At 45.5% G+C, this 57,671-nt stretch carries 56 protein-coding genes and 1 other RNA gene (2 of these 57 only partly in view); 6 read left to right on the top strand and 51 right to left on the bottom strand.

Annotated elements, in window-relative coordinates; translation table 11 throughout:
- The 13 genes from NSQ38_RS14620 to NSQ38_RS14560 all read right to left on the bottom strand — a co-directional run.
- A protein-coding gene (locus NSQ38_RS14620; RefSeq protein ID WP_339790220.1) for a penicillin-binding transpeptidase domain-containing protein crosses the window boundary here: on the bottom strand, positions 1–809 show its 5' portion. The gene continues 1,525 nt to the left of window position 1, outside the view; only the first 809 of its 2,334 coding nucleotides appear in the window; its start codon is at positions 807–809; its stop codon lies beyond the left edge, outside the window.
- Between the two features lie 12 nt (positions 810–821).
- Positions 822–1,250 (bottom strand): hypothetical protein, encoded by a 429-nt coding sequence (locus NSQ38_RS14615; protein ID WP_339790217.1) that lies wholly within the window; start codon positions 1,248–1,250, stop codon positions 822–824.
- A gap of 27 nt (positions 1,251–1,277) precedes the next feature.
- A complete protein-coding gene (gene rsmH, locus NSQ38_RS14610; protein ID WP_338587969.1) occupies positions 1,278–2,228 on the bottom strand; it encodes a 16S rRNA (cytosine(1402)-N(4))-methyltransferase RsmH in 951 nt (316 codons plus the stop codon).
- Positions 2,229–2,246: 18 nt separating this feature from the next.
- Positions 2,247–2,684: a division/cell wall cluster transcriptional repressor MraZ gene (gene mraZ, locus NSQ38_RS14605; RefSeq protein ID WP_017687291.1), complete on the bottom strand. Its 438-nt coding sequence runs from the start codon at positions 2,682–2,684 to the stop codon at positions 2,247–2,249.
- 273 nt (positions 2,685–2,957) lie between these two features.
- Positions 2,958–4,223 (bottom strand): adenosylhomocysteinase, encoded by a 1,266-nt coding sequence (locus NSQ38_RS14600; RefSeq protein WP_047843755.1) that lies wholly within the window; start codon positions 4,221–4,223, stop codon positions 2,958–2,960.
- A 44-nt stretch (positions 4,224–4,267) separates the two neighbouring features.
- Entirely contained in the window at positions 4,268–5,899 is a 1,632-nt protein-coding gene (gene bshC / locus NSQ38_RS14595; protein WP_339790214.1) for a bacillithiol biosynthesis cysteine-adding enzyme BshC, read from the bottom strand.
- Between the two features lie 157 nt (positions 5,900–6,056).
- Complete coding sequence (locus tag NSQ38_RS14590; RefSeq protein WP_091028470.1) at positions 6,057–7,826, bottom strand: ABC transporter ATP-binding protein; 1,770 nt, start codon at positions 7,824–7,826, stop codon at positions 6,057–6,059.
- 17 nt (positions 7,827–7,843) lie between these two features.
- A complete protein-coding gene (locus NSQ38_RS14585) occupies positions 7,844–8,770 on the bottom strand; it encodes an ABC transporter permease (RefSeq protein WP_237174379.1) in 927 nt (308 codons plus the stop codon).
- Between the two features lie 2 nt (positions 8,771–8,772).
- Entirely contained in the window at positions 8,773–9,705 is a 933-nt protein-coding gene (locus NSQ38_RS14580; protein ID WP_339790211.1) for an ABC transporter permease, read from the bottom strand.
- A 189-nt stretch (positions 9,706–9,894) separates the two neighbouring features.
- Complete coding sequence (locus NSQ38_RS14575; RefSeq protein ID WP_339790209.1) at positions 9,895–11,592, bottom strand: peptide ABC transporter substrate-binding protein; 1,698 nt, start codon at positions 11,590–11,592, stop codon at positions 9,895–9,897.
- 153 nt (positions 11,593–11,745) lie between these two features.
- A complete protein-coding gene (locus tag NSQ38_RS14570; protein ID WP_047843759.1) occupies positions 11,746–12,120 on the bottom strand; it encodes a DUF3397 domain-containing protein in 375 nt (124 codons plus the stop codon).
- Positions 12,120–13,079 (bottom strand): 2-dehydropantoate 2-reductase, encoded by a 960-nt coding sequence (locus NSQ38_RS14565; protein WP_339790206.1) that lies wholly within the window; start codon positions 13,077–13,079, stop codon positions 12,120–12,122. Before NSQ38_RS14565 ends, NSQ38_RS14570 begins: the two co-directional genes overlap by 1 nt.
- Before the next feature lie 150 nt (positions 13,080–13,229).
- On the bottom strand, positions 13,230–13,880 hold the full coding sequence (locus tag NSQ38_RS14560) for an RsfA family transcriptional regulator (protein WP_076211575.1): 651 nt from the start codon (positions 13,878–13,880) through the stop codon (positions 13,230–13,232).
- Between the two features lie 314 nt (positions 13,881–14,194).
- Between NSQ38_RS14560 and NSQ38_RS14555 the strand changes: the two genes are divergently transcribed.
- Together NSQ38_RS14555 and NSQ38_RS14550 are read left to right on the top strand one after the other, a co-directional pair.
- On the top strand, positions 14,195–14,431 hold the full coding sequence (locus tag NSQ38_RS14555; RefSeq protein ID WP_017687281.1) for a DUF2626 domain-containing protein: 237 nt from the start codon (positions 14,195–14,197) through the stop codon (positions 14,429–14,431).
- A 184-nt stretch (positions 14,432–14,615) separates the two neighbouring features.
- The gene (locus NSQ38_RS14550; protein ID WP_338587974.1) at positions 14,616–15,695 is read left to right on the top strand and encodes a hypothetical protein; all 1,080 of its coding nucleotides are present in this window, start codon (positions 14,616–14,618) and stop codon (positions 15,693–15,695) included.
- 98 nt (positions 15,696–15,793) lie between these two features.
- On the opposite strand, the gene NSQ38_RS14545 is transcribed toward NSQ38_RS14550, so the two are convergent.
- Together NSQ38_RS14545 and NSQ38_RS14540 are read right to left on the bottom strand one after the other, a co-directional pair.
- Positions 15,794–17,065 carry an extracellular solute-binding protein gene (locus NSQ38_RS14545; RefSeq protein ID WP_339790203.1) on the bottom strand — a complete coding sequence of 424 codons (1,272 nt, stop codon included), beginning with the start codon at positions 17,063–17,065 and terminating at the stop codon, positions 15,794–15,796.
- 222 nt (positions 17,066–17,287) lie between these two features.
- Complete coding sequence (locus tag NSQ38_RS14540) at positions 17,288–18,622, bottom strand: PhoH family protein (protein ID WP_024628438.1); 1,335 nt, start codon at positions 18,620–18,622, stop codon at positions 17,288–17,290.
- Positions 18,623–18,774: 152 nt separating this feature from the next.
- Here NSQ38_RS14540 and NSQ38_RS14535 point away from each other — a divergent pair, with 152 nt between their 5' ends.
- Positions 18,775–19,470 (top strand): YhcN/YlaJ family sporulation lipoprotein, encoded by a 696-nt coding sequence (locus NSQ38_RS14535; RefSeq protein WP_133385545.1) that lies wholly within the window; start codon positions 18,775–18,777, stop codon positions 19,468–19,470.
- Positions 19,471–19,477: 7 nt separating this feature from the next.
- On the opposite strand, the gene NSQ38_RS14530 is transcribed toward NSQ38_RS14535, so the two are convergent.
- From NSQ38_RS14530 to NSQ38_RS14500, 7 genes are all read right to left on the bottom strand, one after another.
- On the bottom strand, positions 19,478–19,930 hold the full coding sequence (locus NSQ38_RS14530; RefSeq protein ID WP_338587976.1) for a pyridoxamine 5'-phosphate oxidase family protein: 453 nt from the start codon (positions 19,928–19,930) through the stop codon (positions 19,478–19,480).
- A gap of 98 nt (positions 19,931–20,028) precedes the next feature.
- Positions 20,029–21,090, bottom strand: a complete 1,062-nt coding sequence (locus NSQ38_RS14525) for an LCP family protein (RefSeq protein WP_036614987.1) — start codon at positions 21,088–21,090, stop codon at positions 20,029–20,031.
- A gap of 90 nt (positions 21,091–21,180) precedes the next feature.
- Positions 21,181–21,477: a YlaH-like family protein gene (locus NSQ38_RS14520; protein ID WP_047843765.1), complete on the bottom strand. Its 297-nt coding sequence runs from the start codon at positions 21,475–21,477 to the stop codon at positions 21,181–21,183.
- 305 nt (positions 21,478–21,782) lie between these two features.
- Positions 21,783–23,627, bottom strand: coding sequence for a translational GTPase TypA (gene typA, locus NSQ38_RS14515; RefSeq protein WP_091028450.1), 1,845 nt, complete (start codon positions 23,625–23,627; stop codon positions 21,783–21,785).
- A gap of 176 nt (positions 23,628–23,803) precedes the next feature.
- A complete protein-coding gene (locus tag NSQ38_RS14510) occupies positions 23,804–24,298 on the bottom strand; it encodes a hypothetical protein (RefSeq protein WP_133385546.1) in 495 nt (164 codons plus the stop codon).
- A 660-nt stretch (positions 24,299–24,958) separates the two neighbouring features.
- Positions 24,959–25,273 (bottom strand): hypothetical protein, encoded by a 315-nt coding sequence (locus tag NSQ38_RS14505; protein ID WP_339790200.1) that lies wholly within the window; start codon positions 25,271–25,273, stop codon positions 24,959–24,961.
- A gap of 117 nt (positions 25,274–25,390) precedes the next feature.
- Positions 25,391–26,044 (bottom strand): TerC family protein, encoded by a 654-nt coding sequence (locus tag NSQ38_RS14500; RefSeq protein ID WP_339790197.1) that lies wholly within the window; start codon positions 26,042–26,044, stop codon positions 25,391–25,393.
- An 87-nt stretch (positions 26,045–26,131) separates the two neighbouring features.
- Here NSQ38_RS14500 and NSQ38_RS14495 point away from each other — a divergent pair, with 87 nt between their 5' ends.
- Positions 26,132–26,842 carry a TerC family protein gene (locus NSQ38_RS14495; RefSeq protein WP_047843768.1) on the top strand — a complete coding sequence of 237 codons (711 nt, stop codon included), beginning with the start codon at positions 26,132–26,134 and terminating at the stop codon, positions 26,840–26,842.
- Positions 26,843–26,962: 120 nt separating this feature from the next.
- On the opposite strand, the gene thiI is transcribed toward NSQ38_RS14495, so the two are convergent.
- From thiI to NSQ38_RS14465, 6 genes are all read right to left on the bottom strand, one after another.
- A complete protein-coding gene (thiI, locus tag NSQ38_RS14490; RefSeq protein ID WP_339790538.1) occupies positions 26,963–28,204 on the bottom strand; it encodes a tRNA uracil 4-sulfurtransferase ThiI in 1,242 nt (413 codons plus the stop codon).
- A gap of 5 nt (positions 28,205–28,209) precedes the next feature.
- Positions 28,210–29,358, bottom strand: coding sequence for a cysteine desulfurase family protein (locus NSQ38_RS14485; protein ID WP_339790194.1), 1,149 nt, complete (start codon positions 29,356–29,358; stop codon positions 28,210–28,212).
- Between the two features lie 172 nt (positions 29,359–29,530).
- Positions 29,531–30,283 (bottom strand): lytic transglycosylase domain-containing protein, encoded by a 753-nt coding sequence (locus tag NSQ38_RS14480; protein ID WP_339790191.1) that lies wholly within the window; start codon positions 30,281–30,283, stop codon positions 29,531–29,533.
- A 190-nt stretch (positions 30,284–30,473) separates the two neighbouring features.
- Positions 30,474–30,815, bottom strand: a complete 342-nt coding sequence (locus NSQ38_RS14475) for a hypothetical protein (RefSeq protein ID WP_240768140.1) — start codon at positions 30,813–30,815, stop codon at positions 30,474–30,476.
- A 107-nt stretch (positions 30,816–30,922) separates the two neighbouring features.
- Complete coding sequence (locus NSQ38_RS14470; protein WP_074095869.1) at positions 30,923–31,141, bottom strand: DUF1540 domain-containing protein; 219 nt, start codon at positions 31,139–31,141, stop codon at positions 30,923–30,925.
- A gap of 165 nt (positions 31,142–31,306) precedes the next feature.
- Positions 31,307–31,813 carry a YpuI family protein gene (locus NSQ38_RS14465; RefSeq protein ID WP_338587982.1) on the bottom strand — a complete coding sequence of 169 codons (507 nt, stop codon included), beginning with the start codon at positions 31,811–31,813 and terminating at the stop codon, positions 31,307–31,309.
- Positions 31,814–32,096: 283 nt separating this feature from the next.
- On the opposite strand from NSQ38_RS14465, the gene NSQ38_RS14460 reads away from it, so the two are divergent.
- The gene (locus tag NSQ38_RS14460; RefSeq protein WP_339790189.1) at positions 32,097–33,971 is read left to right on the top strand and encodes a S8 family peptidase; all 1,875 of its coding nucleotides are present in this window, start codon (positions 32,097–32,099) and stop codon (positions 33,969–33,971) included.
- Between the two features lie 101 nt (positions 33,972–34,072).
- Here NSQ38_RS14460 and NSQ38_RS14455 read toward each other — a convergent pair whose 3' ends face one another.
- A complete protein-coding gene (locus tag NSQ38_RS14455; protein ID WP_076211601.1) occupies positions 34,073–34,330 on the bottom strand; it encodes a hypothetical protein in 258 nt (85 codons plus the stop codon).
- An 86-nt stretch (positions 34,331–34,416) separates the two neighbouring features.
- A complete protein-coding gene (locus tag NSQ38_RS14450) occupies positions 34,417–35,937 on the bottom strand; it encodes a PLP-dependent aminotransferase family protein (RefSeq protein WP_339310122.1) in 1,521 nt (506 codons plus the stop codon).
- 107 nt (positions 35,938–36,044) lie between these two features.
- On the opposite strand from NSQ38_RS14450, the gene NSQ38_RS14445 reads away from it, so the two are divergent.
- On the top strand, positions 36,045–37,274 hold the full coding sequence (locus NSQ38_RS14445) for a PLP-dependent aminotransferase family protein (RefSeq protein ID WP_339790186.1): 1,230 nt from the start codon (positions 36,045–36,047) through the stop codon (positions 37,272–37,274).
- Positions 37,275–37,531: 257 nt separating this feature from the next.
- Here the strand turns inward: NSQ38_RS14445 and rnpB are convergent.
- From rnpB to NSQ38_RS14340, 21 genes are all read right to left on the bottom strand, one after another.
- Positions 37,532–37,941, bottom strand: an RNA gene (gene rnpB / locus NSQ38_RS14440) — RNase P RNA component class A.
- Between the two features lie 82 nt (positions 37,942–38,023).
- Positions 38,024–39,139 carry a Nif3-like dinuclear metal center hexameric protein gene (locus tag NSQ38_RS14435; RefSeq protein WP_339790183.1) on the bottom strand — a complete coding sequence of 372 codons (1,116 nt, stop codon included), beginning with the start codon at positions 39,137–39,139 and terminating at the stop codon, positions 38,024–38,026.
- Positions 39,115–39,873, bottom strand: a complete 759-nt coding sequence (locus NSQ38_RS14430; protein WP_339790180.1) for a tRNA (adenine(22)-N(1))-methyltransferase TrmK — start codon at positions 39,871–39,873, stop codon at positions 39,115–39,117. Before NSQ38_RS14430 ends, NSQ38_RS14435 begins: the two co-directional genes overlap by 25 nt.
- 184 nt (positions 39,874–40,057) lie before the next feature.
- Entirely contained in the window at positions 40,058–41,197 is a 1,140-nt protein-coding gene (rpoD, locus tag NSQ38_RS14425; RefSeq protein WP_062835490.1) for an RNA polymerase sigma factor RpoD, read from the bottom strand.
- Between the two features lie 43 nt (positions 41,198–41,240).
- Positions 41,241–43,061 (bottom strand): DNA primase, encoded by a 1,821-nt coding sequence (gene dnaG, locus NSQ38_RS14420; protein ID WP_339790177.1) that lies wholly within the window; start codon positions 43,059–43,061, stop codon positions 41,241–41,243.
- A gap of 47 nt (positions 43,062–43,108) precedes the next feature.
- Positions 43,109–43,597 carry a DUF188 domain-containing protein gene (locus NSQ38_RS14415; RefSeq protein ID WP_076332315.1) on the bottom strand — a complete coding sequence of 163 codons (489 nt, stop codon included), beginning with the start codon at positions 43,595–43,597 and terminating at the stop codon, positions 43,109–43,111.
- Between the two features lie 208 nt (positions 43,598–43,805).
- A complete protein-coding gene (gene glyS / locus NSQ38_RS14410; RefSeq protein ID WP_339790174.1) occupies positions 43,806–45,881 on the bottom strand; it encodes a glycine--tRNA ligase subunit beta in 2,076 nt (691 codons plus the stop codon).
- Positions 45,874–46,761: a glycine--tRNA ligase subunit alpha gene (gene glyQ / locus NSQ38_RS14405; RefSeq protein ID WP_017687252.1), complete on the bottom strand. Its 888-nt coding sequence runs from the start codon at positions 46,759–46,761 to the stop codon at positions 45,874–45,876. The genes glyS and glyQ overlap by 8 nt, the downstream gene beginning before the upstream one ends.
- 410 nt (positions 46,762–47,171) lie before the next feature.
- Entirely contained in the window at positions 47,172–47,924 is a 753-nt protein-coding gene (gene recO, locus NSQ38_RS14400; protein WP_091028417.1) for a DNA repair protein RecO, read from the bottom strand.
- A 33-nt stretch (positions 47,925–47,957) separates the two neighbouring features.
- Entirely contained in the window at positions 47,958–48,098 is a 141-nt protein-coding gene (locus NSQ38_RS14395; RefSeq protein ID WP_074095877.1) for a YqzL family protein, read from the bottom strand.
- Between the two features lie 104 nt (positions 48,099–48,202).
- A complete protein-coding gene (gene era, locus NSQ38_RS14390; protein WP_062835494.1) occupies positions 48,203–49,102 on the bottom strand; it encodes a GTPase Era in 900 nt (299 codons plus the stop codon).
- Between the two features lie 37 nt (positions 49,103–49,139).
- A complete protein-coding gene (locus NSQ38_RS14385; RefSeq protein WP_076211616.1) occupies positions 49,140–49,553 on the bottom strand; it encodes a cytidine deaminase in 414 nt (137 codons plus the stop codon).
- 302 nt (positions 49,554–49,855) lie between these two features.
- Positions 49,856–50,227 carry a diacylglycerol kinase family protein gene (locus tag NSQ38_RS14380; protein ID WP_017687246.1) on the bottom strand — a complete coding sequence of 124 codons (372 nt, stop codon included), beginning with the start codon at positions 50,225–50,227 and terminating at the stop codon, positions 49,856–49,858.
- Complete coding sequence (gene ybeY, locus NSQ38_RS14375; protein ID WP_036674804.1) at positions 50,227–50,724, bottom strand: rRNA maturation RNase YbeY; 498 nt, start codon at positions 50,722–50,724, stop codon at positions 50,227–50,229. Before ybeY ends, NSQ38_RS14380 begins: the two co-directional genes overlap by 1 nt.
- A gap of 113 nt (positions 50,725–50,837) precedes the next feature.
- Positions 50,838–53,087, bottom strand: a complete 2,250-nt coding sequence (locus NSQ38_RS14370) for an HDIG domain-containing metalloprotein (protein ID WP_339790171.1) — start codon at positions 53,085–53,087, stop codon at positions 50,838–50,840.
- A 16-nt stretch (positions 53,088–53,103) separates the two neighbouring features.
- The gene (locus NSQ38_RS14365) at positions 53,104–54,075 is read right to left on the bottom strand and encodes a PhoH family protein (RefSeq protein ID WP_017687243.1); all 972 of its coding nucleotides are present in this window, start codon (positions 54,073–54,075) and stop codon (positions 53,104–53,106) included.
- 6 nt (positions 54,076–54,081) lie between these two features.
- Positions 54,082–55,275 carry a sporulation protein YqfD gene (gene yqfD / locus NSQ38_RS14360; protein ID WP_339790168.1) on the bottom strand — a complete coding sequence of 398 codons (1,194 nt, stop codon included), beginning with the start codon at positions 55,273–55,275 and terminating at the stop codon, positions 54,082–54,084.
- Positions 55,272–55,565, bottom strand: a complete 294-nt coding sequence (yqfC, locus tag NSQ38_RS14355) for a sporulation protein YqfC (RefSeq protein ID WP_017687241.1) — start codon at positions 55,563–55,565, stop codon at positions 55,272–55,274. The genes yqfD and yqfC overlap by 4 nt, the downstream gene beginning before the upstream one ends.
- Before the next feature lie 180 nt (positions 55,566–55,745).
- Positions 55,746–56,348 (bottom strand): hypothetical protein, encoded by a 603-nt coding sequence (locus NSQ38_RS14350; RefSeq protein ID WP_339790165.1) that lies wholly within the window; start codon positions 56,346–56,348, stop codon positions 55,746–55,748.
- Between the two features lie 13 nt (positions 56,349–56,361).
- Entirely contained in the window at positions 56,362–57,372 is a 1,011-nt protein-coding gene (gene floA, locus NSQ38_RS14345; protein ID WP_076332307.1) for a flotillin-like protein FloA, read from the bottom strand.
- 158 nt (positions 57,373–57,530) lie between these two features.
- Positions 57,531–57,671: the 3' portion of an NfeD family protein gene (locus NSQ38_RS14340; RefSeq protein ID WP_339790537.1), read on the bottom strand. The gene runs 1,182 nt beyond the window's last position; only the last 141 of its 1,323 coding nucleotides appear in the window; the start codon falls outside the window, past its right edge; its stop codon occupies positions 57,531–57,533.

Here is a 57,671-nt window from a genome sequence, read left to right as displayed (position 1 = left end):
GTGTTTGGGTCCGCGGCAATGACCGTCATGCTCAGTGGATTATACTTGGCAACGGCTTCTTTCATTGCATCCTCAATGTAGAACTGGATCGTATCATCGATGGTCAGCGTAAGGTTCTTACCGTTCTGAGGTGGCAGATAGTTATCCTGTGAATCCGGAAGTTTAATGCCTTTGGCATCCTTCTGATAATTCAAATATCCGTCTGTACCTGTCAGTGCTTCATCATACGAGACTTCAAGTCCATTGACAGCTTTCCCATCACGGCTCATATATCCCAAGAGGTGAGAAGCAAGTGTTTCTTCAGGGTAAAAACGCTTCGACTCCTGAGCCATCACAATTGCATTACGCGCCTTATATTCCTCTTGCAGTTCTTCACGTAACTCGTTGACTTGTGCGGCAAGTTCAGGACTTATTTTATATCCTTCACTGCGTACTTCACGTTGCTGAAAAAACTTGCCCTTTGCATTTTTGGCTGTGACCAAAGCACGCATCTCACTCTCATTTTTCCCAAGAAGGGCAGAGAGCTTCTCCGTAACAACATCCTGAATTCCGAGTTCATTAATTAATAATGGATTAACGGAGACCGTATACGCAGGGGAATCGGTAGCCAAAATATTACCGTTTCTATCCGTAATCGTTCCACGTGCAGCCTTAATCGTCTGTTCCCGCTCTACCAATCCGGCCGCCCGTTCCTGCCATACACCGCCATTCACAACTTGAATGAAAAAGATTCGGGTTACGAGTACAAGAAAAAAGAGGGTAATACATCCCCCTATAAGCAACGTGCGCATCTTTATTCTTTTTATCATCGGAACACCTCTTTACTTACTGCTTGCTGTATTGGAGGACGACTCAGTACCAGTTGATTTCGTACTTGTTGAACGAGGTACATAAATGACATCCTTACCGGAAGCTTCAACGTAACCAAGTTGTTTGGCATTTTCGATGACCTGGTTGTTCAATGTTTCTTTCTCCACCTGCAGGTCTGCAATTGTCTTTTCATACCCCTTGATATCCGAAATAGTGGACTGCGCCTGCTTGTTCAGATCATAGATATGAGCATAACGAGACATCAAGGCTCCTCCAACAAGGATAACTGCAAGCAGGGTAATCAGATACAAAATCTTCTCGCGTGCCGGAAGACCCGTACGACGGGTCACCACTTTGGTGGTTTCTTTGTATCGTTGCTGGGTCACACGTTCCTGGGACGCTTTTTCTTTTACAGCGAGATTACCACGTGTATATGCCATACTCCGATTCTCTCCTCCACTCTTGATCTACAATTTCTCGGCTACGCGCAGCTTGGCTGAACGAGCACGTGAATTTTCGGTCAATTCCGTTTCCGTTGGAATCAACGGTTTTCTGTTAACTAAACGCAAGCTCCCCTTGCCGCCGCATACACACAACGGAAAATCGGGTGGACATGTACATTTTTCCAGATAACTGCTGAAAATCTGTTTACATATCCGATCCTCAAGGGAGTGGAAGGTAATAACAGATACACGTCCTCCTGGTGCCAGACAACGAACAGCCTGATGCAAGCCTTCTTCGAACGCACCCAACTCATCATTGACGGCAATGCGTAATGCCTGGAAGCTGCGTTTGGCAGGATGTCCACCAGTACGGCGAGCTGCCGCCGGGATGCCTTCCTTGATCAGTTCCACGAGTTCACCTGTCGTCTCAATGGTAGACTGCGCTCGTTTTCCGACGATAACACGGGCAATTCTTCTCGAAAACTTCTCTTCACCATAGCGATACAAAATTCGAGCAATCTCTTCTTCTGGCCACTCATTCACAATCTCTTTGGCCGTCAGCATTGCATCCTGGTCCATTCGCATATCGAGCGGAGCATCGTGATTGTAGCTGAAACCACGTTCTCCTTCATCAAATTGCGGGGACGACACACCCAAGTCGTACAAAATACCGTCGACCTGTGGTGCACCATCCTTCATTGGTACATCCAGATCCTTGAGTACCTGTTCCAGATCTCGAAAATTGGTTTTCACCAATGTTACACGTTCTCCATAAGCAGCGAGCTTCTCGCGAGCATTATCCAAAGCCCAATCATCCTGATCAAGTGCGATCAGACGTCCCCCTGGACCGAGCTTGGAAGCAATCACGGAGCTATGTCCGCCACCGCCTAAAGTGCAGTCCACGTATATACCGTCCTGCTTGATGTTTAATCCCTCTGTTGCCTCTTCTTTGAGTACGGTTATGTGGTGAAACAACCTGCACCCCTCCTGACTTTATAAATCAAAATTAAAATCGACCAGCTTTTCGGCAATGTCGTTGAATGCTTCTTCGGATTGATTGAAATAACTCTCCCATATGCCTTTGCTCCAAATCTCCACCCGGTTCGACACGCCAAGAACAACACAATCCTTGTCCAGCTTGGCATACTCTCTTAAATTGCCCGGCAGATTTACCCTGCCCTGTTTGTCCAGTTCACATTCGGTTGCACCCGAGAAAAAAAACCGGGTAAACGCACGTGCATCAGATTTCATCAATGGCAGTGCTTTGAGCTTCTGTTCCATGACCCCCCACTCCTCCATGGGGTACACGAAAAGACACTGGTCCAAACCCCGTGTGACAACGAAAGACGGTCCCAGAGATTCGCGGAATTTAGCCGGAATGATAACCCGACCCTTATCATCAATGCTATGTTGGAACTCCCCCATAAACATTGGCCCACTCACTCCTCACCCGTTTCTCCCACTTTGCCCCACTTTCCACCACCTAAGCATAATAGATTCGCACAAAAAAATCAAAACCCTTCTTGCATTACTTGATTTTTTAATTTTTCAGCATAAAAAAACGTCCTTGATCCTGTCACTCAGGATCAAAGACGCTTCCCGTAAACGGGCAATCGTATGTCTACCCGCACATGAGCCATATCATCAATAAACCATTCTATACCTATTGAATCATTTCATCAGCTTGTAATTATTGGATAAAACTTAAAATTTCCAGCTATCCAGGTATTTCTCTTGCTCAGCTGACAAGGAGTCGATGCCAATATTCAGGCTTTCAAGTTTATAGCTGGCAACCTGCTGGTCAATATCATAAGGTACATTAACAACGTTTTTACCCAAGTTTTCATAATTCTCACTTACATAACGCAGACCAAGCGCCTGCAGAGCAAACGTTGTATCCATGATTTCGGCAGGGTGACCATCTGCTGCACCCAGGTTCACAAGACGACCTTCTGCAAGAAGGTACATTTTACGACCGTCTTTGAAACGATATTCCTCAATGTTGCGACGAACTGTGCGAATCGATTCGGAACGTTTAGCCAGTTCAGGTTTATTCACTTCAACATCAAAGTGACCTGCATTACTCAGGATCGCTCCGTCCTTCATCACATCGTAATGCTCACCTGTGATAACATCCTTATTGCCTGTAACTGCAATAAAGAAATCGCCCAATTTGGCGGCTTCCACCATCGTCATGACCCGGAACCCGTCCATGTGTGCTTCTACCGCTTTGATTGGATCGATCTCGGTTACAATCACATTCGCACCAAGACCTTTGGCGCGCATCGCTACACCTTTACCACACCAGCCATAACCTGCTACCACTACGTTTTTACCAGCGATAACCAAGTTAGTTGTACGAATAATTCCGTCGAATGCAGATTGTCCAGTACCGTAGCGATTGTCAAACAGATACTTGCAGTATGCGTCATTAACCGCAACCATTGGAAACTTCAATTGGCCTTCTTTCGCCAATGCTTTCAAACGGATAATACCCGTTGTCGTTTCTTCTGCTCCTCCGCGAATGGTTGCTGCGAGGTCAGGGCGCTCGGATGCAATAATGGTTGCAAAGTCTCCACCATCATCAATAATGAGATCAGGCTTCACCTCAAGCGCACGCAGTTGCAGTGATTTGAATTCCGCAGGCTCCGGATTGTACTTCGCATACACCGTAACGCCGTCTTCCACCAATGCTGCGCAAACATCATCTTGTGTAGACAATGGGTTACTGTGCGTAATTGTTACTTCTGCACCACCCGCTTGGATCACTTTTGCCAAATAAGCTGTTTTCGCTTCCAGATGAAGACAAATGGCAACCTTCAAACCTTTGAAGGGCAGATCCTGTTCGAATTGGCGACGAATACGGTTCAGTACCGGCATATGCGCTTCTACCCAGTCAATTTTCAGGTGACCCTCTGAAGCGAGTCCCATATCTTTAACAATACTGTTTTGCAATGCAGGTGTAGTCATTTCATATCCTCCTCGTTTATGTGTTTCTTCTATTATAAAGGGCTCTATAGTGCAATAACCTTATGCTCTCCAAGGAATTCACTTGAGGCCTTAATCAGTTCGTCGATCCACTCGGCGCCATAACGATTCAGGTAAAAGAGTGCATTATGTACTCGTTCCTGTGGTTTGCCCGTTGGGAATAAGGAGTTCTGAATGCCGTTCCAGTGCCTTAGACTCACATTATGTTTGTCTTCGATGGCTTTGTGAGTCTGCTGTTTCAGATATTGCATTTGCTCGTTGATTTTACCCAAATTGGTATCGCCAATTCGTTCCAGCCCCGGATGAATCTCCGCGATCTCATCTAGCAATGGTCCATACAGATCAAGAAACGCTTCCTGAACCTTGTCAAACTGTTCATCTACCTGGAACGTCTCCTGTTGTGCGAGCCACTGTTCCTTCTTTTCTTCCATATGATATTGAACATCCTGATAAGAAAGTCCATATTGTTTCATATGTTTGTGATGAATATCTTCCATAATGGTGAAAGACAACCGCGGCAACAAAATGGGCATTTGCAGTCCGAACTGACGGAATGCTTCCCGAGTCAAACCCCAATATGCAATTTCACCATGCCCCAAAATAACAGCGGCTACAGGCAACACGGAATCTTGCATTAATGGTCGTGTCAATACGTTGTTACTGAAGCGCTCCGGATGTTCTCCCAGTTCCTGAAGCAAACGTTCCTCTGTGAAAGAAACCAAACCTTTGCGATCACTATATAAACCGTCCTTCAACAACAAGAGCAGACGCGTACCTTCATGAATGTAGAACAGATTGGCTCCATCCTCCGCTACTTCGGCAGGCATAGCATAACCAGCTTGTTGTACCAGCGAAGCACCTTGTGTGTATGCGCTGCGCAGCACTTCATTTTTTCGTATCAACCGCTCAAACACGGGCTGTTCCAACCTGCGTAAATCTGGATCCGATGCATCCATTAGAACAAGTCCACTACTGGCAAACAAGGCAGATATCATGCGGGCAAATGCATCACTCAGATTTGAACTGGATTGATGGATCTCTGTGATACATTTCATCAGTCCTGGTTTATGTATCGTATCAGGTAAAAGATGTTCCACCTGTTCGAGTACATTCATCCACTGCTGCGTATCCACATGAACATTACTCACAGAATCCCTTCCTGCGAATCGTCCTTGTAACTTGACCTTCTTCATGTCTCCCTGATGATCAGGTAGATATGTGTGGTTAACCTCATCCCAGTCATGGTCTTCACCAGCAATCCAAAACACTGGGACTACCGGGCGTTGAAGTCTTTCTTCCGCTTCCCGCGCAGCTGCCACTACGCTGGCGGCTTTGTATATGACGAACAGTGGTCCGGTGAGCAGACCGCTCTGCTGTCCTCCTGTAACCACTAGTGCATCTTGTTCTGCAAGACGTGTGATGGACGCATGAACCTCTCCATGGTCGTTCACCCGCTTATTATATATACGTAAATACTCTGCCAGATCACGACGATCAATACGTGTGTTTTCCGATTGGTCCAGCCACTCGGCACGCGCCTGAAGTCCTGATTCCCAGCGAATGTCATACTCGTAAAGGCCACGCGCAGCATCTCTTGAACAGATATAATCTTCTGCAAGTCTTGATCCGCTGCGGAGTGCCTCGGTAATACCGTTCATGAGGTCTGCCTCCTATTCTGCTTCAAAGAGCCTTTCTTGATTGTACCGAATTCAAGGCCGCTTCGTCAAAAGAAAGTGATTAAAATACGAAAAAAACCGCCGAACGAGTCGGCGGCATTTAATACATCAATAATAGCATATCGCATTAATATTCCTATTATACGTAAGGTTCTGCAACCCAGTGACCTTTGGAAACCTCAATCAATTGAGCATTTTCCAGGTTGTACGGGTCATTTGCAGGACCACCAGATCCATTCTGAATCGGGCTCATATGCTCTTCCGGCAGCAAGATGCGACGTTTGTTCGCTTCCACTTCCGGATCAGGTACAGGGATTGCTGAGAGCAATGTTTTGGTATAAGGGTGGATAGGGTTCGCATATAGTTCTTCACTTTCTGCGAGCTCAACCACTTTACCCATGTACATTACAGCGACACGGTCACTGATATGTTTAACCATCGACAAGTCATGCGCGATAAACAGGTAAGTCAAGCCGAGACGTTGCTGAAGTTCTTCAAGCAATTTAACGACCTGTGCCTGAATGGATACATCCAGTGCAGACAATGGCTCATCACAGATGATGAATTTAGGGTCTACAGCGAGTGCACGCGCAATCCCGATCCGTTGTCTTTGACCACCGGAGAATTCATGTGGATAACGAAGAGCATGACTTGGATTCAAACCTACCAGATCAAGCAGTTCCTCCACTCGTCTCTTACGCTCTTTAGAGCTGGAAGCCAGACCATGAATATCGAGGGACTCCCCGATAATATCCATAACATTGAAACGCGGGTTAAGAGATGCATATGGATCTTGGAAGATCATCTGCATATCTTTACGCATTTCTTTCATTTTACGCGGGGACAACTTGTAGATATCCGTTCCGTTGAAGTTAACATTTCCGCCAGTTGGCTCATAAAGACGCAGAATGGTACGACCTGTTGTGGATTTACCACAGCCAGACTCGCCTACAACGCCAAGTGTTTCACCTTCAAAGATATCAAAGCTTACGTCATTGACCGCTTTGAGAATGTTACCTTTACCCAAATTAAAGTACTGTTTCAAGTTTTTCACTTGTACCAGAGGCTTATTGCTGCCTTTGATAATACCAGCCGGAGCTGGTTTTTCCTTTTTGGGCTCGTCCAGACGAGGCAAGGCATTCAACAATTTAATCGTGTATGGATGTTGAGGGTTACTAAAGATTTCAGCAGTTGTTCCTGTTTCAACAACTTCGCCTTCCTTCATAACAACAACACGGTCACACATACCCGCTACGACACCAAGGTCATGCGTAATCAGCATGATCGATGTTCCCAGTTTTTGCTGCATGTCTTTCATGACATCCAGAATTTGAGCCTGAATTGTAACGTCAAGTGCAGTTGTCGGCTCATCCGCAATCAGAAGGGATGGACGACATGCAAGCGCGATCGCAATCATGGCACGCTGACGCATACCACCAGAGAATTGGTGAGGATAATGATTCATGCGAATAGCCGCATTTTTAATACCTACAAGTTCCAGCATCTCCAAAGCCGCTTTATTCGCCGCTTGTTTGGACATGTTCTGATGCTTGCGCAATACTTCGGTAATTTGTTTACCAATTTTAATGGTAGGATTCAATGAAGTCATTGGGTCTTGGAAGATCATACCGATATCTTTACCACGAATCGCTTCCATTTGTTTGTCTGTCTTATTCAGCAGGTCTTGCCCGTGAAAAGTAATTTCTCCGCTTTTGACCTTCGAAGGCGGGGAGGGAATCAATTTCATGATGGTTTGGGCGGTAACACTCTTACCACTACCCGATTCACCTACGATCCCCAGCGTCTCTCCTTTGCCAAGTTCAAAACTCACATGTTTAACGGCATCAAATTCACCAGAACGTGTTGAGAACGACACACTCAGGTCTTTGACAGTTAAAATCGGCTCCATAATCCCACCTCCTGTTTCTATTTACGTAATTTCGGATCGAGTGCGTCACGCAGACCGTCTCCGAGCAAGTTAAATGCAAGCATTGTAAGAACCATCAGACCTGCTGGGAACCACATCCGCCACGGGAATAGCGTCCAGCCTGTAAGTGCATCATTGATCATAGAACCAAGTGAAGATCTTGGTGCTGACACACCCAATCCAAGGAAGCTCAGGAACGCTTCGGCAAAGATTGCACTTGGAATGGACAACGTCAATGTTACAAGAATCGGTCCTATTGCATTGGGTAGCAAATGACGGAACAATTGACGCCCTGTGCTTGCTCCCATGGACCTTGCAGCAAGAATAAAGTCTCTGTTTTTGAGTTGCATAATTTCACCACGTACAATCCATGACATGCTGATCCAGCCTGTGATGGTGAGGGCAATGATAATCGTTGTCAGACTTGGTTCCAGTACAACCAGCAACAAAATTACAACAAGCATGTACGGCAAGGAGTAGAGGATTTCGGAAAACTTGTTCATAATTCCATCTACACGTCCACCGTAGAAACCCATGATCGCTCCATAAATAACCCCGATAACAAGGTCAATCAAGGCTGCGGCCAAACCTACAGTAAGGGATACACGTGCCCCTACCCAAGTTCTTACCCACACGTCGCGACCAAGCTCGTCCGTACCGAACCAGTGCTCCGCACTCGGTGCTGCATTGGCATTCAACAAATCATTGGAATAATAATTATAACTAGTAAACAAAGAAGTTGGACCAATCAAAGAGAAAATCACGACAAGAACCAACACGCTCAGACTGATCATTGCAGCCTTATTGGTTGCAAGTCTGTACATGGCATCTTTAAAAAGGGATACACTTTCTTGCGGTTTAACCGCTGCCTGACTAGTCAGGTTCGTGTTCGCCGTTTCATTCTTTTTATTATTCGTGCCAGACAACGTTATGCCCCCTTCCGGCTTTCCAGCTTAATTCTAGGATCAATCAGCACGTAAGCGATATCCGTAAAGAAACGAGCCAACATCAGGAGGATACCATAGAAAATCGTAATCCCCATGATCATAGTGTAATCACGGTTTGTGATACTCTCTACGAATACTTTACCAATTCCCCCGATGTTAAAGATCTGTTCAATTACAACGGAACCTGTGATGATATTCGCTGTCATTGGACCAACATAAGTTACTACTGGTAGAATACCGTTTCTTACAACGTGTTTAAACATAATTGCAGGCCATTTCAGACCTTTGGCTTTAGCTGTTTTGATATAATCTGCATGTAAGACTTCAAGCATGCTCGAACGCGTCAAACGAGCGATAAAAGCAATCGGAGATGCAGATAACGCTGCAACTGGGAGCACATAGTCAAGTGGTCCGTCGAAGCCCATAACGTTGAACCATCCCAGTTTCGACGCAAAAACAAACTGTATCAGAGAGGCAAGCAAAAAGCTCGGAACAGCAATACCTATGACAGCAAGAATCATGGTTACATCGTCAATCAGTTTGCGGTGATACACTGCTGCGAGAAGCCCGAGCAACACACCTACAATAACTGAAATAATAATCGCGAATATACCTATTTTCAAGGATGCTGTAAAAGTCTTCACAATCATCTCAGAGACGCTTTGGTTCAAATATTTCATTGAAACACCAAAATCTCCTTGAACGATTCCTCCCATATACTTCAGGTATTGTTCATACATCGGCTTGTCCAGTCCGTACTTGATTTCCAAGAGTGCACGGATTTCAGGTGATACTTTTTTCTCAGATGTAAAAGGGTCACCAGGAATGGCCTTCATCAGGAAGAAAGTCATCGATGCGAGTATGAAAAGCGATAGCAGCATAAATAGTAGTTTTTTCAACACATACTTAACCAACCCTTGCACACCTCCACAAACAATATTTTGTATACAAATCGATTGTAGAATTAGACAGAAATAAAGTCCAATCCATTTATCGGAAATTTCAAGAATTATAAGGAAAATCGGTGCACATACAAAAAATCGGGATATATATGGAATTCCACATATATATCCCGAAGTATTCATATTAGACTTCAGAACAACTTATTTCTCTTCCAGATATGCACGCGTGAAGTCAATAGCTCCACTGAAATCAAGTTGTACGCCTTTCAGGTAAGGCTTAGTCAAAGATACGTTAGTGTAATAATAGATTGGCATAACGCCCATTTCATCTTGAATCAGGATTTTCTCAGCGTCAGCAAATGCAGCCATACGCGTAGCTGGATCAGCAGATTTTACAGTTTCTTTAACATCTTTGTCATACTGTTCGTTGCTGAATTTGGAATCATTGTTTGTGTTTCCAGTAGTCCACATTTCCAAGAAGTTGTATGGATCGTTGTAGTCAGCAGACCAACCTGCACGAGCTACTTGGAAGTTTTGGTTTTGACGGTTATCAAGGAATACGCCCCACTCTTGGTTTTCTGTTTTCACATCAACACCAAGATTTTGTTTCCACATGTCAGCAACCGCCAAAGCGATTTTCGCGTGACCATCACTAGTATTGTAGATCAAAGTAACAGCTGGCAATGTAGTGTAACCTTCTTCTTTCATACCTTCGGCAAGCAATGCTTTAGCTTCTTCCACATTTTCTGTGAAGTAATCGTCTTTGTGCTCATCACGGAATTCGCCGTTTTCACCACGGATACCTGGAGGTACAAAGCCGAATGCTGGAATTTGTCCACCTTGTGTAACTTTGTCAACAATCAGCTGACGCTGAATTGCCATTGCAAATGCTTTACGGATTTTAACGTTGTTAAATGGTGCTTCGTTTACGTTGAACTGGTAGTAGTACGTACTTGCAATACCAGTAGCTTTGAACTCGTCCGACAATTCCGCTTTTACAGAAGGAATTTGGTCGGATGGAATTTCACCGTTAGGTGCACCAGTATAGTCCAATTGTCCTGATTTGTAAGCTTGCAGTTCGGAAGCACTGCTGTTTGTCAGAGACATATCGATTTCAGCCAATTTAATATCGGCAGCTGCATGGTAAGCATCGTTTTTCTTCACAACAATTTTTTGACCTTTAGCGTATTGATCCATTACAAATGGTCCGTTAACGATCATGTTTTTGTAGTCTGTGAAGAATTTGTCATTTGTGTCAGCAGATGCATGTACTGGGTAGTACGTGTAGAATGCTGTCAGACCCAAGAAGTAAGGTGTTGGGTTTTCCAACGTTACTTCAAGCGTGTGCTCATCAGTAGCTTTAACACCTACTTGAGAGAAATCAGTGATTTTAGTACCTTTATATGTTTCGTCAACACTGCGGTTAAATCCTTCTGCACCTTTAATGTAATAAAGTTGGTAAGCATAAGGAGAAGCTGTTTCCGGTTTCAAAGCACGTTCCCAAGAACGTACAAAGTCTTCAGCAGTGATTGCATCACCGTTGCTCCATTTAGCATCCGGGTTCAGATTGAAAGTGTATTTCAACCCATCTGGAGATATAACCCAGTCTTTTGCAACACCTGGAGCTTCTTTGCCATCAGCATCGATGCGTACAAGACCTTCATACAAGAATTTCAGAACTGTGTTGGTTTGGCTGTCTTTTGCTTGAGCCGGGTCCAACGTAGGAGGTTCAGCTGACAGGTTGATTTTCAGAATTTGATCTTTTGCAAGACCATTTCCTTCGCTTGCAGAACCAGTATCGGTGTTACCTGTGCCTTCGTTTTTCGATCCGCACGCTGCAAGTACGGTACCGAACGCCAAAATCAGCGTCAAAAGGACTAATAGACTTTTCCTTTTCATCTAACACGTTCCCCCTAAATTGATATGGTTTATATGTTTATAGATTATACAACCACCGGTCAAAAAAATCTACATTACTTTTTCAGAAAGTAATGTTTTTTTCAGTTTTCGACAAAATCGACACATTTTTTGCCTCTTTTGCGTTATGTAACCTCACATCTGTTTCATGAAGTATCTAAATAATCCAAATAAAGTAAACAAAACATACCCGAAACTCATAATGATGAAGGCCATGCGCCATACGGCCCGGAACATTCTCCCCCCATCGACCTTCCCCTTTAGTCGATTTTGCGCACCTCCGATGAATCCAAGTGCTAGTAGTATGAGTAATAGTGTCAGATAAAAACCAAAATTCGAATCAAATGTTAAGTTGAATAACGCCGATACTGAAAAAACAAGAAAAAAAGTGGTAACATCCATTGCCATCCGCATGGCGTTCCGTTTGTCTTTTTTCCATACGTACATGCCCCAATAAACAAGAAAGAACGGAAAAAAGGGCAATATGCTCAACACAATAAAAAGTCCCATTAATTCACTCCTTCCGGTTGCATTCCTTCAATCAGATGAAGCAGTATTTCATGTGTAGGTGCAACAAGGTCCAACTTCTGTGCCATCTTTACAATATGACCGTTAATTGACCTCACTTCTGTACCACGTCCAGCGAGAACATCTGCAAGCATGGAGGAAGTATTCGTGGCAGTAGAACGACAGACCGATATCAGTTGATCCCACATATCCTGATCCAAACATATTCCACTTGCAGAGTAGATTAACAATACTTCATCATATAACTGGCGCATTAGCCTCTTTCGTTCTTCCTTGACGATCAATTCTCCATTAGGGATTCGCCATAGTGCCGTAAGCGGGTTAATGACTGAATTAATCAATATTTTCCTGTATATCAGCTTATCGATTTCATTCGACACTGTACAGTCAAATCCTGCCTGCTGCAACGATCCCGACAGAGTAAATGTTCTCTTCTCCTCTATAGAGGCAGAAGCTACTATATGTATGTTGTACCTCCCCAGCCTGGTTTCACCTGTACCTGCACGAGTTACCTGACTTTGTGTGCGCTTCGCACCTTCTGTTGTAACCGCACTACACAGAAGCGACTTTGGCAAAGCTGCTTGAAGTTTTGCCAGATGGCCCATCCCATTCTGAAAACAAGCGATATTCAGCACATGATCTTGTAACGGACTGATCTCATGAATGAAATCATCAATGCTTGTCTGCTTAACCATGAGCAGTAACCATTCTCCTGGTTTGTTTTTCCATGTGTCAGTCAGCTCACTTACTGGTTTCGCCTGTATTTGATCCGGTAGAATATGTATCTCCTCGTCTTGTTCCACAATGGTTACTCCATTATGGCTGAGGAGGTCAGCCTGAGCTGTTGTTCTCGTCCAAAATCTGACCTGGTTACCTGACGCCAGCAGTTTCCCGCCATATAAAAGACCCAGTGCCCCCGCTCCTACGATGTCAATGATCATATGATGCACTCCTCTCCGCTTCAGTAGTTGCTCTTCTATTATCTATAATAGAACAAAAACACCAAACTAAAAACCCGTCATACCTGCCGTTGTGTAACGGAGGTGTGGCGGGTTCATACCTGACTTTCACAAATCAAACGTCTGAACTTGTTATTCAATTCGTTCCAGATTCCCGTTGGCATCCATCTTGAAACGTGTCTTAAGTTCCTCTTCTTCTTCGGACAAAAATGCGAGTCTGCGAGCCCGATCCATAATCTGAATCAAAGCTTTGTAGTCGTCATTCACCACACGGTAATCCGTCTGTACTTCATTCACTTCCTTGGAGAGACGGTCATTCTCAAGACGTAGTTCAAGCAATTCATCTTCTTTCTCGCGAAGCTCCTTCTCCAGCATCTTGAGTTGACGATTACTCTCCTGCACTGTTCCCTTCCATTGCCGCAGGAAGCGGATTACTGCATCCATCGATAATGAATCGTCTGAGATCCCATCTGATTTGTACAGATGTTCTTCAGTGTCCAGTGTAGACAATGCTGCAACCTGCGGTCCGAGCATAGCTGGCTGCTTTCTGAGATAACTTCGTTTTTGTCGTTGTGCCTTGGCGTTACTGATGGCAGAATCATACTTTTTACGTACACAACTGTTCCAGCGAAAACCGCATGCGGCAGATGTTCTGCCTATTTTTTCGCCCACCTCTTCAAAAGCGGCCAATTGTGTACTGCCTTCCCGAATATGACGCAAAGTAACCTCAGCCAATATCAAATCGTCCTCTGTACTCCAAGCATCCTGTCTCACTGCAGTCATGCTATAATACCCTCCTAACAACATCCTAAAATAACCGTCCGCATTACCGGAAGCCCGGTATGTGAATTAGGTATAAAAGCTGCTTCATTCATTCTTATGCCTCTCATAGAGTTCATAGAATTGATTTCATACTAAAATGTATTTCCACATTCAGGCTTGCTCATACGTGACATACGTAAAACATATCCCTCTATACTTACTTTGAGCAAAAAAAGAATTCGCTTTCATATCCAAATTTGTTTACACGTTTTTCCTTTCCCGGTATAATGTTGTGTAGACAATCTATGAACGTACTTAGGAGAGGAGGATTTACCGTGGCACGCATGTTTCGGGTACTCGGGTTCTTCACGCTTGCAATTGGCCTGATGGCTTTTGCGGGAGATCTGGTCGAAATGGCTTTGCTTTTTTTCCTGCAGACTGCGTTTTTTGTCATTTTGGGATACTTGAAATTTACCGAGCGAACGTACATATTGCTCTTCTGGGGTTATATGATCGTAACATTCACGGGGTTCAGCTACTGGACTGTATTCGAAATGGGGTTGCCGCTCTAATCCACCTGCAGCATCAAAGTGATCCGATAACTGTCGGGTTGCTTTTTTGTTGTGTTCAGATTAAATGAATGTTCATGGTGTTATGTAACCACTAAGGATATTTCACGGATTTGTTTCATATATTGTCTGGAAGACAACAAGCCTGTACGATTGTCATTTAAGAAGTGGAAAGGAGAATGGATCGGTGAATCGTCAATACGGCATTGCCGCCTTTATATTATGCATCATTTTATTCCTCCAGCTACCTTTAGCCCATGCCTATGGAGAGTCTTCACCTGAGGATACACGTGAGATATTGCAAAAAAGTCTATCCATCGTTGAAATCGATCACGAAATCGAACGCATCGCCGAAAGGCAGAAGCAGCTGGCTCAACAATACGAGACATTATCCGTCCAGCTTCAGGAACAGGAAGAGCAGATACATATTCAGCAAGATCGGGCCGGAGCTGTAGTGAGGTCCTACTACACAGGAGAACGCGACAGCCTCCTCATGACGGTCCTGGGAGCCAGGTCGTTCAAAGACTTGTTTGTACTGTATGATTATTACCAGATTATTATCGGACGGGATCAGGCTGTGCTGGACAAGTATCAGGACCGTTATCACACCCTGCAACAGACTTCCACTCAGATTCGTCAGACTACAACAGAATTAACCGAAATGAAGACTAATCTTCAAAACCAGCGGGAACGTGTAGTCACCTTGCAAAAAGAAGTGGATGCCCAAATAGCCACCAGCGGAGATGCGGCAGCGATTCAGAAACTGATGGATGAATTAACCCTTTATTGGGAGAATATCGGCATCTATGAGGTGAAACGATATTTCAAAGCATTGGCATCTGCCATGCAGAACCTGCCCGATTTTATCCAAAAACAAAACGGAGGTATATCCACGACTGGAACAACGTATACGATTCGAATTGGGCAGGATGAGCTTAATGCATTTCTGCGTTCCCAAAATTCAATCTTTGAAGATTTTGCCTTTCAGTTTAATCAGGATAAGATTATAGCTTCCGGTCAGCGGGATCAATTGCAATTAAGCATTGAAGGACATTATACGGTAGAAAATGAACCTCAAAACTCCATTCGTTTTCATGTGGACAAACTTGTATTCAACCAGCTTGAATTACCAGACACTACTCGCCGAATGCTGGAAAGAGAATTTGACCTTGGGTTCTATCCACAGAAAATCCTGTCGTTTGTCAAAGCAACCGATGTTTCAACAAGTGAAGGCATACTGGAAGTAAAACTAGCTATATCCTTTTAAAGAGGTTGTTCAAAAAGCCCGCTTTTGATTACGAAGGATGCCTTGTGGCATCATCGCATCAAATATGAAAACCAGACTATTTGAACACGAACTTAAAGTTAGTTCGCCGTTCTAATACTGTCTACGTATTGATTCGCTGTAATTTCTCCCTTTAAGAATTGTTGTACTTTTTTATGAAAACGAGTTGTTAGAGCATGACTTTCGGTCGTTGCAGCGGGGACATCTTGGGTGGTTGAGAACCAGGATTGTCCCTTTGTCATATCATAACGTCCAACGAGTTTCTCAGACTCCAAATCCAGCTCCTGTTGCTTTGCGGGCAACCGGTTAACCTGTTGGTACCATTTCAGCTGTGTCGTAGCGGACGTCATTCCTTCAATCCATCTACTGGCCTCCTCAGCCTCAACCGAACCCGCAGTAATAACAAGGCTTCTGGAGTTTACAGTTTCCAAGGTTTCGAAAGAAAACCGCTCCAAAGAATCTTCATCAACTGCACTCTTTTGATCTGCACTTAATAATTGAGATAACAATGATACAACCATCGGTGTGTCGTTCTGGTCAGCAGTTGGAGAAAACCCTGGATTGGTAGACTTGAGCCTAATAAGGGGCTGAATCTGATTCATCAACTGAATCCCCTGCTGAAGATCTCTTGTTTGCGAATCTATTTGCGTTTGACTAACTTGATCTGGCGCCATCCTTGGTTCCAAATGATTCAGCCACGCATTTGTCCCGTACATATCATTGATGTTCATTGTAATTAAAGGGATGCCTTCCGAAATGGCTTGTTGAGTAAGTCTGACCCACTGATCTTTATTGTGAGGTAATGACTCCAGACCAGATCTTTTTAGAAATGAAGATTGTACAGCCAGAATGTACGGATCAAAATCAAAAGGCATCCCCCATTGATAACCATTCCACTCTGTCATTCCCCGTAACCCAACTACCGTATCTCCTAGCGACTTCGACAATGTTGTTCCGTTTAACGGATACAGGTACCCTTTTTGGGCATAGTATTGCACTTCCTCACTATCAAGCAGAACAACATCACCATTCTCCCCTAGTGAAAATTCAAGATCCAAAACATGCTTATATGTATCCGGCTTCTCATTCCGAAGATTAATCTCTACCAGCTGGGAAGCAGCAACTTCTTTAGCTATTTTTTGAAAGGCTTGGAACTCTACATCCGACATGGCCACTACAATCTCCAGCGGAGCTTGAGCATCTTCATTACGGGACAACGAACCCGGAAAGGTATCCTTCTCCTGGTCGCGTTCCTGATTGAGCTGTGAACCTCTAAAGTCAAAACTCGGTGACAAGATCGTTAACGAAAGCAGCAATACCGCGAACAAAACAACCTGATGTCTACGCTTCATTAACTTCCCTCCCTGTTCACCTAGTTTTTTCCTGCAGCAATTATTGTAACAAATAAGTAGTACTCTTGTCCTACCCTGCCGAAAAACACTTTTTCGGATTTTTGCATAATACGAGCATATCGAGTTCTGTGTAATAACGCTTACTTATTTTTTCAGCAAAAAGCCGGCTCCAGGAGCCGGCTTCAATAACAACATTTTCCGGGAAATAAATCCCCCTTAATTTTACAATAAATCAGCTGCAAGCTGTGCCAGCTTGGACCGTTCTCCTTTTTCGAGCATGATGTGTCCGCTGATTCCCTCTTGCTTGAACCGTTCCACGATATACGTCAGGCCGTTACTGGCAGAATCAAGATACGGATGGTCTATCTGCTCAGGGTCTCCCATCAAAATAATCTTACTGCCTTCACCGACCCTTGATACAATGGTCTTCACTTCATGGCGGGAGAGATTCTGGGCTTCATCAATTATGATAAACTGTCCAGGTATCGATCTTCCACGAATATACGTTAAAGCCTCCACCTGAATACTGCCAAGCCCCATTAGAATTTTATCGATATCTCCGGCTTTTTTGGTGTCAAACAAAAACTCCAGATTATCATAAATCGGTTGCATCCATGGACGAAGTTTTTCTTCCTTCTCACCAGGCAAGTAACCGATATCTTTCCCCATGGGAACAACAGGGCGAGCGATCAACAGTTTTTTGTATTTATGATCATCCTCTACCTTAAGCAGACCTGCTGCAAGTGCAAGCAAGGTTTTCCCTGTTCCAGCTTTACCGGTGATGGTAACAAGCGGGATGTCATCATTCAAAAGCAGTTCGAGTGCCATGCGTTGTTGTGCGTTACGTGCGCTAATGCCCCAGACATTGTCATTACTGAGGAAAAGCGGCTCCAGCTTGGTTCCCTCTGTGTTCACTTTAAGCAAAGCCGATTTATTGGTTCCCATCTCATCCTTGAGAATGACAAATTCATTCGGATACAACGAATAAGACAATTGTAACGGTTTGATTGGTAAAAAACGATATGTGTAAAACTCATCAATCACTGACGGATGAACTTTTAGGGCCGTATAACCTGGATATAACTCACTGAGTCCTGCCGTCCGATCTGATAAGTAATCCTGTGTGAACAGACCAAGTACATCCGCTTTGATACGCACAAGTACATCTTTACTGACAAGCACGACCTGACGTTCGACTACTTCCTTTTCATTCTCCTCAATCTGATAATTCAGTGCGACAGCCAAAATGCGATTATCGTTGGACACTTCACCAAACATTTCCTGAACTTTCACGAAACTCCGATGATTCAGCTCTACTTTCAGGTTACCTCCATTAGCCAAAGGTACCCCACTGTGCAAGTGACCCAGCTCACGTAATCCGTCTAACAGTCTGGATACATTACGGGCATTACGCCCAATTTCATCGGCATTTCTTTTTTTGGAGTCGATCTCCTCCAGTACAACCGCGGGAATGATTACCTCATGTTCCTCAAAGGCAAATATGGCATTGGGGTCATGCAGAAGCACGTTGGTATCCAATACAAAAATCTTTTTCATTCAATCCCCTCCAAAGCGGCGTCGTTAAAGGCATGAATAGTGTGATCTTTCAGCAGCGGCATGGACAATCATGATCCCATACATAAATGTATTCGACTAGGGCAAAATAATTGTCAACCATTCTGAAAAACTCCAAGAAAGGATGAACATTTATGAAAATATGGGTTTGCACGCTGCTTCTGATCTTTATACTTACAGGTTGCAACAGTTCCACACGCAGCGCTTCGCCGAATCAAGGTACACATGCGAAAGGTTACGGAGGAAATGTAACAACTCAGCAAGATCAAGGGAAAGGATCTCACATGCTCAATGCACAGGAAGATCGGATGAATCCTTCACGTTTGGACCGCCTCAATGAGAATACAGGTGAAGTCCATGATACCAACATTGCGGATGATGCACAGAGTGGCCGGATGCCAAATGAAAAACGAATCAATCACCTTAAAGCCCTTGCCAAGCAAGTGGAAGGTGTTGAAGATGCGAACTGCGTCATACTCGGTAATACAGCCGTAGTTGGCATCGATGTTGATGGTGAACTGGAACGTGCTCGGGTTGGTACCATTAAGTACGCAGTTGCCGAAGCACTTCGCAAAGACCCCGAAGGTGTAGATTCCATCGTTACTGCAGATGCAGATGTCACCGAACGAATTAAAGAAATCGGTGAACATATTCGTCAAGGGCACCCAATCTCCGGTTTTGCTTCAGAACTTGCTGACATGGTGGGACGAATTATCCCTCAACTCCCGAAAGACGTCAAAGTCCGTCAAAATCCGGATGAAAACGTGAATCAAAAACAACAAATGCAGCAGCTGCATTCATCTGACAAAAGACAACAAAAAGCCCAGTGATCTCTCACTAGGCTTTTTTCATTGCAGCAAAAACCTGCTCATCTAATTTCTCAGCAGCACGCTGATCATATATTTTGACATATTGAGGCACAGACGACAATTGAGCGCCGTAAAACAGAGCATTCCTCACCGCTTCAATTGTGATGTCGAAACAGCACATATTAAATGGAACATCCTGCAGCGGATCTTGTCGTACCACAGCACGTCCGTTCACTGCGTACACCATCTCTTCTCCAAAGACAGTAACCGTAATGAGCGGATTAGTAATCATGTTATTCACTAAACGTGAACGATGATCAATTGCTACACGAAAAGTAGAAGCATTCTCCGCATAAATCCAGGAGATGGCTGTTGAAGTCGGACCTCCAGATTCTACATCCACTGTGCTCAGAAGCACAAAGGTCTCATTCTTGAATTGCTGTAAAAGAGATTCAGTTAATTGTGTGACGGCTTCGGACATTCAACCAGCCCCCTAACCTTCTTTATGCAATTCTTGTACTTGGTTTATGTTATTATAGCATACCGATTAACGTGCTTCCAATCCCAAAAGAATGAAGGTTATTCGCCTGAAGGTGAAGCCGTTACTTTACCTGAAAGTGTATCTTGTAAAGCCTGCTTGGCATTGGCGAGTTCCGTCTCATTAATATACACATATGGACTTCTCCACTCTCCGGTAACCGGAGTATAATGTACATCCGAAGTGGAAATGTTCCAATACGTCGAGATAAAGTTTTTCATTTGTTCCGATTCCACATCTGTCGTCATATTCTTGTCAACTGCACCAATCACCTTGCTGATCTTTGTAATGCCCCCAAGAGATTTCATCTGATCCAGCATGGAGTTCAGCACTTGGTTTTGACGTTTGTTACGATCAAAGTCATTGGATTCATCAGTCTTTGGATTACAATTGGATTTGCGGTAACGAACAAAATCTAGTGCTGCTTTACCATCGAGATGTTGTGCGCCTGCGACCAGATTGATATCTGTACCATCGGCTGTATCTCTATAACACATATTTTTATCCACAGTCACATCCACGCCACCCACGGCATTGACAGCATCACGGAATGCCTGGAAATTCAGGACGGTTGTATAATTAATATCTACATCCAAATACTTGCCCATCATTTCTTTCATCTGATCCTCTGCATTTTTGCCAGTGGTTTTTTCTTGTGCTTTGAATCTTGGATAATAGGAATTCAGCTTGTTGGATTTGTACCCATCCAATTGAATACGCGTGTCTCGAGGCAAAGATACAATGGTTGCCGTCTTGGTCTCCGGATTCAACGAAGCCACCATAACAACATCCGAGAGATATGTGCCAGTTTCAGGACGGTTATCTGTGCCTAATAACAGCATCGTGATCGGTTTGGTTGTGGCTGACATCCCGGGAGGTACCGGTTTATCGATGCCTGTATCCACGACTTGATTGTATACCCAGTACGCATATCCACCACCTACCACAATGGCAATAACCAATAGACTTAAAAGGATTCTGCCAAAAGCATTCATTCTCTTTTTCTTCTTAGGCTGCTTGCCCTTGCCATTCTTCGATCCAGAAGCACCGGATTGCGTTGGTGCCTGTCTCCGTGGAGGCAGTCCGTTCGAATTTGAGTTCATATCTTCAACACCTTTATCACATCTGTTTTTGTCTAAATAAAAGACAACCGCTTTCCCTAAGGAAAACGGATGGTCTGTACAAGACAGGATTTATGAGTTTCGAGCGGCTGCTTCCGCTTTTTTCTTTTGACGACCTTCAATAAAATAACGCACTCTCACTAACAACATCAAACCAACCGCGACCAACAAACATTGAATGATGGGCAGCTTGTCGATCTGAAAAATAAGAAGCATGAATGTGCCCATCGCCATCAAAATATAGAGAACGATTTCCTTACCAAGCGGCAATTTCTGACGTACCCGAAACACCTTGTTATATACGTAAGTAATCAATACAAAGATGACGATGTAGGCTACGATCGGGTTTGACGCGAACCATGCTTGCATGCACAGCCAGCTCCTTTCGTGTTCATGCTAGGATATAAGTTAACTGGTTGATGGAAAAACACCAACAACATTAATTACAAAGCTCTGCAATGTGACCGTTTCGGATTCGGATCGTTCTTTTGGTCGCTGTTATCCCCAGATTTTTTTGATCCATTTTTCAATGGTAAAATCCGGGGATAAAGGCGAACGCTTCGCTCCTACAGAATCGATTCCGTATCCTCCACTACTTTAGTGGGTTGTAATTAACGCCGATGGTGCATATGTGTTCCATCAAACGTTAACTTATATATATTATTTTGTTGTTATTAAGCTTTAGAAGCCATTTTGCGTTGTTTTTCTGCACGCTCACGCTCGGATTTATTCAGGATCTTCTTACGAAGACGAATAGATTTTGGTGTAATCTCACAATATTCATCTTCATTCAAATATTCAAGCGCTTGTTCCAACGAGAAGATAATTGGAGTTTTAATTTTAACCGTATCATCTTTACCGGAAGAACGAACGTTAGTCAGTTGTTTTTCTTTGCAGATGTTAACAACGATATCATTGTCACGTGTATGTTCACCAACAATCATACCTTCGTAGATTTCAGTACCTGGCTCCAAGAAGAGCGTACCGCGATCTTCAACGCCCATCATGCCATAGAACGTAGATGTACCAGTCTCAGTTGAGATCAGCACGCCTTGGTGACGTCCACCCACTTGACCGGATACTACTGGTGCGTAGCTGTCAAATGCATGGTTCATTACACCGTAACCACGAGTCAATGTCAGGAAGTTGGTGCTATAACCGATCAAACCACGTGCTGGAATCAGGAACTCCAGACGAACTTGACCACTACCTGTGTTAACCATGTTAACCATCTCTGCTTTACGTGCGCCCAGGCTCTCCATTACGGAACCCATGCTCTCTTCAGGGATATCAATCAACAAACGCTCGAGAGGTTCCATTTTCTTACCGTCAACTTCTTTAACGATAACTTCTGGTTTGGATACTTGCAATTCATATCCTTCACGACGCATATTCTCAATCAGGATACCCAAGTGAAGTTCACCACGTCCGGAAACGACAAATGCATCCGGGCTATCCGTTTCGTCAACACGAAGGGAAACGTCTGTTTCCAATTCTTTTAACAAACGCTCACGAAGTTTACGGGAAGTTACCCATTTACCTTCACGACCTGCGAATGGACTGTTGTTCACGAGGAACGTCATTTGCAGTGTAGGCTCATCAATTTTCAAAACTGGAAGTGCTTCTGGATTGTTAGGGTCGGCAATGGTTTCACCAATGTTGATGTCCTTGATTCCTGCAATGGCAACGATGTCGCCTGCTCCTGCTTCTTCCGTCTCAATACGTTTGAGACCTTGGAAACCGAACAGTTTCTCGATACGTGCAGTTTTGCTCTTACCATCACGCATAATAACCGTTACCGATTGTCCTTGACGGATCACACCGCGGTTAACACGACCAATGGCAATACGGCCAAGGTATTCATTGTAGTCCATCAAAGTAACGAGGAATTGAAGTGGTTCTTCAACATTTTCGGTAGGGTGTGGGATATGACTAACGATGGTATTGTAAATCGCCATCATGTTGTCATCCTGTTTTGCAGGATCATTATCCATGCTGGATGTTCCGTTCAATGCGGAAGCATATACAACAGGGAATTCAAGTTGTTGATCGTTGGCACCCAGTTCAATGAACAGGTCCAATACTTCATCAATAACCTCAGTCGGGCGAGCCGCTGGACGGTCAATTTTGTTAACAACAACAATTGGTGTCAGGTTGTGCTCCAGAGCTTTACGAAGTACAAACTTCGTTTGTGGCATACAGCCTTCATATGCATCAACAACGAGCAATACGCCGTCAACCATTTTCATGATACGTTCCACTTCACCACCGAAGTCGGCGTGTCCTGGTGTATCCACAATGTTGATCAGATAATCTTTATAAGTTATAGCCGTGTTTTTGGCCAAAATCGTAATACCGCGTTCACGCTCCAAATCGTTGGAGTCCATTGCGCGCTCCTGTACCGTTTCGTGATCACGGAAAGTACCGGATTGCTGGAGCAACTTGTCGACGAGCGTAGTTTTCCCGTGGTCGACGTGGGCAATAATCGCAATATTGCGAATGTGTTCTCTTGAATGCATGGTTTGTATCCATATCCTTTCCAATTTCAATTCTTATCTACTAAACTTCCCGCAATTTCGCAGGTTACTCACAAAATAAGCGTCGGTGATATCCCGACGCATGTCTATATCCCTTATATTATAGTTTATTATAGGTAAAAATCAAGATATTTCGCACGAAAAGACCAATGGGAATGTTACCAGCCTCTCCCTTGACGTCCTCGCCCAAGCAATAACCAGACTCCGGCCAAGATCAAAAGGACAGCAAGTACATAGATTATTCCCGTTTGCAGCAAGGTAAATCCGAATAATATGATGGACACCGCACCAAGGATCAAAGCTGCAGGTAACACATATTCCGGTCTTCGCCGTTCAGCCATTCCATATTCGAGTAACCCTATGGCGAACCCAAGCAAGAATGCTGGCCACAGCCTGCTCATAAGTCCAGCGCCCCATGTATTCGTTATACTGAATAAAACACCATACACCGTTAGTATGCCGGCAGGAACAAGGGACCACGATGGTGAAATGCGCGCATAATATAACGCATGAAGGGCGATGCCTGGCAGCAGGATCAGCAAAGGCCAGAAATTGCGACCTATAAATCCAAACACGCCAAACTTGCCAAGCAGAATAATAATTCCCGCAGCTGCAATAAATAGTCCAATCGCTTTTTCATTTCTCATCCTCATTTGCAATCACCTCTATAACATTTGGCTATTTACCTTGAAAGCTTAATAAAAGCAAAGCCGTTCTATGATGACCAGTTTTATTTTCATGTCCTAGTGTAGCCGATGTTATTGCAAATAACTACAGTATTAGTTTTTCCTTATAGAATTTTCGTTTTACTATACTTAATTTTGGAGGCAACTCGATCAATCCGCGGTATAGCTCGTAAGCTCATAATGTTTTGGACTAAAGATCCAGCATCTTTCGTATACCCGGATCAACAAACTTTTGACTCGTCATACGTCACCCGTAGCAGATCCAACGGTAGCCATGATTCAGTCTTCATGAGAATGTTTGTTTCTCAACAGTACTATTGATTGTTTAAAAAGATTTCGAGACGAGTTTTTCCTAATTATAGAAACCTTCCCTAGCCGTTTACCCTACACCACGACACTCATCGCAACATAAATAGTCATTCAAAAACTTCTTACAATTAAAACAAAAACCAGTCACCACATTATCAGCGACTGGTTGTTAGGAAACTTTAAATGGTCTGATTAACTTTCTCGTGACCAGGGAATTTAGACATATTGAAACATTTTACGTTCCCATTTAAAACTCAGAAAAATAGACCTTTAAAAATATGTAATTTTTGTAGTGTCTATTCGTACTACAAATTCTGTTCACTCAATTCCAGCATTATAGATGTAACCCGCATATACTCCACGATACTCGCCATTTCCGTTAGAAAGATGGTCAGTAAGAGTTAAATTTCCTGCCCAATTACCCTGAACATAAAAATAAGTTTTAGGTAAGAGACTAGATTTATGTGCTACATTGGCAACAATACCTGATACATACTTTCCTGTAGCTGCCGCTACCGCTTTCCCTTCTTCGGAAACCTTAACAGGTTGAGCTTGAGAATCTGCAGCAAATCCAAGACTTGGTACTGCAAGAAGCATTACGGATACTCCCAAAATAATAATTGACTTTTTCAAAATGATACCTCCTAATTAATTATATAATAACAAAATATTACTTTTTTAATATAACATATACAATATAAAAAGTGTAGACTTATTTATAAAAAATTCCATTTCAGATGAGTTTTTGTGTTATTTTCCCACATACTTATATGCTCCACCCACCGCAATGACAAGACAAGCCATTGCCGCAGGCAGAAGAGTATGAGCTGCGGCAGCCATACCTCCCAGCCATTCTCCTAACTTGGGGTCTTTCATCACCATCTCACCTGCTGTGAAGGCTAGGATGCCTGAGCCAGCGAATACAAGAATCGGAAATCGCTTCAACAAACCAACAATTAACCCGCTCCCCCATACAACGATGGGGATACTGATTGCAATACCGATGACAATCAAAGCCAAATCTCCATCTGCCAAAGCCGCTATGGCCAAAACGTTATCCAAGCTCATTACAAAATCGGCAATCAGAATGGTTTGAATGGCTTTCCAGGTCGTAGAAGCTTCTCGAATATGTACCTCATCCTCATTTTGAAGCAGCAGCTTTACTGCAATCCAGAATAATAACAGCCCACCTGCCGCTTGGATAAAGGGAATTCCCAGCAATAATACCGCTACAAAGGTTAATACACAACGCAGCAGTACCGCACCAAAAGCTCCCCACCATACCGCTTTTTTGCGTTGTACTGGTGGCAGATCCTTGCTGGCAAGCGCAATAACAACCGCATTATCTCCACTCAATACCAGATTGATCATTAAAATTTCAGTTAACAGCCATAGTGTATCCATGTCCTCATCCCCCCACATTAACTTGTATGTCAGAGTTGTCCATGCTATTCTTAATGATTGAACCGTATATAAGGAGTGACATATCTCATGGAGCTATTTAGTCCCACATTCTGGCTGGCTTTGCTGAACGTTGTCTTTATTGATCTAATTCTGGCTGGGGATAATGCCATCGTCATTGGTCTCGCAGCTCGAAATTTGCACCCTTCCGTGCAGAAAAAGGCGATTCTATATGGAACTGGCGGCGCACTTTTGATTCGAATTTTAGCAACAGTTGTTGTTTTATGGTTGCTTAAAGTTCCGTGGCTCTTGCTTGTGGGAGGCATACTTCTGATCTGGATTGCCTATAAATTATTGGCGGATCAGGGAGATGAACACAATGATGTCCAGGCGGGAACTTCCTTGTGGACCGCTATTCGTACCATCGTGATCGCGGATGCAGCCATGGGACTCGATAACGTGATTGCAGTTGCTGGAGCAGCGCAGCAGCATCTCGTGCTTGTCATCCTTGGACTCCTGATTAGTGTACCTATTATCGTCTGGGGCAGTACCCTGTTTATCAAGCTAATTAATCACTTTCCTTGGATCATCTATGTCGGAGCCATCGTTCTCGGGTATACGGCTTCCAATATGATCACTGAGGAACAGCGACTCTTGCCTTACTTTACTGAACATCCGGCATTGCGCATTCTCTTCATCGTTGTGGTTATTGCAGGCGTAGTCTTTGCAGGTTATCGCAAACGCTCCAGCAGTTCCAGCCACAAGGGATCTGGCGGGGAACAGCAGCGCTCCTATTCGTAGGCTAATTTAAACTAAAATTTTATCTGAATACAGCAAAGGACTGAACGATATTTCATCGGACAGTCCTTTTTTGCAGTTACCATAGCCCATATTATGTTGCCATGCTAATTTTTATTGAGTTTAGAACCAATCATCCTTCATGCCATTGTCTTCTGTCTGATTCGTTACCACAGAAGTTTCACCGGCATGCAGTGTGATCGTTTCAGTTTGTTCCACTGCTTGCTCCACCCATTCTGAGAGATGGCTCATTGTTGATTCAATTTTATCCACAATTCGAAGATTTGGATTGGTTGAAGGTGACTTTGGCACGAAGAGAGTACAGCAATCCTCATATGGCAAAATAGATATGTCATACGTTCCGATCTGTTTGGACAGGGTAATGATCTCCTGTTTATCCATCATAACCAGTGGTCGCAAAAGTGGCAGATCCGTCGCACGACCAATGACATTCATACTCGGAAGAGTCTGACTCGCTACTTGGCCCAAGCTATCCCCGGTGATCAGTGCGAGTGCCCGCTCACGCTCGGCAAGTTTGGATGCAATTCGCAGCATTGAACGTCGCATCAGCGTAATAATCAGATTGTCCTGACCCAGTTGGGTAAATGCCGTTTGAATCTCTGTAAATGGAACCAGATGCAACTTGATTGTTCCTGCATGATCAGCAAGGGCACGTGCCAAATCAATGACTTTCTCTTTGGCACGCTGGCTTGTGAACGGGTAACTGTAAAAATGTACACATTCCACTTCAAGTCCACGGCGCATGGAAGACCAGGCTGCAACCGGGCTGTCTATTCCACCTGATAGCAGTACCATCGCTTTTCCATTCGTGCCCAGCGGAAACCCACCTACTGCCGGAATGGTTTCGTTGAAAATATAGGTACCCTGATCTCGAATTTCCACTCGTAGCTCAATATCAGGCTCGCGAACATCAACACTCAATTGCTGGAACTTTCGAAGGATCGGGGAACCAACCAGATGGTTCATTTCATGGGAAGAGTTCGGAAACTCCTTCCATACCCGCCTTACATTCACCTTAAATGTGGTGCCTTCCTTGAATTCGTCCTCCCTTTCGTCCATAAATGCGACTGCTGTTTTCACAATCTCATCAAGTTCGGATGGAGTAACTTTAACCGGACTAATCGACATCACGCCGAATACCCGCTTCAGCACCTTAATTAGTTCAGTATGTGATTCACCGCCAAGATCCACATAGACACGGCCATATTCTTTGCGAAGGCTCGCTCCTGGATAAGGTTTAAGCAAAGCTTTCACCTGTGTAATGATCGTTTTTTCAAATCGGGCACGATTTTTCCCTTTTAACATAAACTCTCCGAAACGGAGAAGCAGCATATCATATTTCATATCCATTACATCCGCCTTTCGAGGGGCCGCAACTGCGCCACCATCTGATGTAAAGCCTGTTCAAGCAAGGCTACATCTTCTTCTGTATGTTCATTTCCAAGACTAATACGCAATCCGCCACCAGCACAAGCTGCATCTCTGCCCATCGCAAGTAGAGCCCGACTCGGTTCAGCCGAACGCGAAGAACAGGCAGATTGGGTCGATATGGTTACGCCAAGTTGCTCCAAGGTGTGCAGCGCCACTTCTGCCTTCATCCCGGGATAGGAGAAGTGCACAATATGAGGTGCACCCTCTGAACGACTGTTCAATTCAAATTCAGGAATGGCACGTATCGTTTCCATCAATCGATCACGGAGCACCGTTGTACGCCGGGCAAAATCAACCTGATCTTCTGCTGCCATTCGCATCGCCTTAGCCATGCCTACCAGTAAGGCCACGTTTTCTGTGCCTGCTCTTAGGCCCTGCTCCTGAGATCCTCCTGACAATAGTGGCGTAAGCTCCACTCCACTTCGCACATACAGGAGACCTGCTCCCTTCGGTCCACGAATCTTGTGAGCAGACAGACTGTACAGATCTGCACCCCAAGCGGCAGGTGTAGCCTTCATTTTTCCAAAGCCCTGAACACCATCCACATGGAAAAGCACGCGTGGTGCTTTCTTTTTGAGCTGTTTGCCGATCTCTGCAATTGGATGGATGGCTCCTGTTTCATTATTTACATGCATCAGACTCACGAGCACCGTGTCGGGCCTGATCGCGTCTACAACCTGCTGAGCGTTGACCACTCCATCGGAATTCACAGGTAGTAATGTCACTTCCCATCCCCACTGCTGCAATTGCATAAAACTTTCATACACCGAGGCATGCTCGGTAGCCGTAGTGATGATGTGTTTGCCCCGTGACTGATAACGTAATGCCACACCTTTTATCGCAAGATTATTGCTCTCGGTCGCACCGGAAGTAAATACAATCTCCTCAGGCTTAACTCCTATAGCCGCAGCACAGCCGGATCGTGCACGACGCAGCAACTGATGAGCACGCTCTCCATACCCATGGATGGAGGACGGATTACCGAATTGTGTTTCCATAATCTCGGCCATCGTACGAATTACATCCGGATGGGGAGGTGTGGTTGCAGCATAATCAAAATATTTCAAATGAGGTTAGACCCCCCTTATCTCTTCGTTCATGAACCTACAGTGAGCATTGTAACATGATACCCATACAACACAAAAAGACCAACCGGGAACAGGCGTTTCAAGCGCTACTGCTCCCACATTTGATCTTGGCTTGCCTATCATGTGTTTTCACAAATGTCTATCTGTGAGTTTAGATCACATACTTTGACTGTGCCTTCTCCACCTTGGAGATATAATTCTGTGTTTCGGAAGGCAGACGGTTAAGTACACTCATCAGTTCGCTATCACTCGACACGCCCAGGCGTGAAACACGCCCTGGTCCTGCATTATACGCGGCAAGCGCCATCTTCACTTCTCCACCGAAACGCTGGAGCTGAAGGGAAAGATACTTCGTACCCGCATCAATGTTCTGGGCAGGATCAAATGAATTACTCACACCCAGCCCTGCAGCCGTGCCATCCATTAATTGCATGAGCCCTTTGGCACCGGCGGAGGACACGACATTTGGATTAAAATTGGACTCTGTGTCAATGACCGCCTTGATCAATGATTCAGGAACACCATACTTCGCACTTGCTTCCGCAATCAAAGATTCATAATCCGTAGGTACAGATGCTCCGGAATCCACGATTCCTGTATTGGATGAAGATAATAAAGACTCAACGATGTTATTGGAGACAGAGGACGATCCTGCCGTATTTATATCCGGATTGTACGTGCTTCCGAGTTGCAGCCACAACAGACCATCACTGGATCTTTTGGAGACTGTAGCGGTGGAATCTGTATTGCTCGTCGACTTGGCACCCGTACCTAACAGCCCGTCCATCACATTGGCGAAATCCACTGTTGAACCAGCATCCGATTGTGATCCACTGGTTTGGTTATTCACATTGGACAATTGCAGTTCCAATAACTGCCGCGATCCGCTTGGATCAATCTGCATGAGTTATACCCACTCCCGTATAATTAAGCGTATTATGACCTTATTCTACATCGTTTTACAGCAAGGTTCCATTGTTTTCAAAAAAATATATGAATCTTCCCACTTAACCTGCGCATATACGAAAGAAACCTTCTGTAATTCACCACATTTGGGTGAGAACAGAAGGCTTGTGAGTGAATCATTTTACAATTTAGCGAGCGAATGGAATCATGAAAAAATAACTCAGCGTAGCTACAATACCCAGTCCAATGGACCAGGCTCCCGCTGTCTTACGACCATTCACATAAGCATAGTAACCCAGTACCGCTGCTGCCGGTCCAAGTACGATTGACCACATGAACAAGGACGCAATCCCGAAGGCAAGTCCCATGTAACCCGCAACCTTGCCTGTTGATTCCATGACCCGGTCTGCCTCATGTTTCTCCGGTACAGGCTCTGCCCGTTCGGTACCTCCAGTTCTTACAACAGTCGGAGGAGCGACCTCTGCCCCGTATTCTTCCCGATGTGCTTTTCTGGGATAATCGACGCGCATACGCTGTTTTTCACCGTCAACATTGATTTTAGGACGATCTTGAAAATTAAACTTATTATCGTCATTTTTCATTGGGAAGCACCTCCGTTATGAATAGGGATGACTGCTCACTTGGGTTTGAACGTGTGACAGCATGTTGCAGAGGATGTGCGTGCATGATCATGGTGATCGGAGTCAAATGTCTCACCGGCAAATTCCTCATGCAGACGACGGGTGGCATGTTGGTCGATGTCAATCATGATGGCATCAGCGTGGCAGAAGTTGTTCTCTCCCCAAAAGTTACAGTTGGAGACGCTGCATTTGACAATTGGTTTGTCTTGGCTCATTTTTTATCACCTCGACTACTATTGTCTCCCCGCCACAAACCTGATATTCCCCGTCAAAATGCCAGATGATGACATGATTACACCTCGTCTGATTCTCACTAAAAACACAAAAAAACCGCCACAAGGGCGGTTTCGTCCAATTTCATATTCAGGTTTAAACGTTAATTAGGCGTGATTCCGTTGATTTTGCATACGGCGCTGGGTCAGGTAATCACTTTCATAATATGCCAGATCATCGCGCAATTCTTCGTACGTTTTGGAAACCTCAAGAATAACATCCCGTACTGCACGGATTGGCTTGTCACGGAAACGAATGGCATCTTGTCCTGTGTAAGCGTATCTTCCGTCTTCGGAATAACATTCATTTTTGGGATAGAAAAAGCTATTTACGCATTGGTGATACGTATTATAAAGAGCCTTTTCGGCAAAATCGACATCAAAGTTGGCACGACGCAGCACAACGCCAAGTTTTTCGTAAGAAACTTCAGAAAAAACGAGCAAATGACGGAGATCTGAAAGAAATCCTTTGTAGAAGGCTGTTGATTCTTCCGTCTGATTCTGATCCAGTTCAGGCAAAGCATTATCATTCAAAAATTTTTCAATCCGATCGATAGCCGGTTTTAACTTTTCCCTAGTTGACTCACATGTTTTCTGTACATTGGCTGCTGACATAAAGGTAGCTCCCCCTTAAATAAGTCCTTACATATAGGTCGGCCAACGGTGGTTTTCCCCTGACCTTTGAATTCTCAGCTATAATCCTACCATAAAAAGATGACGAGCGGTATCCCTTAATCATGCTTTCCGCTTCTGCCGTTAAACATGCCTATTATAAGCAGTTAGACTCGAACACGCCTGCATAAAAATATCCGCTTTTTCTAACGATAGATATAACCAGTGACAACGACGAAGCACTGTTAATGATTGTCCAAAATGAATCAAGGAGGTTCCATCCACCATGTCCAGACCCAAATGGATTAACTGGGCCCTTGCAGCTGGTGCGGGTGCACTCGCCCTGACGCTCCTGCTTCCAACATCCAATCGTCCCGAACCTAAGCCAGGTGCCCTGTCAGACTCTGCTCATGAAGAGCACACGAGTAAGCAGCGTCTGAAAGTGCAGGATGTCAAAGCAACCGATCTTCTGACCCGTATGGATGCCAAGCAACATCTCAGTATCATGCTGGAGAAAACCGCCACAATGAATGCTGCGCAGGTTAGCCGATATGTGAATGATCTCCAAAGTTCACATGAACATATCAGATCCATTCATCTCATGAATACCAATGGCTCTTTTAACAAGCCCTTTGATCACGCCTCCACACAAGGAAGCAAGTTGGAACAACAGAAGCTTCAACATTCGCTCAACCTTGCCAAAAAAGCGGTAAACAAACGTCAAAGTTTTGAATCCTCTTCTTTTCCTTTGGGAAAAGAAAAATATTTTGTTATGGGGCAACCCTCCAAAGATGGCAAAAGAGCTGTGATTGCCTTGTTCAGCCAGAACGTATTAAATGCTGTTGAACAACATCAGCGGAAAAATCTGCGCATGATCCCTTATCCGCGTGAGGGTAAATTCAAAATTGAGTCTGTTCACCCGGATACGCTTAACGAAATCACAGTAAAGACCGGACATGATAATGCAAATGCCAGTCATTTTTACGAAAATGAAATCGTCATCCGTTTTCGCCAGGATCCCGGTGAACGGGATATGCGTATCATTAAATCCGATCTAAGAGCGCAATCTGCGCGCAAGCTGGGATACACGTATGTTTTTCGGTCAGAACACATGAGTTACAAGCAATTGCATAGTTATTTCGAAAGCAAATGGAATCCACTCTATATGGAACCCCACTATATGTATTTAACCAATGATACCGTAACTGAACAAACAGATGTAACGATACCCAATGACATTTTGTTCTCCGATTATCAGTGGAACCTGCCTGCGATTGAGACAAACAGAGGTTGGAATATTAGCAAGGGAAACAAAGATGTCATCGTAGCAGTGGTCGACACGGGGGTTGATATGAATCATCCTGACCTGAAGGGCAAGCTCCTTGAGGGTTATAATGTGGTCGAGCCGGGAAGCCAACCGATGGATGATGTGGGACATGGGACACACGTCGCAGGCATTATAGGCGCTATTGTCAACAATAACGAAGGCGTGGCAGGCATGAGCTGGTATAACAAGGTACTACCGGTTAAAGTACTCGACAACTCAGGTTCTGGTACCACGTATGCCGTTGCCGAAGGCATCATCTGGGCAGCCGATCATGGAGCCAAAGTTATCAACATGAGTTTGGGTAATTATGCTGATGCGCAATTTCTTCATGATGCCATTAAATACGCTTTTGACCGGGATATCGTCCTGATTGCAGCCACGGGGAACGATAATACCGAGCGTCCAGGATACCCAGCTGCCTATCCGGAAGTATTTGCCGTATCTGCTACGGACCCGGATATGAGCAAAGCTTCCTATTCCAACTACGGGGATTATGTAGATGTGATGGCTCCAGGGTCCAGTATCGCCAGTACCTATCCAAACAATCAGTATGCGGCCTTGTCTGGAACTTCCATGGCTAGCCCCCATGTAGCCGCACTTGCAGGTTTGATTCGTTCATTGAACCCGGACTTGACCAACACGGAAGTGATGGATTTGATGCGCCAAAGTGTTATTGACCTCGGTGATCCCGGTCACGACAAGTATTTCGGCTATGGGCAAATCGATGTCTATAAGGCACTTCAAGCCGCATCAGGCAACAGCGCTCCTTTGCAATTCTGGCCGCAACATGTCAGACAACAAATGGATAATACGATGAAAAAGTATACCCAGTAATCGTAATGAGGATAATCTGTAAAAAATACAAAAGCAGCTGCGCCCCGGGGCGTACGCTGCTCTTTTGGTTTACATCCAATTCCCCGGGGCACCCGCCGCAATTAGCGCTTGCGAGAAGATGTGCGGGCTTTACTTGATTTTTTCACGGATTTTTTCTTCGGATTATGGCTGGATACATAACAAGGGTCTTCTTCTTTGACAACAACAGGATACATGTGGTGATGAATCGGAACACAGTGATGTTTTTTGATCACTTCAATCGGGTGAATTACAGGCACGATTTGTGGGATGTAATAATCCTCAACAACTTGGATCGGGTCACAGACAATCGGGCAAAGCGGTGGACAGTAATGGTTCATTTCAAAACCAACTCCCTTTCTGGTGATACTATAACCTATTGCAACAGATCGAAAATGGATTGGATGTATGTCCATAGTCCGAAAAATTATATGAGCGGTAGCCTGTCCGCCACTGTCCCACCCTGCCCAGGTGTTACTCTGTCAATGACTTGGCACAGTACACGAAGTCCTTCACACAAAAGCTCAACGTTTGTTACAGTGAAGCAGATACGCAGACTTGGTGTATCCATCTCCCCTACATAACAGGCGGAACCGGGGAGGAAAGAAACCCCTGCAGCAAGTGACTGATGATGCAACTCACGCATATCCAGGTTACTCGGAAGTTGGAGCCACAGATTGAGTCCTCCCTCTGGCAGGCGCCATTGCATGCCCATAGTAGCATGCTCTTCCAGCACTTTAGAAGCTGCGCACAAGCGAGAATACAATTCATCCCTCAATCGGGATACATAGGCACCGTACTGATTCTGAATAAAAGATTGCAGTGCCTTTTGTGTAAGCAGCGGACTCCCCAAATCCGCAGTAGATTTCGCGGCCACAAGCCGGGTCAATACGCTTCCGTCTGCGATGGCGCAGGCTATACGGCAACCGGGAGACAACACCTTGCTGAAGCTTTTGATATATACGACATGACCTGTCCCATCCATCGATTTAATGGAAGCCGGGGGAGGGTCCCGAAAATAAAGATCTGCAAACGGATCATCCTCGAGAATGAGGCAGTGGTAGCTTTGCGCGAGATTAAGAAGCTGTGCTCGTCTTCTTGCACTCATCGTGATACCTGTTGGATTGTGATAAGTCGGGATCGTATAGATCAGCTTGGGCGGATAGGTGTCACATAATCGGGTCAACAGATCAATACGCATGCCTTCGTCATCCATTGGGACCGTAATGATCTTCGCGCCTCTACTCGTAAATACATCAATGGCTCCGGTATAGCTTGGTGCCTCCATGTATACAACATCCCCAGGTCCGACAAAAGTCCGTGCCACAAGATCGATCCCCTGCTGTGCACCACTTGTAATTAACATGCGTTCAGGTGCAGCCTGTAGTCCACGCTCGGCAAAATGTTCGGCAAAGATCTGTCTAAGCTCCCGATCCCCCTGAAAAGATCCGTAAGCTGCCATACGCTCTGTGTGATCAGAGGAGAGTCGGTAGGCGCTGTCGATAATCTCGCGTGTAGGCAACAATTCCGGCTGAATCGCTGACATATGAAGTTCATACCGCACTTGAGGTGACGTATCAAAATGTCTCCAGAGCTGCGCTCGAGGTAAATAATCCACCAGTGCCATCTGCCAATTCCATGACGTACTGGATTCACTGTTGGCATTATTTCGCTGCGCTCGGTCCATATCCTCCGTCTGATCCACGTTCAATGTACCCCTCACATAACAACCTTTCCCCTGGGAGCAGGTGATCAATTGAATCGCTTCAAGTTCAGCATACGCTTTGGATACAGTGACTAGGCTGACACCCAAATCCGTGGTCATTTTACGAACAGAAGGAAGCCGGGTTCCGGGTTCAATGAGTCCTGATCTGATGCGATCGGCAATCGTTAGCGCAATCTGCACGTACAATTTGGTACTGCTTCCCCGCTTTAATTCAATATGCATGTGTGCTCCCCCAACTGTTATGATCTTCATTTTACTGTTATAGTGCAGTCCGTCTATTATAGTTTATAATATCAGTATAACAGTGAATAACAGGAGATGAGAATAACATGAGTATCCCTTGGTCCAAAATGGCACAAAACACCCCGTCCTCTGTCGTTCGCGACATGCTCCAGGCCGCTCAGGCACCTGGAATGATCTCACTAGCCGGTGGATTACCAGCCCAGACTTCATTCCCGCTGGAAGCCATCCGCGTTGCATATGAAAAAGTATTTATGAGCGGAGCAGCCGCTCTTCAATATGCGGAGACTGAGGGTTACCGTCCTCTTCGCGCCAAAATCGCCGAACGTCTTGAATCCAAGGGCATTCCCGCTTCACCCGATCACATGCTTCTCACTACAGGTTCACAGCAATCCATTGACTTGGTTTGCCGCATCCTTCTCGACCCGGGTGACCGCGTATTGGTTGAATCACCAACCTACCTCGCTGCTCTGCAAGTCATTCATTCCTATCAGGCTGAATCTCACGGCGTAGCCTGTGATGATCACGGCATGTTGCCTGAATCTCTGGAGGAACAGCTCCAGTTGCATCGTCCAAAACTTGTCTATATTAATCCCACGTTCTCCAATCCTACGGGAAAAGTATGGTCGCGAGAAAGAAGACAGCAGGCTGTGGATCTGTGCCGCAAGTATGGTGTACTCATTCTGGAAGATGATCCCTATGGTGAAATTCGGTTTAATCCGGAGCAATTGGATGTCCCTGCTCTCGCAGAACTGGATGCAGTATCCTATGACGGCCCTTCCAACGTTATCTACACCAGTACATTCTCCAAAACGGTAGCACCTGGCCTTCGTACGGGCTGGATACTGGCTGCCCCCGATATTGTCAAAATGGCAGCACGAGCCAAACAAGGTGCTGACTTGCACTCCAGCAGCATTGACCAAAGAGCGCTTCATGCACTACTTGAATCTTTCGATCTGGATGCGCATATCCGCCATATTTCAGAGGATTACGAACAACGCATGAAAACACTGACTACTCTTATGGTAGCCAAAGCTTGGGAAGGTATCTCGTGGAATTCACCTCAAGGTGGCATGTTCTTGTGGCTGCAATTGCCTGAAGGCATGCTTGCAAGCAATCTGTTCACTTATGGTATCCAGGAGAAAGTGTGCATTGTCCCTGGTGATTCCTTCTATGCAGGTACACCAGAGTTAAACCGCATGCGGATCAACTTTACTCATACGGACCCTGAGCTCCTTCCGGAAGCCGTGGAAAGAATGGATCGCGCCATCCAACGTTGGCATGCTTCCTTAACATCGGACAGTGTTGTTACACTGTAATGAACTGTCATAAACGTTTGACTATTCCATTAGCGTATGAAGGTTAATAACTTGATATGAGAAACAAAAATAAGGCGGCAGGCCCGAGAATCTCGGAACTGCCGCCTTATTTTTATAGAACCTGTTATCAACAGGAGTTAAGTTTTTTTAGATGTTCATGGGTCCTTCTGATCAGTCAGGCCATCGGATAATTCATACGAGTTGTCCTCGACTGATAGGTGGACTACATTGTGTTGCAATAGTGTTGTTGTTGCAGTTAGGAAAGCTTACCGTAAGCCGGGTTCTGTGCTCTTCGTGGTTCATACGGGAACTACCCTCCCACCAGAAGCGACAATCATCTATCTAGGCCATACATTGCTGCACAGCTCAAGCGACCAACCTAGACACACCTCGGGCTAAGGTTGCCTCCTCCGAAGAGGCGGCTGTGTCCCATTAGGTCTTGCTCCAGATGGGGTTTACCAGGAACGAAGTCACCAGCGTTCCTCGGGGTCTCTTACACCTCGGTTCCATCCTTGCCTGTGCCGGAAAATCCGGCCATCGGCGGTCCATTTCTGTGGCACTATCCTTCAACTCGCGCTGACTGGACGTTATCCAGCATCCTGCCCTGTGGAGCCCGGACTTTCCTCTCGTGGCAACAAAGGCCACCAGCGATTGTCTGTCAAGCTTTCCGAACAACATTACATAGTATACAGGCATTTATGTTCCCAGACAAGCTTAATATTACTGGGAGCTGCACATCAACGATCTTTTTAGATAAACTGGAATACTTCCGTATTTACCTCTGAAGCTGTAACTTGCGTATCATATCGTTTCTCTTCCAAACGGGAACGAAGCCAATCCGCTGTTTTTGGTTTCATAATCTTCTCGGAATTATGTCCAGGGTCGATGATACACATACCTGCCATTAACGCATCATGAGCCGTGTGATAATCAATATCTCCGGTCACAATAACATCCGCACCTTTGAAACGGGCAGTGAGCGCGTAACGGCTGCCAGAGCCCCCAAGAACCGCTGCTTTTTTGATCTGCTTGTTCAGATCTCCTACTACACGTACATGAGGCACATTGAATTGGGTCTTCACGACCTCCACAAGCTCACCTAATGTCTTAGGTTCCCTAAGGGGTCCCAAGCGTCCCAAACCAAGCGTACGGCCTTTTAAATCCATGGCATAGAGGTCGTAGGCCACTTCCTCATAAGGATGAGCCTTAAGCATCGCCTGAACGACCTTACTTCTCAGACTTTGGGGTACGATGGTCTCAATCCGCATTTCTTCCACACGTTCCATCTGCCCTTGGGTACCGATAAACGGTTGAGTCCCTTCACCAGGTACAAACGTTCCTGTACCTTCCGTATTAAAGCTGCACTTGTTATATTGACCGATACTCCCCGCTCCGGCTTCCAGAATGGCCTGAAGAACCTGTTCATGATGGGTACGAGGCACAAACACAGCCAGCTTGTACAGATGATCTGTGTGTACATCTTCCAGCGATTCTTTACTCTCGATGCCAAGTGCCTCGGCCATCCAGTCATTCATACCACCCTCGGCCACATCCAGGTTCGTATGACTGATATAAACAGCAATATCATGTTTAATCAGCTTTTCATACAATTTACCCATAGGTGTATCTGTATTCAGTGATTTAACCGGACGGAAAATGATGGCGTGATGAGCGATAATCAAGTTGGCACCGATACGAATCGCTTCGTCCACCACTTCATCCGTTACATCCAAAGCAACTAACACGTGACTGATTTCTTTTTGCAAACTGCCGAGCTGGAGACCAATGCGGTCATCCGGTACAGCCAGATGTTTAGGAGCGAGTTGCTCCATCAGTTGAATTACAGTTTGACCTTTGGCAAACATGCCAAAACCTCCTTCAAGTTTGCGATAAGACGCTCTACCTCAGCCGCCTTGTCCCGGGAAGAATCCTGATCGGATTTGGAGATGGAGTTAACAACCCCTTGCAGTTTGACGATCTCACTTTCCCATTTGGCAAAAAATACATCCGTTGGACGATCCACCAAATAAGGTCCCATCCGCAGCAGCAAATCTTCCGTTAATTCTGCCCCGCCTTGAAGCGGACGTGCACGATACACCTCAACATTTGCAATCGGGCTTACGGATTGTGGCATCGCTGTTATAATCTCATAAATCTTGCCATCTTCTTCGAGCAACTGTTCTGCTACAACCACCCATTGATGCTCCAGCAACCAGCGTCTGAGGATATCCTCTCCCACATTTGGTTGCAAAACAAGTAACTGGACTCCTTCCAGTTTGGATAAACCTCGGTCCAAAATAGAGGCAATCAGGGCACCACCCATGCCTGCGATGGTGATGACATCTACTTCGCCTGCAGAGATTACATCCAATCCGTCTCCACGGCGTACCGTTATTTTTTCTTTCAGGCCAGCATCACTGACTTGTTTGCATGCAGCATCATAAGGGCCTGGATTGACTTCCCCGGCTACTGCACTTGCAGCTTTCCCACTGCGGATTGCGGCTACTGGCAGCAACGCGTGGTCTGAACCGATATCAGCCATGCGGCTGCCATCGGGAATTTGATCATGTATTCGCTGTAATCGATTCGAAAGTTTCATGAAGCACCTACACCATTCATTTAATTTATTGATTTGCATTGAACAAGGAAAAGCGATAAAATAAAATCCAATAAAACATTTCAAGGATGAATTTCCAAAACCAAGAAATCAAGACGTTTAAATTAAAAATAAAGGAGACCCCGCCGCCGCTAAAGCGTCTTGCGGAAAGTCTCCCATAGTTCGATTATTCGAGGAAATCCTTGAGTCGTTTACTACGACTCGGGTGACGCAATTTACGAAGAGCCTTGGCTTCGATCTGACGAATACGCTCACGCGTAACACCGAATACCTTGCCGACTTCCTCCAGCGTTCTCGTCCGTCCATCGTCCAGACCAAAACGTAGACGAAGTACGTTCTCTTCACGTTCAGTCAGTGTATCCAATACATCTTCGAGCTGTTCTTTCAGCAACTCATACGCAGCAGCATCCGCCGGAGCAAGTGCTTCCTGATCCTCAATGAAGTCACCCAGATGGGAATCATCTTCCTCACCAATCGGTGTTTCCAGAGAAACCGGTTCCTGTGCAATCTTCGTAATTTCGCGAACTTTCTCTACACTCAGATCCATCTCAGCAGCAATTTCTTCTGGTGTCGGTTCACGACCAAGTTCCTGCAACAGCTGACGGGATACCCGGATCAGCTTATTAATCGTCTCCACCATGTGCACAGGGATACGAATGGTACGCGCCTGGTCAGCAATAGCACGAGTGATCGCTTGGCGAATCCACCATGTAGCATACGTACTGAACTTGTATCCTTTTTTGTGGTCGAACTTCTCAACCGCTTTGATCAGACCCATATTACCTTCCTGAATCAAATCAAGGAACAACATTCCACGTCCAACGTAACGCTTGGCGATACTGACTACAAGTCGAAGGTTCGCTTCAGCCAAACGACGCTTGGCTTCTTCATCCCCGTTCTCAATCCGTTTAGCCAGTTGTACTTCATCATCTGCCGACAATAGTGGCACACGACCAATTTCCTTGAGGTACATACGGACAGGGTCATTGATTTTAATACCTGGCGGCAAGCTCAGGTCATCATCAAAGTGGAATTCGTCCTCTCCCTCTCTGGTGTTGTTCTCGGAATCTTCACTAGGACGAAGTGTAACCTCTTCATCATTTTCATTCACTACATCGATACCCAGATCGCTCAGTTGTTCATAGAACTCATCCATTTGCTCTGCATCCTGCTCAAAAGGAGAGAGTTTCTCTATAATTTCCTTGTAATTCAGCGAAGCTCTTTTCTTACCTGATTCAATCAATTGATCTTTAACCTGATCCAGTGTCAATTCTGTTTCTAGTTCAGTATGCTGATCATTCGCCATAACTCGACTCCCTCCTCCCTAGAAACATCTAATCATCAGACGTTCACTGTCTCTCTAGGGCAATCATTTCAATTGCAATCTGTGCCGCGCGTACAGAATCACCTGCCCGCTCTGCAGCAATCATTTCTTCTTTTTTCAAATCGTACTCTTTCTTACGTGGATACTTCAGCACTTCCCTGATGCAATCATCGAGCATTTGAATACTCCATTCACCTGGACCATCCATCATCGAGATTGAACTGACCGTTTTTTCCAAGCGATCGTCATGCAGTGAAGACATAAAACGGCTTGTATCCGACGGTTTGCCTTGCGCATAGTAGGCATATAGATAAGCAGCAATAGCTGCATGATCATCCAAGTTAAAAGCTTCACCAAGATGCTCATTCACGTACTGGGCAGCCTCATCATCCTGCAACATCCAGGCAATCAGTTTGCGTTCGGCAGCGTGATAAGCCGGCAACAGATTGGGTGTAGGCACCTGCCTATTTTGTTGCCTACCATTATTCCACCTTTTCGGGTTATTATCCCCATACTGGAGGTTATTTTTCATTGCCTCCCGTTCTTCATTACACTCCTGCTTCAATGTTTCGAAGGATACGTCCACTTCTGCAGCCAGTTCACGAAGATACACTTCCCTTTCTGTTGGAGAAGGTAAGGGGGCAATCAATTTTACTGCTTCTTTCGAATAGGCGATTTGTCCGCCACCCTCTAGCAGTATATGGCTTTTTTTTAAGTTTATAAGTTTAAATTTTGTAGTTGTCACGGCACCGTCCACAATCTGGTTTCGGAACCGTTCACCACCATGCTTCCGGATAAAATCATCCGGGTCAAGTCCCTCGGGAATGAGAGCCACTTTGACCTGCAATCCGGCTTCCTCAAGAATAGGGAAGTTTTTGAGTGCAGCAGCCTGTCCTGCTTTGTCGCCGTCATAACATATGATGACTTCGTCACACATCCCTTTGAGCATCAGTGCCTGATTTTCGGTTAGCGCAGTACCCATTGCCGCTACACCATTCTGGATGTCCTGATCCCATGCGGAGATGACATCACCATATCCCTCGAACAAAATGGCTTGTCTTTGTTTGCGAATTGCATTTTTGGCATGATGCAGATTATAGAGAACACGGCTTTTGTTAAATAACCGGGTTTCCGGTGAATTTAGATACTTCGGTTGCCCATCTCCCAATATGCGTCCTGCAAATGCAATCGGCTTACCGCTCCTGCCATTAATCGGGAACATAATCCGGTCTCGGAATCGATCCACATATCCCTGACCTTCATTTCGCGGTGAAAGAAGTCCACCCTTTTCCATCTCTTCAAGCGGATAGTTACGTTTCTCGAGAAATTGTACCAGTGTGTCCCAACGATTTGGTGCGAAACCAATCTGGAACTGGTCGATCAATTTGTCGCCAAAACCTCTTGAGCGTAAATACTCCATGGCTGACTTGCCGTGCTCTGTATTTTTCAACAAAAAATGATACAGCTTCGCGGTAAGCTCATAAGCCTCCAACAGACGTTCAGTCTCCGGATTCACATGAGCAGATTCACGCCCTTGCCATTCCCCCATAGAGATGTGACTTTCTTCCGCCATCGTCTTGACAGCCTCGGGAAAGGATAACCCTTCGATTTCCATCCTGAATTTGATGGCATTTCCACCCGTGCCGCAACCGTAGCAGTAGAAAATCTGTTTCTCAGGTGTAACGGTGAACGAAGGCGTCTTCTCGGAATGAAAAGGACAGAGGCCTTTCATATACTTCCCCTGCTTGGTCAGATGCACAAATCGGCTCACCGTATCGACAATATCATTCTGCTGTAACACCGATTCAATAATACTTTCGGGTATACCGCCTTGTCCGGTACTCATCTCTGGCCACCTTCATCTCTTCAACACGTAAATATAATTCGATAAACTTACACATTCTCCTGCAAATCTTTTAAAAGTTTTGTCAGTTTATGTTGAAAAATTTCTCGATCCTGCTCTGTGAAAGGCTTTGGGCCTTTCCCGTAATGGCCTCTTTTTCGTGCTTTGGCCGCAGTATGACGAGAATCCAACATGAAATCAATATCACGATCGTTGAACTCACGACCACGAAAGGATAAAACATAACAACGTTTGCCGAGCGCAAGTGCCGCAAGTCCATAGTCCTGAGTAATAACCACATCATATGGCTTAATATGATTAGCAATATACAGGTCTGCGCTCTGATCACTGCGATCCACTTGCACGGTGCGTACCCCTTCTCCTCCTTGAAGCAAATGATCAAATGAAGAGACTAACAATACGGGGATGTTGAAAAGGCGAGCGGTTTGCGCAATCTCGGTTTTGACCGGGCAAGCATCACCATCCACAACAATGTGGCGTATATTTAACTCACTCAAACCCAGACCACCCGGTTTCATAAAATAGCTGCATATTGTTATATACGACCCCGGCCAGGCAAAATCCTTCTGCCGGAACGAGGGAAATCAAAGGCTAAAATACGGAGCGGTTGTCAAAAATACATTTCACAACCCGTTCCGTATATTTATACCCTCATATATCCTTCTTTAATACTGAATTTTAGCTTTGTGCCAAGTCTGTGGAAAAGGACTCATGAAATACGCCCAATTACCAAACCAACTTGGAAAAATCAGCAAATCCTTTCAAGTCACGATCAATAGCCGCAAGCAGGGCAAGTCGATTCGCCCGAACAGCTTCATCTTCGGCCATAACCATGACCGAATCGAAGAATGAGGTAATACCATCCTTCCAGGCAGATGCAATAGCCAGTGCTTCAGCAGCATGATGCTGAGTCAACGCCTGACGATATTCTGCATTCGTTTTGCTCCATGCGTCATGTAGCTGACGTTCTCCATCTTCTGTGAACAGTTCTGGATGTACGGAAGCATTTGATGCTTTGGCAGCCAGATTACCCACACGGTTGAACGATTCAACCGTTGTTTTGAATGCGTCTCCTGTCAGAACAGCCGCCATCAACGCTTCACCTTTTGGAACCACAGCGCTGATATCATCGAATCCGGAAGAAATTACGGCATCCACTACGTCGTAGCGAACGGTTTCGGACAACAATTTTTTCACACGAAGACCAAAGAAGTCTTGCAGATCTTTACGAACCTCTTCATCTGCACGTTTCAACAGGTTCATCTGGGCATGCACTTGAAGTGCTACTCCGAACACGTCTGACAATGTCAGCGGAAGGTTGTGATCCAGCAAAATCTGTACAATCCCTGCAGCCTGACGGCGCAGCGCGTACGGATCTTGAGAACCCGTTGGAATAATGTTGATGGAGAAACAACCCACGATTGTATCCATTTTGTCCGCAGCACTCACAATGGCACCAACCAGAGAAGCAGGGGATTGATCTCCAGCGAAACGTGGCTGGTAGTGTTCAAATACCGCTTTAGCCACTTCTTCTTTTTCGCCAGCTTTACGAGCGTAATCCTCACCCATCACACCTTGCAGTTCCGGGAATTCTCCCACCATCAGTGTCACCAGATCGAATTTGCAGATATCTGCTGAGCGGCTAACGGATTCGGCAACATCACCGGATACTTGCAGTTTGGCAGCAAGTCCATCGGCAATCTTGCGAATACGGCGCACTTTATCTCCAACCGTTCCGAGCTCTTCCTGGAAGACGATACTTTCCAGCTTCGACAATGCATCCTTAATCTGTAGCTTCTGATCTTCCTCATAGAAGAACTTGGCATCAGACAGACGTGCACGCAGAACTTTCTCATTCCCTCTGGCAATAACGTCCAGTGAATCACTTCCACCGTTACGTACCGTCACGAAGAATGGCAACAATTGTCCTTCATTGTCCAGTACAGGGAAATAACGCTGATGCTCACGCATGGAAGTAATCAATACTTCTTGTGGAATATTCAAGAATGAGTAGTCAAATGTCCCGAACAATACGGTAGGTGTTTCCACCAGGAACAGGACTTCCTCCAGCAAGTCTTCTTTAATCGCAATATCCCATTTTTTCTCAGCAGCCAGTGCCTGAATCTGGGATACAATCATCTGTTCACGTTCCTGTATATCAGCAATGACATGTTCTGCACGCAACACTTCCACGTATGAAGACGGAGTAGAGATCACGGCCTCCTTACCGAGGAAACGATGTCCACGAGTTACATTACCCGATTTAACACCTGTCACTTCCAGATCGATAACATCACTGCCGAGCATAGCCACAATCCAGCGGATTGGACGTACAAATTTGAAATCATAGGAAGCCCAACGCATGAATTTCGGGAACGTCATGGCATGTAATACAGAAAGTAATCCTTCCCCAACCACAGAAGCCGTTTCCACACCTTTGCTGCTCTTCGTTGCATAGATATATTCGACACCGTTCAGTTCCTTGAACGTAAACTGGTCCGGTTCAACACCTTGACTGCGGGCGAATCCGAGTGCAGCCTTGCTCCAATTGCCACTGTCGTCCAGGGCAATTTTGCGTGAAGGACCTTTCACTTCTTCCTCGATATCTTCCTGTTTTTCAGCCACATTTTGAATCAAAACAGCCAGACGGCGCGGTGTAGCATATGCATTCACTTCACCATAAGCAATGCGGGATGCGTCAAGCCATTTCACGACACGCTCTTGCAGCTGTGCGATTGCTGCGCGCATAAAGCGTGCAGGTACTTCTTCCAGCCCGATTTCAAACAACAGATCCTTAGACATGCTCGGCTCCCCCTTTCTTGATCAGCGGGAAGCCTAGCTTCTCACGCTCTTCCATATATGTTGCAGCGACTTGGCGAGCCAGATTACGGACACGTGTGATGTAGCCCGTACGTTCCGTTACACTGATGGCTCCACGTGCATCCAGCAGGTTGAACGTGTGGGAACATTTCAACACATAGTCATATGCCGGGAATACCAGATGCTGCGCCATGGCTTTGTTTGCTTCTTCTTCATGCATGTTGAAGAGTGTAAACAGCATTTTGACATCAGATACTTCAAACGTATATTTAGAGTGTTCGAATTCTGGCTGACGGAATACATCACCATAAGTGATACCTTCCACCCATTCCAGATCAAACACATTCTCTTTATCCTGAATGTAAGAAGCCAAACGCTCCATACCATACGTAATTTCAACAGCTACCGGATTCGTCTCGATTCCACCAACCTGTTGGAAATACGTAAATTGCGTAATTTCCATTCCGTCCAACCATACTTCCCAACCAAGTCCTGCACAACCAAGGGAAGGATTCTCCCAGTTATCTTCGACAAACCGAATATCATGTTTGAGCGGATCAATGCCCAGACGCTTTAGACTTTCCAGGTAAATTTCCTGAATATTGTCCGGTGAAGGCTTGATGATTACCTGGAACTGATGATGCTGGTACAGCCGGTTAGGGTTCTCACCATAACGTCCGTCCGAAGGACGACGGGAAGGCTCCACATAGGCTACTTTCCAAGGTTCAGGTCCAAGCGAGCGTAAAAAGGTCATCGGGTTCATCGTACCTGCCCCTTTTTCCGTATCGTATGGCTGGACAATAATACAGTTATGCTCGGCCCAGAATTGTTGCAGCGTTAGAATCATCTGCTGAAAATTCATAATCATGCTCCTTTTCAATGGTTTGTTAGCAAGCTTAGGACGGTGAAGACAACAATAAATAGCCCCCGTCCTACGCCTGTTGTACAGACGTAGGGACGAGAGCTATTCCCGCGGTTCCACCCTACTTGGCTTAGATCAAACAGGATGATCCTGTTCGTTCCAGCCCACTTTTCCGTGTCCATTCATGCTCCCGAGTGCCGTTTCAAAGACCGATTCAGCCAGGCTCCCACCATCCCCGGCTCGCTCATTTATGATTCACAAGAGTTATACAACGACTTGTGTCCATGAATGCAATAAATCCAGTCTTTTACTTTCTCGTTCAATGCATGTCTCATAAAGAGAAATTATATTTCATAATATATAAAATCTAGTATGAAGTCAAGATATAGTTTCGCTTCCACCAAAACGCCTCAAATCCCGTACTTCTCCATCTGATCGAGGAAAGAACGGGATTTAAGATTCAGACCGAGCTGATGATCCATAAAGGCACGCATCAACTTTTTGATCTCATCACGGGTAGACTCACTCACTGATATATTCCCCAAGCGCTGCAGATCCAACTGCGCGAACAAACGCAACAACTTAAGGGCCTTTGGACTTACTGACATCGCTGGAGGATCGAAATGTTTGCATGCTCGACACAAGACGCCACCAAGTCTGGGACTCATAAACAACTGCTCATCTGGTCGCTCCTGGTTGCAGGAGATGCACTCATCAAACTGTGGACCATATCCGGATGCCTGTAATATTTTCATTTCGTACAGACTTGTAATAACAACCGGATCTTTCTCTTCCTTCAACGCCTGCAAACACGCCTTTAACTGTTTGAACCAAAATGTACCTGTCTCTTCATCCTGAAGCACCCGATCCAATAGTTCACACGCATAAGAGGCATAAGAGGCCTTGACCAGATCTTCACGCAACTCATGATAAGATTCAACAATTTCTCCAGCGTTCAGTGTGCCTAAACCTGTATTGCGAAAATATACATATTGACCATACGTAAACGGCTGCACCAGTGCAGCATGTCGGCTCTTGGGCTTTTTGGCACCGCGGACGAGTACCCCTACTTTCCCGCCGCTTTCGGTGCAAAGCGTAATGATTTTGTTCCCTTCGCCGTAGTCCATGCTGCGGATGACAATCCCTTCCACCCTGTATAGCATGCCTCGTCACCTAACCATTCCCGAATCAGCCAATTATCCTTCGGCTTCTTCATCTTCAATCACTTCCCTTGCATTATCCGACTCCTGTCCTAACGAGTTACATGCCTCGGTATATAACAAATAGGACTCTACATCCCCCGTCATCGCAAAAACCTTCCACGAAAAATCTCGCATCGGAATTTCATCCTCTCTTCGGAAATGACGTCTGCATCTACCAAATAGGATGGAGTCTTGCAAGGTAAACTATGTGTTGCAATTACTGGATACAATTCCGACGATCAGTCGCGGCCAAAGCCAAGGTCACGCAGAACTCTATCCTGATTTCTCCAGTCTTTTTTCACTTTAACCCACAGGTCCATGAAAATTTTGGAGCCGAGCAAGTTCTGAATATCGTGTCGAGCTCGTTTACCCACTTCTTTCAGAAGGGCACCCTGCTTCCCGATAATGATTCCTTTTTGCGAATCCCGTTCCACAAAAATGACAGCTGAAATATACACTACACCGTTATCTTGTACTTTCATATCCTCAATCGTTACAGCAATGGAGTGTGGCACTTCTTCACGAGTCATCTGCAAAATTTTCTCACGGATCAACTCTGCACATACAAACTGCTCCGGATGGTCAGTAACCTGGTCATCAGGATAGTACTGTGGACCTTCTGGCAAATACTTGCCGAGCTGTTCCAATAAGGTGCTTACATTGCTGCCGAGCATGGCAGATACAGGCACGATTTCAGCGAAATCATGCAGTTTGCGATACTCCTCAATAAGGGGCAGCAGCGCTTCCGGCTCAATTTTGTCAATTTTATTCATGACAAGAATGACAGGCGTACGAATATTTTTCAACTGTTCCGCAATATAACGGTCACCGCCACCCATGCCTTCCGAAGCGTCAATCAGGAACAGCGCTGCTTCTACTTCTCCAAGTGTGTTCAGAGCAGTCTGGTTCATGTAATCGCCAAGTTTGGATTGACGTTTGTGAATACCCGGTGTGTCCAAGAATACGATTTGCTGATGTTCGGATGTATATACACCATGAATTTTATTACGTGTGGTTTGTGGCTTGTCCGACATGATCGCAATTTTCTGTCCGATCACCTGGTTCATCAATGTGGATTTACCTACGTTTGGACGTCCAATAATAGCTACAAAACCGGATTTAAATGCTTGTTTTTTCATATGTTCCTCCTCAGGCGCCTAGGCCTGGAATATTGGTTTATTTTTTGGCAGAATTCAGATCAGAAGGCCCAAAAGCCCAAGGTAACAGTTCAGCAACGGTGGTCTCTTGCAGATCACCTTTCATGTTCCCCAAGATAACTTTCATATCTGGTTCACACAGTTCGTACATGACCTGACGACATACGCCACATGGAGCAATCGGACCATCCGTGTCTCCCACAATGGCAATCGCTTTGAAGCTGCGAGGCTTCTGCCCACCTGCAATGGCACTGAACATCGCTGTACGCTCAGCACAGTTACCTGGGGTATACGCAGCATTCTCAATATTACAACCATGATGCACATGACCTTCACTGTCAAGCAAAGCCGCGCCTACACCAAAATGGGAGTAAGGCGTATACGCCTTCGTACGTGCCTTAATTGCTTCTTGCATTAACAAACCGTTATCCATCATTATTCTCTCCCTTAGGGTGCAATATAAAGTTAGTACCTACGAATTAAGTTCAACCAAAGCCAATTTTACACTAGCCACTCCGAGTCCAGAATAACCCTTCGATCGCTGTTATCCCCAGATTTTTTGATCCACTTTTTCAAAGTAAAAATCCGGGGATAAAGGCGAACGCTTCGCTTCTACAGGTTTATTTCTGTCCTCTTCGTTATCGTGTAACGTCTATAAGTTCAACTTAAACAAGGTCTAACTTTACAAAGTTGTGTAGTATTAAAATCAAAAAACGAATCAAAATCAAAACAAAATCAGTACAAACCCAGCCAGCTCATCACCGGCTTAATGAAAACGATACAACCGATGATGACGGCGAATACCGCAGCCAGCAGAACTGCCCCGGCCGCGGTATCCTTTGCCGCTTTTGCCAGCGGATGGATATGGGGGTGTGCCAAGTCAACCGCTGCCTCTACAGCCGTGTTCATCAATTCAGTCACCAGCACCAAAAAGACAGCGGTCAGCACAAACATCCAATCCGTTCTTGAGATTCTGAAAAAAAAGCCGGCTACACACATCAAAATAGCCACTCCCGTGTGAACTCTCACATTACGCTGAGTCCGCAACCCATATGCGATTCCTTCCGCAGCATTGCGGAATACCAGACCCCAGGAGCGTCTTTTCATTATCGTGTCAACCCGGCCTGGGCCAATACCGCTTCTTGTTTGCCCATCATTTCAGCCTCACTGGCTTCATCCTGATGGTCGTATCCGAGCAGGTGCAAGAAACCATGGACAAACAGAAAACCAAGCTCACGTTCAAATGAGTGTCCATACTCTTCACTTTGCAGGATGGTCCGTGGTACGGAAATGATGATGTCTCCAAGAACATCCGGCATTTCTTCCATTTCTTCATCTTCGTCAAGCTCATAGATAATATCGAGCTCTTCATCAACCGTTTCGTTCATCGCAAAAGACAGTACATCCGTAGGACGGTCAATGCCGCGATAATCACGGTTCAACTCATGGATCTGCTCATCGTTTACAAAAGTCAGAGCCACTTCCCCGTCTGCAACACCTTCCGCTTCTCCTGCAAGGTTCAGCAACTGTTCCAGCATTGCAATCATCGGTTCTGTAATTTCTTTATCCTGTTGTTCATTATTCCATGCGAGATTAAGACTCATTCCTTCATAACTCCTATCTACTAATATTAGAGGTTGTTCAAAAAGACTTTCTAACTTCATCCCATCTTCTCGATACTGAAAACCAACCTTTTTGAACACGAACTATTATTAAATTAGCCTGCTTCGGGTGAAGTCGGCTTTGGTTTCTTAATCTCCTCCGGATATTCGATCCTGGAGTGGAAGATACCCATCACCGTTTCCTTCAATGTTCTGGCGACGATATCCAGTTCACGCATCGTAAGGTCACAATCATTGAATTGATGATCGTCCAATCGTCCTTTAATAATCTTCTCAATCATGGACTCCACTTGCTCCACTGTCGGTTTGCGCAAAGATCTCACAGCAGCCTCCACACTATCGGCAATGCCAACAATAGCCGATTCCTTGGACTGAGCCTTTGGCCCAGGGTAACGGAAATCTTCTTCCGTGAAATCAGGCTCAACGCCTGCTTCTTCCGCCTGGCGCAGTGCTTTGTGATAGAAATAGTGGAGAAATGTCGTGCCGTGATGCTGTTCCGCAATATCCCGAATAGGTCTGGGCAGCTTGTAATCCTTCTGCATTTCCACCCCATCGCGCGCATGGGCTACGATAATGGATTTGCTCAGTTTCGGATCAATTGAATCATGCGGATTCTCCATATTGTTCTGATTTTCAATAAAATAGATGGGGCGCTTCGTCTTGCCAATATCATGATAATACGAACCCACTCGGCAGAGCAATCCGTTAGCTCCTATGGCTTCTGCTGCTGCTTCGGACAGATTGCCTACCATAACGCTGTGATGATAGGTACCCGGTGTCTCCGTCAGCAACTTACGTAGAAGCGGATGGTTCGGATTAGACAGTTCTACCAGTTTGAGCGCTGACAAAATGCCAAATGAAGTTTCGAAAAATGGCATCAGCCCAATGACCAGTATCGCAGTTAATACGCCACCCGCAAATGCAAACCCAACGCCATACAGTGTCGTGGTTCGATTCCAATCTCCTGAGTCAATCAAAGCCAGGGTGAAGACGGCTATCGACCCGAACAGACAGACCATAATGGCCCCTTTCAGGATCGTTGATCGCTGGCTAGCCTTATGAGTGGCGAAGATCGCAACAAATGAAACCAATACAGCGAAGAAACCTAGTTCGAAGTCAAAAAGCTGACCCTGATGGGTATTCAAAATGATGCTGGACAACATACCGATCAATATCGAACATACAAAGGCAAGCGAGGTATCCAGTAACAAGGCAATTAACATCGCTCCTACCGCAACAGGTGCAAGGAAGCCAACATAGGACCTCTCATTGGTCTGGATAATCGCCGTCACATGCATAACTACAATCGTAATAATAAAAATGAGAACAAGCATCAACAGCTGCGCATTATTATATTTGAAATGCGTTCCACTGCCTTGCTGAATATACATCAGAATGGCTGCCGACAACAGGCAGGAAAACATAAGAAGTCCAAGCTGCGGCCAGTAGTTCACTTCATTTTTCAGCAAATCATTTTCACCCAGCAAAGTATACATCTCCGGGGTAATCATCTCACCTTTGGCAACCAAGGTGTCCCCTTGCTTGATAAAGACGGTTTGCGTGTTCTCACGAGCCTGAACTTTCGCTTCCTTGGTTCCCTCTTCATCGTAGAAGCGGTTAGCGGTCACTACGAGGCGGGCAAGCTCTTGCACGACCTCACGTTGCGTACGCTTACTAAGAGAGCTGACACTCACCATCTCGGCTACTTTGGCACGGGCAGTGGTTGCATCACTGATCTGATCCGTCATTAACCGGGAAACAATATCCCTCGCAACGGGTTTCATCTCTTGAATATCGTCCGATGTCAGACGCGAGATCTTGATGTACGTTTCTTCGGGAATGCGGTAGCTTTGCTCTTGTACCACGTTTCTGATCTCTTCCAGCAGAGTCTCGGAGTATGTACCGGCTTTCCGGTTATTATTGATATAGTTGGTCACAAAGTCCTTATGACGCTGCGGAATTTCATCCCGATAAATATCAATCTTGTCCTGACTTGAAATCTGATCATCCTGATTCAATCGATCTACACGGTCAAGCAGGGTTGTCATCAGATTTTCATTTCGCATCTGCACGATCTGAAATATCGGCTGTACGCGTTCAGCAGCTTCTTCCTGTGCTTTAAGTGTGGCCTTGTTATTCGGAATCTGCATGGGTGCAGCAATATCTACTTCACTCCGTGTACCTTCCTGAATATCATACCGCTCAGGGAGCAGCTTGGAAGCCAGACTCACGTAGAAAAGTATCACCAGAAACAAAAACAGAAGATAGCGTGCCCACACGCTATACTTCCATCCTGTAGCCTTATTCTGAAAAGATTTGCCTTTTGACGGTTCCTTCGAGGTCACTTTAGACAATCCCTTTCTATGCTTGATTTTCTGCGGCGTGGTTGTAAGCCACGATAATTTTCTGGACGAGAGAATGCCGCACAACATCTTGCTCGGCAAAATAGACAAATCCAATCTCGTTAACTTCGTTCAAGATCGTATTCGCTTCCACAAGCCCGGATTTCTTACCACGCGGTAAATCAATCTGTGTCACGTCTCCGGTGATGACCATTTTGGAGCCAAAACCAAGACGGGTCAGAAACATCTTCATCTGTTCCGGCGTTGTGTTCTGTGCTTCATCAAGAATGATGAAGGAGTCATCTAGCGTACGCCCCCTCATGTAGGCGAGTGGTGCAATTTCGATTAACCCACGCTCCAGTGCCTTCGCAGTCTGTTCTTGTCCCATAACGTCATACAGAGCATCGTACAGCGGTCTCAGATAAGGGTCTACCTTCTCCTGAAGATCACCTGGCAAAAACCCAAGACTCTCTCCTGCTTCAACTGCAGGCCGTGTGAGTACAATCCGTTTGACGCTGCCTTCTTTAATTGCGGCAACAGCCAGTACAACAGCAAGGTAGGTTTTACCTGTACCGGCAGGACCAATGCCAAATACAATATCACGTTTTTTAATTGTAGTTACATAGTGCTTCTGTCCAATGGTTTTAACACGGATTGGTTTACCTCGGTATGTCGTCGTAATCTCGCCCTTGAACAGATCCAATAGCTGGTCTGCCCGCATATCCTTGGCAAGTTCAATCGCATACTTCACATCTCTCTCGGTTAACACATATCCATTGCGTATCAATTGCAGTAACACATCAAATAATTGTTCAAGCGATTCCACCTGCTGTGCGTTGCCAAAAATCACAATCTCCGCTTCACGGGATGCAATCTGGGCGGGAATCTCGGATTCAATCAGTTTAAGAAAAGTATCTTGGGGTCCAAAAAGAGATTGGCCCTCTCCCGCACTCTGGAGGGAGATTTGTATGCTGCGTGTTTGCTCTGACAAATATCCTCATTCTCCTTGACTATGGACTAGCGGAAGTTCTTCCGCAATGCTTTCTTCTACTTCAAATAAGACTTTCATATAAACTTTACCATTCTCTTTCTTCTCATGCAAAATTTTTTCACTTATAATTTTTGTTCCTTTGCCGTTTTTGGCGATAATATCGTTCCTTGCTCCTTCCAATCCTTTTGTTCTGGCCCATTCTATCGTCTGTTGTTGCTCATGCTCTCGGGTCTCCAGATCTCTCTCTGTCAGCCAACCCATGGGAAGTGTAAAGGATCGCCACGTCAATGGTTTATGATTACTCTCGGTATCAAATGAACTGAACGGTGTACTTCCGTACCCCCACAGTTGGATTGCCCAATTTCCCAGCACCATGTAAAAACGTTCTTTGCTCTCACCTGTCATTGTATTATGTTTTTGCACCAGCGGAACCTCTACCTGATACTCACGCCATACCAGGCCACGAACTTCACCTTTGGCAACGATGGTTTTGGTGTTCTCCTCATCCCCGAGAATTCCCGAGATCAATACCTGACCCTTTTTGACACGCATGTCCTTCTGAACAACAGGGCGTCCCTGCTCCGCATAGATTTGAGTGACCACAGCATCTGACTTACTGATCAAATGTCTGGGATTCAGCAATGGTTCGCGCTTTGGTTGCGCCGATTCTACGACCTGAATGGTAATGGTTGTCCCCTCTTTGCTCACGCCAATCCAAGTTACATCCGGCAGAGCGAGTGCAAGCTGCCTAGAGAGCTTGTCTTGGCTTTGCAGACGGAACCCCCATTGCAAAGGATATATCCCCTCTTTCTTCGCTGCTGCAAGCACCTCGTCGGTGGGAATGGTGACGTTACCCTTGACCTCCACACTCCATACCATGGACGACAACGCAAACAAAGCTGCCACAAAAAACAGCATACCCCCAAGAAAGAACTTCCTCCGCAATAAACGGGCCGCAAAAAAGGGGAAACCGCTGCGATGGGTTACTTTCACCCTGCAGCCTGTCCGTTTCAACACAGGACGCAACCTGAAAAAATGCGGCAGCAGAATGTTCATCTCTGCCACGCGTCCATCGTGAGCACGCAGGTTCCAAACTTCCAGTCCCTGCTCTGCCACCGTGTTGATCAATGTTTCAATGTCTCCCCCAGTGACCGTGATTCGGACTGCTCCCCGCAGTTTGTACAGACTGGGCTGCTTCATCCGTTCCCCTCCACTCCATTCATATGAATATCCAGAATCGTTCCTTCAACAGCTACTTCATCCGGCAAAATGTTTCGTATCACCAAGGCAGTTCCTTTGATCTCTAACTGGCCTTGGGAAAGAGCCAGCACGATGCGATCCGGGGTGAAATGGATGACACCGCGATGATTCTCTATATACAGTTGCTTACTGCCGATCAGGGTTAACCGTGGCATATCATAAAGCACATCCTGCGGCAGATCCAACACTTCACTGGTCCATCTGCGCAGCTTGCGGCTGATCCGGGTCATTCGAAGGTCTTCCCCCTTCCTCTACAGTTCAACTTATGCGCAGATTCATGAATTTATGAAAATTCCGGGGCGTGTTAGGGACGAATGTTGAGAAAAAAGGATCGCACACAGAAAAAGCCGTCTCCGGCGGCTTTATGCTCACCAGAGACGGCTTTATTTCCGTCCAGCAACTTAACTTATTTACAGTTTCCCTCTTGTACCAAACGGCTGTTTGGAACGAGGAGAACCCAGTACTTCTGCCCACAGGACACCTGTGCGAATATCAGCAGGACGAAGCGGAGACGCTCCCGATTCATCAATGCTGGTCTCATCCCAACTGGAATCAGACACAACTGGCCGATTCGCAGAAGAGATGCGATTCAAACGTTCTTCAATCAAGCGCTGCTGTTCTTCCATGCCTCTCATCTGTTCCTCAAGTGAATTTTCCATGGCACTCATCGTGCCCTCACCTCTGTAGTCAGTTGCAGGGCGAGAAGAAGCAACAGGCTCTGAATACGGCTCATCATACTGATTCTCATATTGCACATCATCATACCGATCGTCATACTGTTCATCATAGCGGGGGTCTGCAGGTCCGGAAGACTGCTGCTGCGGAGATGAGTTGTCTCTTGAGCGTTCATCCCGGCCTGAATCACCGCTGCCTCCAAACGTAGGCATCCCGTTAGCAGGACGCTTTTTGTTCGGATCAGCCGATTTGGCAGCTTTCCCCAAGAAGGAGAAGAGCGCAAAACCGATGACGGCCACAATATACAGATTATCAAAAATCCATTCAAATAGGCCCATATGCACTCACCGCCTATCTTCCGTTTTTGGAATCACCCTGATCGTTGGAATTCGAACCTTCACCAGGTTTTCCCAATGTGTTACGCATTTGAGTATCCGCTTCAATATTCTTCAGGTTCATGTAATCCATGACACCAATCTTACCACTACGCAGAGCTTCAGACATTGCCAAAGGTACTTGGGATTCGGATTCAACAACGCGTGCTCTCATTTCCACTACGCGTGCTTTCATCTCTTGCTCTTGGGCTACGGCCATTGCGCGACGCTCTTCCGCTTTCGCTTGTGCGATACGTTTGTCAGCTTCTGCTTGCTCTGTTTGCAAGAAGGCACCAATGTTTTTACCTACATCAACGTCCGCAATATCAATGGACAGGATTTCAAAAGCAGTACCTGCATCCAGACCTTTGGACAATACGGTACGGGAGATCAGGTCCGGGTTTTCCAGGACGTCTTTGTGAGAATTGGAGGAACCGTTTGTACTTACGATACCTTCACCAACACGGGCGATGATCGTTTCTTCACCAGCACCACCGACGAGACGGTCAATATTGGCACGAACCGTAACCCGCGCTCTAACTTTAACTTCAATACCATCTTTGGCTACCGCAGAGACAATCGGTGTTTCGATAACACGTGGGTTAACGCTCATTTGTACGGCTTGTAATACGTCACGACCTGCGAGGTCAATAGCAGCAGCACGTTCAAATTCGAGTGGAATGTTGGCACGTTGTGCAGCAATCAGAGCATTTACAACACGGTCAACATTACCACCGGCCAAGAAGTGACTTTCCAGTTGGTTCATTGAGAGTTTAAGACCGGCTTTGGTTGCTTTAATCATTGGATTAACGATACGGCTAGGCGTTACACGTCTCAGTCTCATCGCTACCAGAGTAATAATACTTACACGTACGCCGGATGCAATCGCTGAAACCCAGAGCATAACCGGGAAAAAGCTGAAAAATACGCTCAATACGATAATACCTACTACCGCAATGAGCAAAATCGTAATCATAGATGTGTCCATTGTTTAATTTCCTCCATTTGCAATTAGAATTTGATAAAAATATTTGAGAAGGCATTCATAAGTCCGCTGCTAAAATTAAAGAATGCACCACGCTGGCAGCTTCAGCTAATGGTTATGTACATTGCCGAAGCGTTAATCCGCTTCGACAACAGAGCGAGTTACACCGGCAAAGCTTGCTGAACCACAATCCGGGTACCTTCCGCTTTAATCACAATAATCGGAGTATCGATGGGAATAAAATCTCCGTCCGTCACAACGTCAATTCGTTCCCCTTCAAACATCGCTGTTCCAGAAGGACG

The sequence above is a fragment of the Paenibacillus sp. FSL R7-0313 genome (assembly GCF_037969885.1).
Taxonomy (GTDB): Bacteria; Bacillota; Bacilli; order Paenibacillales; family Paenibacillaceae; genus Paenibacillus.
The sequence above is the reverse complement of the archived record's forward strand: the minus strand, read 5'-3'. Positions and strand labels throughout refer to the sequence as shown.

Excerpts from the sequence above, each read along its gene's own strand:
- rpoD (WP_062835490.1), bottom strand. The coding sequence starts at position 41,197 with ATGGCGAATGATCAGCATACTGAACTAGAAACAGAATTGACACTGGAT.
- yqfC (WP_017687241.1), bottom strand. The coding sequence starts at position 55,565 with ATGACCCGGATCAGCCGCAAGCTGCGCAGATGGACCAGTGAAGTGTTG.
- recO (WP_091028417.1), bottom strand. The coding sequence starts at position 47,924 with ATGCTATACAGGGTGGAAGGGATTGTCATCCGCAGCATGGACTACGGC.
- NSQ38_RS14600 (WP_047843755.1), bottom strand. The coding sequence starts at position 4,223 with ATGACTACACCTGCATTGCAAAACAGTATTGTTAAAGATATGGGACTC.
- NSQ38_RS14445 (WP_339790186.1), top strand. The coding sequence starts at position 36,045 with ATGAGTATCCCTTGGTCCAAAATGGCACAAAACACCCCGTCCTCTGTC.
- ybeY (WP_036674804.1), bottom strand. The coding sequence starts at position 50,724 with ATGAGTCTTAATCTCGCATGGAATAATGAACAACAGGATAAAGAAATT.
- dnaG (WP_339790177.1), bottom strand. The coding sequence starts at position 43,061 with ATGAGTACCGGACAAGGCGGTATACCCGAAAGTATTATTGAATCGGTG.
- NSQ38_RS14480 (WP_339790191.1), bottom strand. The coding sequence starts at position 30,283 with ATGCAGATTGATCCAAGCGGATCGCGGCAGTTATTGGAACTGCAATTG.
- NSQ38_RS14435 (WP_339790183.1), bottom strand. The coding sequence starts at position 39,139 with ATGTTTGCCAAAGGTCAAACTGTAATTCAACTGATGGAGCAACTCGCT.
- yqfD (WP_339790168.1), bottom strand. The coding sequence starts at position 55,275 with ATGAAGCAGCCCAGTCTGTACAAACTGCGGGGAGCAGTCCGAATCACG.
- NSQ38_RS14535 (WP_133385545.1), top strand. The coding sequence starts at position 18,775 with ATGAAAATATGGGTTTGCACGCTGCTTCTGATCTTTATACTTACAGGT.
- mraZ (WP_017687291.1), bottom strand. The coding sequence starts at position 2,684 with ATGTTTATGGGGGAGTTCCAACATAGCATTGATGATAAGGGTCGGGTT.
- NSQ38_RS14385 (WP_076211616.1), bottom strand. The coding sequence starts at position 49,553 with ATGGATAACGGTTTGTTAATGCAAGAAGCAATTAAGGCACGTACGAAG.
- NSQ38_RS14590 (WP_091028470.1), bottom strand. The coding sequence starts at position 7,826 with ATGGAGCCGATTTTAACTGTCAAAGACCTGAGTGTGTCGTTCTCAACA.
- floA (WP_076332307.1), bottom strand. The coding sequence starts at position 57,372 with ATGGACACATCTATGATTACGATTTTGCTCATTGCGGTAGTAGGTATT.
- NSQ38_RS14350 (WP_339790165.1), bottom strand. The coding sequence starts at position 56,348 with ATGGGCCTATTTGAATGGATTTTTGATAATCTGTATATTGTGGCCGTC.
- NSQ38_RS14450 (WP_339310122.1), bottom strand. The coding sequence starts at position 35,937 with ATGCATATTGAATTAAAGCGGGGAAGCAGTACCAAATTGTACGTGCAG.
- NSQ38_RS14460 (WP_339790189.1), top strand. The coding sequence starts at position 32,097 with ATGTCCAGACCCAAATGGATTAACTGGGCCCTTGCAGCTGGTGCGGGT.
- NSQ38_RS14465 (WP_338587982.1), bottom strand. The coding sequence starts at position 31,813 with ATGTCAGCAGCCAATGTACAGAAAACATGTGAGTCAACTAGGGAAAAG.
- NSQ38_RS14455 (WP_076211601.1), bottom strand. The coding sequence starts at position 34,330 with ATGAACCATTACTGTCCACCGCTTTGCCCGATTGTCTGTGACCCGATC.
- NSQ38_RS14475 (WP_240768140.1), bottom strand. The coding sequence starts at position 30,815 with ATGCGCGTCGATTATCCCAGAAAAGCACATCGGGAAGAATACGGGGCA.
- NSQ38_RS14575 (WP_339790209.1), bottom strand. The coding sequence starts at position 11,592 with ATGAAAAGGAAAAGTCTATTAGTCCTTTTGACGCTGATTTTGGCGTTC.
- NSQ38_RS14520 (WP_047843765.1), bottom strand. The coding sequence starts at position 21,477 with ATGCAAGCATGGTTCGCGTCAAACCCGATCGTAGCCTACATCGTCATC.
- NSQ38_RS14530 (WP_338587976.1), bottom strand. The coding sequence starts at position 19,930 with ATGTCCGAAGCCGTCACACAATTAACTGAATCTCTTTTACAGCAATTC.
- NSQ38_RS14470 (WP_074095869.1), bottom strand. The coding sequence starts at position 31,141 with ATGAGCCAAGACAAACCAATTGTCAAATGCAGCGTCTCCAACTGTAAC.
- NSQ38_RS14545 (WP_339790203.1), bottom strand. The coding sequence starts at position 17,065 with ATGAAGCGTAGACATCAGGTTGTTTTGTTCGCGGTATTGCTGCTTTCG.
- era (WP_062835494.1), bottom strand. The coding sequence starts at position 49,102 with ATGAAAAAACAAGCATTTAAATCCGGTTTTGTAGCTATTATTGGACGT.
- glyS (WP_339790174.1), bottom strand. The coding sequence starts at position 45,881 with ATGTCTAAGGATCTGTTGTTTGAAATCGGGCTGGAAGAAGTACCTGCA.
- glyQ (WP_017687252.1), bottom strand. The coding sequence starts at position 46,761 with ATGAATTTTCAGCAGATGATTCTAACGCTGCAACAATTCTGGGCCGAG.
- NSQ38_RS14380 (WP_017687246.1), bottom strand. The coding sequence starts at position 50,227 with ATGAAAAGACGCTCCTGGGGTCTGGTATTCCGCAATGCTGCGGAAGGA.
- NSQ38_RS14560 (WP_076211575.1), bottom strand. The coding sequence starts at position 13,880 with ATGACTGCAGTGAGACAGGATGCTTGGAGTACAGAGGACGATTTGATA.
- NSQ38_RS14615 (WP_339790217.1), bottom strand. The coding sequence starts at position 1,250 with ATGGCATATACACGTGGTAATCTCGCTGTAAAAGAAAAAGCGTCCCAG.
- thiI (WP_339790538.1), bottom strand. The coding sequence starts at position 28,204 with ATGAAATATGATATGCTGCTTCTCCGTTTCGGAGAGTTTATGTTAAAA.
- NSQ38_RS14525 (WP_036614987.1), bottom strand. The coding sequence starts at position 21,090 with ATGAACTCAAATTCGAACGGACTGCCTCCACGGAGACAGGCACCAACG.
- NSQ38_RS14395 (WP_074095877.1), bottom strand. The coding sequence starts at position 48,098 with ATGCGAGATTTTTCGTGGAAGGTTTTTGCGATGACGGGGGATGTAGAG.
- NSQ38_RS14570 (WP_047843759.1), bottom strand. The coding sequence starts at position 12,120 with ATGGGACTTTTTATTGTGTTGAGCATATTGCCCTTTTTTCCGTTCTTT.
- bshC (WP_339790214.1), bottom strand. The coding sequence starts at position 5,899 with ATGAACGGTATTACCGAGGCACTCCGCAGCGGATCAAGACTTGCAGAA.
- NSQ38_RS14565 (WP_339790206.1), bottom strand. The coding sequence starts at position 13,079 with ATGATCATTGACATCGTAGGAGCGGGGGCACTGGGTCTTTTATATGGC.
- NSQ38_RS14430 (WP_339790180.1), bottom strand. The coding sequence starts at position 39,873 with ATGAAACTTTCGAATCGATTACAGCGAATACATGATCAAATTCCCGAT.
- typA (WP_091028450.1), bottom strand. The coding sequence starts at position 23,627 with ATGCATTCAAGAGAACACATTCGCAATATTGCGATTATTGCCCACGTC.
- NSQ38_RS14415 (WP_076332315.1), bottom strand. The coding sequence starts at position 43,597 with ATGAAACCGGGTGGTCTGGGTTTGAGTGAGTTAAATATACGCCACATT.
- NSQ38_RS14500 (WP_339790197.1), bottom strand. The coding sequence starts at position 26,044 with ATGGATACACTATGGCTGTTAACTGAAATTTTAATGATCAATCTGGTA.
- NSQ38_RS14495 (WP_047843768.1), top strand. The coding sequence starts at position 26,132 with ATGGAGCTATTTAGTCCCACATTCTGGCTGGCTTTGCTGAACGTTGTC.
- NSQ38_RS14540 (WP_024628438.1), bottom strand. The coding sequence starts at position 18,622 with ATGAAAAAGATTTTTGTATTGGATACCAACGTGCTTCTGCATGACCCC.
- NSQ38_RS14510 (WP_133385546.1), bottom strand. The coding sequence starts at position 24,298 with ATGAGGATGAGAAATGAAAAAGCGATTGGACTATTTATTGCAGCTGCG.